Genomic DNA, 57,671 nt, shown 5'->3' on the forward strand with positions numbered 1-57,671 from the left:
GCGTGTTTCTGGAAAGCTTCCTGTTCTATTCGGGCTTCTATCTGCCGATGTACTGGTCGAGCCGCGCCAAGCTCACCAACACGGCTGACCTCATCCGCCTGATCATCCGCGATGAAGCCGTTCATGGTTATTATATCGGCTATAAGTATCAGCGCGCGCTTGAGAAGCTTGATGAAACCAAAAAGCAGGAGATCAAGGATTTTGCCTTCGATCTGTTGTTGGAGCTTTATGACAATGAAGTGCGTTATACCGAAGCGCTTTATGATGGCGTGGGTCTGACCGAAGACGTGAAGAAGTTTCTGCATTACAATGCAAACAAGGCTCTGATGAACCTTGGCTATGAAGCCCTGTTTCCGGCGGAAGCCTGCAAGGTCAATCCGGCGATCCTTTCGGCGCTTTCTCCGAATGCCGACGAGAACCATGACTTCTTCTCAGGCTCAGGCTCTTCTTATGTGATTGGCAAGGCAGTCGCGACTGAAGACGAAGACTGGGATTTTTAAGCGAAGCTGACACGCAATAAAATCCGGCGAAACTGGTTTCGCCGGATTTTTTTTGGAATCGATTTCCGCAATATGATGTCTTTCTTATCAAGGTGAGCATTGGTGCTAACCATTATGTCGCTTCTGGTGAGTGTTTTGTGCAATTTCGCTTATATCTGTTGCCACAAGTTTGGAGTAGCTCTAAAGCATGTCGCGGAAAAGTGGGAACCGGTTTTCCGAGAACGACATGCGTAAAACAAGAAGATAGAGCGAGCGTATTGGGTACGATTAGGCGTGATCAGTCGCTCGTGGGCTCCACGGATATTGGCAGCGTTAGCTGGGTTGTTCCAACTGTGCAGATGCGCGGTGCAACATGCGCAATCGGCACGCCGCTTCATTCATGGCAGATGGTTGCGCAGGGTAAACTGCCTGCGGCGCAAAATTATGAGAAGTACGGCCGCAGAACTGTTCCGCAACCCGGAGCAGATTGCAAAAGTCAAACAAGATCATAAACGATGCTCAATGGAGCCGTCTTTGTGAGTCCAATCCCGGATAATGTTCAACCAGCCTTGCCCACCTCCGATCAACAAAGCACCTGCCTGAAAGAATGACCCGGAAAACAGATGACGTTTATTTCCTTATCTCCTAAGCGGCTTGAGGCATCATGAAGGCTTTTCTCGATATTCTGAGCTTTGGACCGGATGGCTGGGGCCATGTTCTGATGATGGCGGTGCTGGTCACGGTGGCGCTGTCTGTTCTGGGTTATCTGCTGGGCGCTGTCATCGGCGTATTCGCAGCCTGGGCGAAAATTTCCGGTGGGCGTACACTGCGCTCGATTGCCGATGCTTACACCACCATTATTCGCGGTATTCCTGATCTGCTGGTGATCTATCTGTTTTATTTTGGCGGCAGCGCCGCTGTAACGGCGATCGGTCATTTCTTTGGTGCGCAGGGTTTTGTCGGCTTTCCGGCATTCCTCGCCGGTGTGCTGGCCATCGGTATCTCATGCGGTGCGCATCACACGGAAGTCTTTCGCGGCGCATTCCGTGCGGTCTCCAAGGGCGAGCTTGAAGCAGCCTCAGCGTGCGGCATGGGACAGGCGCTCAAATTCCGCCGCATCATTGCGCCGCTCGCGCTTCGCCATGCACTTCCGGGCCTTGGCAATGTGTGGCAGGTGGCGTTGAAAGAGTCGGCTCTGATCTCGGTTGTGGGTGTTGTTGATATTCTTCGTCAGGCACAGATCGGCGCTGGATCGACGGGATTGCCCTTCAATTTCTACCTCATTGCCGGTGCGCTTTATTTGCTGATTTCGTCGGTTTCCGGCACCATCCTGCAGAAAGCTGAACGTCACTTCTCGCGCGGCGTGCGGAGAGCATCATGAACTTTCAATTCTATTCAGAAGCCTTCATGCAGATGATTGGCGGCGTTCCGCTGACCCTTCAACTTGCTGCCAGTTCGATTGTCTTTGGCGCTGTGCTGGCTTTGCTTTTTGCCTTGATGCGTCTTTCGGGCATAACTGTTCTCGACTGGATTGCCCGCCTTTACGTGTTTGTATTTCGCGGTACGCCGCTGCTGGTGCAAATCTTCATTATCTATTACGGCCTCAGCCAGTTTCCGGCGGTGCGTTATTCTTTCCTCTGGCCGATCCTGCGCGAGCCGTACTGGTGTGCGATCATTGCACTGACCTTGAACAATGCAGCCTATGCCAGCGAAATTATTCGCGGCGGTCTTCTATCCGTGCCCACTGGCCAGATCGAAGCTGCGAAAGCTTGTGGCATGTCGCGTTTCACCTGCTTCCGCCGCATCGTCATGCCGCTGGCAATCCGTCAGGCTTTGCCCGGCTATGGCAATGAAATGATCTCCATGGTGAAGGCAACATCGCTGGCCTCGATCATTACTCTGATGGAAGTGACCGGCATCGCTGCCAAGCTGATCGCTGAATCTTATCGCGCGATTGAAGTGTTTGTTATTGCGGGTGCTATCTACCTCGCTATCAACTTCGTTCTGACACGTTTGCTTATGTTTGCTGAATACAAGCTTACACCTTATCTGCGCCAGCCCGTCGTCAGGATCACCACCGAAGGAAAAACATCGTGAGTAAAATCATATCTCCCAATGCCCCTTTGGCGTTGAAAGTTGAAAATCTGCGCAAAAGCTTCGGTACCAATGAAGTGCTTAAGGGTATATCTCTGGAAGCGCGCGAAGGTGAAGTCATTTCGATCCTCGGTTCTTCAGGATCAGGCAAATCGACTTTCCTGCGTTGCATCAATCTGTTGGAAATTCCAACTTCCGGTACGGTGACTGTTTCCGGTGAGACCATTCGCATGGCCAAGAACTCAAAGGGCGAAGCCTATCCGGCCGACAAGAAGCAGGTCTCGCGCATCCGTTCTGAGCTTGGCATGGTTTTCCAGAGCTTCAATCTCTGGTCCCACAAGACCATTCTCGAAAATATCATTGAAGCGCCGATCTATGTGCAGGGCCGTTCGCGCGCTGAATGTGTGGAAGAAGCGGAAGCGCTTCTGGCCAAGGTTGGTATCGCCGACAAGCGCGATTTTTATCCAGCGCATCTTTCCGGCGGTCAGCAGCAGCGTGCGGCCATTGCGCGTGCGCTTGCGATGAAGCCGAAAGTAATGCTGTTTGACGAGCCAACTTCGGCGCTTGATCCAGAACTGGTCGGCGAAGTGTTGCGCGTTATGCGAGGGCTTGCTGAAGAAGGCCGCACGATGCTGGTTGTCACGCACGAAATGGGCTTTGCGCGTGATGTATCCAATCGCGTTGTGTTTTTCCACCAGGGACTGGTCGAAGAAGATGGCGCGCCTGAAGAAGTGTTCGGAAACTCGAAATCCGAGCGTTTCCGCAAGTTTATCAGCCACGAAAATGCAGCCTGATCATTTCAAACAATGCTGATTTGTGCCAAAAGGCATATTAGCAATTAAACTGCGTAAGGTAAGTCCAATGAAGACCACGGGATTGTTCAAAGCCCTGTTCGTTTCTGCACTCGTTCTCACCACCGCTTCTGCGCATGCAGAAGAAAAGAAGTGGGACAAGATCACGATCGCTACGGAAGGCGCTTTCCGTCCGTATAACTTCACCAAGCCAGATGGCACACTGGATGGCTACGAAGTTGATCTCTACAAGGATCTCTGTGCGCGCATGAAGGTTGAATGCACGCTGGTCGCGCAGCCTTTCGACGGCATTATTCCAGCGCTCAATGCTGGCAAGTTCGATGCGATCATGGCTGGTCTGACTGCTACGCCAAAGCGTGAAGAAACCATCGATTTCACCGTTTCCTACGGTCTGACGCCACAGACTTTCGCAACGCTGAAGGACAGCCCGTTTGCGAAGCTTACGCATACTGGTGAAACGCTTTATCTTGCCAAGGACGAAGCTGCTTCCCAGAAAGTGATTGATGAAGTTGCGGCTGAAATCAAGGGTCGCACAGTAGGCGTTCAGACTGCGTCGCTGGGTCTTTCACTGTTGGACAAATATTTTAAAGATTCGACAGATATCCGTGAATACAAGACGACCGACCAGCATGACCTCGACCTCAAGTCGGGCCGCGTCGATCTGATTGTTGCTTCATTGGCTTACCTTTCGGATGCAGCCAAGAAGCCGGGCAATGAAGACATCGTTATGACCGGTCCTTACTTCAAGGGTGGAATTTTAGGTCGCGGCGTTGCCGTTGGTATTCGCAAGAACGAGCCTGAACTCAAGCAGAAGTTCAACGAAGCCATCGAAGCTGCCAAGGCTGACGGCACGATTAAGAAGCTTTCCGAAAAGTGGTTCGGCTTCGACGTTACACCATAATCTGCTTAGATAAGCCCTAATGAGACGCCGCCCACCGGGCGGCGTTTTTTATGGCGGATAAAGCATGTTGCAGAAAAGTGGGAACCGCCTTTGTGGGCAAATCGGTTCACCGGACTGATTTTTATTCCCGCTACGATCCGAGAACGTCATGCGTAAAAACACGAAAATAGAGCGGGCATATTAGGTGCGATTAAGCGCGACACGCTCTAGCTTTTTTGTACGGCAAGCTTTTGAATTGATTTTATGCAGTATCCAACGCACAACCATTTCATACGGTTCTTTATGCCGTCAGTTATTGAGTGAAGAAAGAAGTTGCTGCGTTGACTGATGATATTGCCCATACCGAACTGATTGCAGTTTTAACTGCTGTCACAGGTGAGCAGCCACGCGTGATGACAGTTCATCAGGGCAGGGCTTTGCCATCCGGCCCGTTTGAATCAGAACACCGATCATTACAATCTGGCCTGCGGGCGTGGGTTCAGAAAGAAACCGCTCATCCGGTTGGCTATCTGGAGCAGCTTTATACATTTGCGGATCGTGACAGACATAAGCTTGGTGAGCGAACGATTTCAATTAGTTATCTCGGCCTTGTTCGTGAATATTACGGTGGTGATGGTTATGCCGGTTGGCATGGTTGGTATGATTATTTGCCGTGGGAAGATCACCGTCAGGGTGTGCCCGAGATCGTCAGGCATCTTAGCAATGATCTTCGTGTTTGGGCAGAACAGACTTCATCGCCTGCGCTGACTGCACAGCGTTTGCGGCGTATTGCCTTTTCCTTCGGCCTGAATGATGAGCGTTGGAATGAAGACCTTGTGCTTCAGCGCTATGAACTTCTCTATGAAGCTGGTCTTGTGCATGAGGCCAGCACGGTTGGCTCTGAAAACGGTCAGCATATGTTTGCTGACCATCGTCGTATTCTTGCGACGGCTATTGCAAGGTTGCGTGCCAAGATCAAATACCGCCCCGTTGTCTTTGAATTGATGCCGGACACGTTTACGCTTTTTCAGCTTCAGCGAACGGTTGAGGCGCTGGCAGGCTTGCGTCTCCATAAACAGAATTTCAGGAGACTGATTGAACAACAGGATCTTGTTGAAGAAACTGGAGAGAGTGACAGTGAAACAGGCGGACGGCCTGCAAAATTGTTCCGCTTCCGCTACTCAATTGTTGAGGAACGCGCACTGACTGAGCGGCACCTTGCAGGAAGTAAATTGCCGTTATCGCGGGAATAATTTAGTAGCTTATCCGACACTGAAAAGCAAAAATCCCGGACAAAGCCGGGGTTTTGTTGCCTATACTTAACGGAAAAACTGGAGCGGGCGAAGGGATTCGAACCCTCGACCCCAACCTTGGCAAGGTTGTGCTCTACCCCTGAGCTACACCCGCTCGCGCCAGTCTTCTCTGAGAGAGAAGTCGTTTCCGTTAGGCAAGCGCTATATGGACCAACACATTTGAGATTGCAACAGGGAAATTCGATGAAAATGCTCTTTCGTTGAATTATTTAGCCGGGTTTTATTCAAGGTATTGAATTAAAAGATATAATTTCGTTTAAAGTAGCTTTTGGAGTGCGCGAGGGACAGGTGGCAAGTGCAACTTTTGCATCTATCACCTGGTGGTTTCCACTTCTGCGGGTTGATAATGTCTGCGTGTGGCGATTCATTTGCGACGATCCGCGAATCTTCGGCTTTCGCTCGGCCTTGGTTTTGCACTAAGAGTATAGAAACCTTACATAAAGCACGTCGAAACTGTCTGCTCATTTTTGAAATAGGGATCAGCATGCCTCTGACATCGCATCAACTTCATGATTATCTGAAGAACCTCGATATTGAGGTTAAGACCGTGCAGCATCCGCCCTTGTTCACGGTTGCCGATTCTCAGAGCCTGCGTGGTGAAATCGCAGGCGGTCACACCAAGAACCTCTTTCTTAAAGACAAGAAGGACAATTTCTTTCTGGTAACGGTAGATGAAAATGCCGTGGTCGACCTTAAATCGATCCATCAGGTTATCGGAGCTGCCGGTCGTGTATCGTTTGGCAAACCGGAGAAGCTGATGGAATATCTGGGCGTTGTTCCGGGCAGTGTGACAGTGTTTGGTGCGGTGAATGATACTGGGCACAAAGTTCAGATCATCCTCGACGCAAGCCTGATGGAAAATGACATGATCAATGGTCATCCTTTGACCAATGAGGCGACAACCTCCATTAAGCGCGATGATCTGATCCGCTTTCTTGCCGCAACCGGACATGAGCCGCGTATTCTTGCTGTTTCAGAGGATGCCAAGGCCGCATCTTCGGTATAAACTGTTTACAGCGGGGGCGCGGCTTGAAAATAGCGATAGACAATATGCATTGACGTATCGAAACCGACATGCTGCTGCCCTATATGTGAGCGGGAAGATATAAGGAATATCCGATGACGAGCCAGAACAATCCTTATTCAAGTGCAAGCGGACAGATGAGTGGCAATGTGTCGTTTGGGTCAACAACGACACCCGGCGGTAGCAACGATCTTATCAAGGATACAACCACTGCAGGGTTTCAGGTGGATGTGGTGGCAGAATCGCGCAATCAGCCGGTTCTGGTTGATTTCTGGGCGCCCTGGTGCGGGCCGTGCAAGCAATTGACCCCAATTCTTGAAAACGCCGTTCGTGCAGCAGGCGGCGCGGTGAAGCTAGTGAAAATGAATATTGACGATCATCCGTCAATCGCAGGCCAGCTCGGTATTCAGTCCATTCCTGCTGTTATTGCTTTCGTCAACGGCCAGCCCGCCGATGGTTTTATGGGCGCCTTGCCGGATTCAAAGGTCAAGGAATTTATCGCCAAGATCGGTGGTCCGAGCGATCAGGAAGCGGCAATCACAGAAGCTGTCAATGCAGCCAATGAGCTTGTGCAAGCAGGCGATTTCGTTCAAGCCGCGCAGATATTCTCATCGATCTTGCAGGTGGCTCCCAATAATGTGGATGCGGTCGTTGGTCTTGCGACATGTCTGCTTGAATCGGGTGATGCCAATAAGGCGCGCGAAACACTGGCAAGCCTTCCGCAAGACAAGCTTGATGTGGCGGCTGTGCGTGCAATCGAAGCGCGTCTTGCACTGGCTGATCAGGTTAAGCTTATTGGTGATCCGGTCGAACTTGAGCGTCGGGTGCAAGCCGATCCAAAGGATTATCAGGCGCGGTTTGATCTGGCGCAGGTGCGCAATGCGCAGGGGCGTCGGGAAGAGGCAGCTGATGAATTGCTTTCAATTATGAAAGCGGATCGTAGCTGGAATGAGGATGGCGCGCGCAAGCAGCTTCTTCAGTTTTTTGAAGCCTGGGGCAATATGGACCCGGCGACGCTTGGCGCACGCCGCAAGCTTTCATCGCTCCTGTTTTCCTGAGCGGGATGCCATGAACAGAGGGAGAGTGTAATGCAGGTGGGCAATGCCCGTTATCGGACGGGCGCTGATATACCGGATCTGGTACCCGTGTTTCCATTAACGGGTGCGCTTCTTTTGCCTGGTGGACAGTTGCCGCTCAATATTTTCGAGCCGCGCTATCTGGAAATGGTGGAAGACGCGCTTGCCGGAAAACGCATTATCGCAATGATCCAGCCGCACATTGACGAGAGTGACACGGATGATAGTGAGGAGGATGATCGCGATAAGTTCGATGAAGCCGCTCGTCCGCCGTTAAGTCAGGTCGGATGCCTTGGACGCATCACTACTTATTCTGAAACCGGTGATGGACGCGTGCTTATTACGCTTCAGGGTATTTGCCGATTTCGCGTGCTGGAAGAAGTGAATAGCCGCAAGCCCTATCGCCAATGCCGCATTGCGCCATTTCTGGCCGACTTGGAAGACCCGCGTGATCTGGGCGAAATTGATCGTGATGCGCTTTTGGGTGCATTCAAGGATTATCTTGAAGTGCATAATCTGGAGGCTGATTGGGAGAGCATTTCGCGTGCAGCCAATGATACTTTGGTTAATGCATTGTCGATGATGTCGCCTTTCGGACCTGCCGAAAAACAAGCGCTTCTGGAAGCGCCGGATTTGAAAACGCGTGCTGCAACCCTGATCGCGATTACAGAAATGGTATTGGCCAAAATCAAGGATGATTATGGCTCACGCCTGCAATGAATATTGAGGAAAGACCAATGGTTGAGAATGAAAATACCGGCAATCTTGATGTGAAGCTGCTTGAATTGCTTGTATGTCCGCTGACCAAGGGTGTGCTTCAATATGATGCGGAAAACAGCGAGCTTATTTCGGAGAAAGCCAAGCTAGCCTATCCGGTTCGGGGCGGTATTCCGATCATGCTGCCATCGGAAGCGCGCGCTCTCGAATAGATGGTTTTGGTCGGCGCCCCATGATGTCAAAAGCTGTTATATAATTTCTACATATCCTCAGTTCTTTTTCATAAATTTCGCACTACCGTTGTTGATTGCCAGGCGAGGGGGTTCTATAACCCTCGCGGAACTTTAAGGTGCATCTTGAAAAGTGTGAAGCGGTTTTCAGTCAGGGTGCAGTTTAAAAACAAATGGTTGAGACGTGCTGATCTGATAAAACCAGATTGAAACGCTCTCTAAAAAGAGATAGCGGACGTTAAATTTTATCCGTTGTTATCTGAGAAAAAACAGAGGCTTGGCATAATGGCATCCAGAAAACTCCTTCTCCTGCCCGGCGATGGTATCGGTCCTGAAGCAATGGCTGAGGTCCGCAAGATCATCGATTTCCTCAATTCAGGTCTCAATCTCGGTTTTGAAACCGATGAGGGCTTGGTTGGTGGTTCGGCCTATGATGCATATGGCCAGGCAATTTCCGATGCGGATATGGAAAAGGCGCTTGCTGCCGATGCCGTACTTTTTGGTGCTGTTGGCGGTCCTAAGTGGGATAGCGTACCATATGAAGTCCGCCCGGAAGCAGGTCTTCTGCGTTTGCGTAAGGATTTGGCTCTTTATGCCAATCTTCGCCCGGCAATCTGCTATCCAGCACTTGCGCATTCATCGTCGTTGAAGCCGGAAGTCATCGAAGGCCTCGATATTCTGATTCTGCGTGAGCTGACCGGTGGCGTTTACTTCGGCGAGCCGAAGGAAATTATCGATCTGGGCAATGGACAGAAGCGCGGTATCGATACGCAGGTTTATGACACCTACGAAATCGAACGCATCGCCGATGTGGCTTTTGAACTTGCGCGCACGCGCCGTAACAAGGTTACGTCGATGGAAAAGCGCAACGTGATGAAATCGGGCGTGTTGTGGAATCAGGTCGTCACCGCACGTCACAAGGAAAAACATGCCGACGTTGAACTCGAGCATATGCTGGCTGATGCCGGCGGTATGCAGCTTGTTCGTTGGCCAAAGCAATTTGATGTCATCGTTACTGACAACCTGTTTGGCGATATGCTTTCCGACGTTGCAGCGATGCTGACCGGTTCTCTGGGCATGCTGCCATCGGCTTCGCTTGGTGCGGCTGATGCCAAAACCGGAAAGCGCAAAGCGCTTTATGAGCCTGTACATGGCTCGGCACCTGATATTGCTGGTCAGGGCGTTGCAAATCCAATCGCAATGATCGCATCTTTGGCCATGTGCCTGCGCTACTCGTTCAATTTGATCGATGAAGCCGACCGTCTGGAAGCCGCAATTGCTGGCGTTCTTGATGATGGCTTGCGCACTGCCGACATCTGGTCGGACGGCACAACAAAGATTGGCACGGTCGAAATGGGCGATGCAATTCTCGCGAAGTTCAAGGCGCTTTCAGCTTAATTGCTGATTGTCTGGTTACAAAAAAAAGCCGCTGCGCAAAGATCGCGCAGCGGCTTTTTTGTTGACTTCGGTCAAGCCAAATTGTGAATCTGCTAAGACCGCTGCGCGAGCATTTCCTATTTTGATTGAATGGTTGAAAATGCTCTATCTGTTTGTTTTCACGCATTATCCCACGCAAAGCCGCTTCGCACTTTTGCTGGAAATGCTCCAAAAAAAACGCCGCCCGGTGGGACGGCGTTTTCATTTGTAGAGAAGGCCGCGCCTACTCTACTTTGTTCAGGTCAACGTCCTTGGTTTCCTTCACAAAGAGGATGCCGATGACGAGCGTGATCGTTGCGATGATAATTGGATACCAGAGACCGTAGTAAATATCGCCCTTTGCTGCACTCATCGCGAAGACAGTGGCTGGCAGAAGACCACCGAACCAGCCGTTACCAATATGATAAGGCAGCGACATACCGGTGTAGCGAATGCGGGTCGGGAACATTTCGACCAGGATAGCGGCGATCGGTCCGTAAACCATCGTGACGTAGATCACGAGAACGGTCAGGATTGCGATTGTCATTGTCCAGTTGATCTGTGCCGGATCGGCAACCATCTTGAATGTACCTGCATTCGGGATGGTATAAACCGCCTGGCTTGGTTCACCTGCTGCATCCGCTTCAATCTGAGTGACGATGTTGGCCTTGACCAATTCCGCATTGGTCATTGTTGTGCTTTCACCTGCGCGAACCGCTCCTGCATCCAGAGCAAGCTCGGGATTTGCAGCAATGAAAGCATCAAGCTTCGAGTCTGCAACCTTTGCCGGGTTGCGTACCAATGGCCAGCCAGCCTTCTGAAGCGCCAGATTGATGTCGTGGGTCAGAGCTGCCTGCTTTGCTTTTGCATCCGCTCCGGCTGCATTGGCATCGAAAGATGTTATGGTTGAAACGCCGATTTTGACGGTTGCAACCTGTCCGGCAGGACCAGTCACGACATCATAAGGCACAGCACTGCGCGATAGGAAGCTTGTTGCAATATCGCAAGAGCTGGTGAATTTTGACGTTCCGGTTGCGTTGAACTGGAAGTTACAGTCGCCAGGTGCGGCCGTTACCGTTGCACTGATCGTCTGTTCCGCATGTGCAAGCGCCGGATTGGCAGCCTGAGTGAGCGCTTTGAACAGCGGGAAGTAGGTGACGGCTGCCAAAGCCAGTCCTGCCATGATGATTGGCTTACGGCCAATCTTATCCGACAACCAGCCGAACACGACGAAAAATCCAGTGCCTATAACCAGGGCCGTTGCGACCATGATATTTGCTGATTGGTTTTCAACTTTGAGTACGTTCTGCAAGAAGAACAGAGCGTAAAACTGGCCGCTATACCAGACAACAGCCTGTCCTGCGGTAAGACCGAAAAGGGCAATCAGGGCAATTTTTGCATTCTTCCACTGTCCGAAAGCTTCGGTCAGCGGTGCTTTTGATGTCTTGCCTTCTTCCTTCATTTTCTTGAAGGCGGGGGATTCGCTCATCTGCAAGCGGATCCAGACGGAGATACCCAAAAGAACGATCGAAACCAGGAACGGAATACGCCAGCCCCATGCTGCGAAGGATTCGGTGGTCATCACATTCTGAATGCTCAGAATGACCATAAGCGAAAGGAACAAGCCCAACGTAGCCGTTGTCTGAATCCATGATGTGTAGAAGCCACGGCGGCCATTGGGTGCGTGTTCGGCAACATAGGTTGCAGCACCACCATATTCACCGCCCAGCGCCAACCCCTGCAACATGCGCAGGATGATCAGGATCGCCGGCGCGACAATGCCAATCGTTGCCGATCCCGGCAGAATGCCGACGAGAAAGGTCGAAGCGCCCATGATGACGATGGTAACAAGGAACGTATATTTACGTCCCACCAGATCGCCGATGCGTCCGAAAACCAGCGCGCCGAACGGACGCACAAGAAAACCGGCTGCAAAGGCGAGCAAAACGAAGATGTTACGGGTTGTTTCCGGATATTCATTGAAGAACGCGGCACCAATGAAAGCAGCCAGTGTTCCGTAAAGATAAAAATCATACCATTCAAAAACTGTGCCGAGCGAAGAAGCGAAAATCACCTTCTTTTCTTCGCGCGTCATTTTTTGCGTGCCGACCTTGGCACTTGATGAAACTGACATAAGAGTCCTCCCAACAGCATTTTTGCTGACGTGCGCGAATGTTCTCCTCCAACTTCCGCACACTTTCTCACGTAGGTATGATGAACTGAATCGTTTGATCCGTTTATTATCTTTTAGTATGAGACGGTCCTGAGCTTAAGCACCGATCGCTCCGAGGGTTAGCTGTGGCGCGATCAAGTGCTTTTTTGAGAGCATAAAATAACGAAGTCGAGATTTGCTTCTTGCAGCCGTTATGAGCTTACCGTAACTATGAAATAGAAATAAGAATCTGTAACGCTGAGGCGTGGGCAGCGTAGTTAGCGGAGACCTATAACCGGTGTCAGGTCCGTCATTTTCTTTGTTAGGGGCATATTTCCCATCTTGGATGCTCTGTCTTTTCATTGCGATAGTGATCACTATTTTGGTGCGGGTGATTATGATCCGCATTGGTCTTGATGATATTCTTCCGTTTCGCCTGACTGCCTATACTGCAATGGTTATCGCGATCGCCTGCGGCCTCGCGCTTTTTGTGTATGGTCGATGAGCATGGAAAATAACGCTTATAGCAAAAGAGAATTCAGTACGGTTGGCGTTCTGCTCACCGGCATTCTGATCATTGTCGCCTTTGTGTTGGCATGGCTTTACCTGCGTGAGGCCAATCAGAATCCGCTTTCAAACGATGCCGTTATTGGTGCCAATATTGTTAATATTGCTGCAACGGTTCCCGGCAAGGTTATTTCAATAAATGTTAAAGAAAATCAGGAAGTCAAAAAAGGCGATATACTTTTCTCAATCGACCCGGTGCCGCTTAAACTTCTCGTAGATCAGACGGCGGCTGATCTTGCAATTGCAGAGGCGGCACTTGATTCACAAAGGCGCGCCGTGCGTGCTGAATCACAAAATGCCCAGATAGCCGACCAGCAAGTGGTGCGTGCGCGAACAAATCTGGATCTTGCAGAAGCCACGCTCAAGCGCCTTGAAGCACTCAGTCCCAAAGGCTATGTCACGCGGCAGCAGGTTGATGATGCGAAGACCCTGCGCAATGATGCGCAGATCAGTCTGGCACAGGCAGTCAAGCAGGCTGAGGCCGCAACAACAATTGTCGGTACGCTGGATAGCGCGCAGGCGTTGGTCCGAGCAAGGCAGGCCGCACTCGCACTGGCGCAGCACAATCTGGATAATGCTGTGGTCACGGCACCGCATGATGGTAGAATTGTGAGTGTTCTCAACGGGACCGGTCAGATCATTGCGCCGGGGCAGTCTCTGTTCACATTGATCGATACTTCAAGCTGGTATGCATCCGCTACGTTCCCGGAAACCGAGCTGGGCGGAATCAAGGTGGGAAGCTGCGCGCAGGTGCGAATTCTTGCCGACAGTTCGATTGTCGTCAAAGGCCGTGTTGAAGGTATCGGTTGGGGCGTTTCATCGGAAGATCTCATCAATATACCACGCAACCTGCCTTATGTGCCGAAGAACCTGAACTGGGTGAGAATTGCGCAACGGTTTCCAGTGCGCGTAAAACTGATTGATCCGCCAGCCGAGCTGACACGCTCCGGCGCATCAGCCGTTGTGACAGTGCATAATGGCAACGAGTGTTAACGACACGCTCTGGGACGCAATCCGCGAAACTCTAGCGGATCTGGCGCCTTTTCCGGGCCGCATGGCAACCGCATGGCGTGTTGCAGCGGTTTGCGCCCTTGTGGCAGGCATCGCGATGATGTTTCACATCCCGGAATCGGCTATTAGCTGCTACCTTGTTATCTTCCTCATGAAAGCCGACGGAGCCGAAAACACCGTTGTTGCAACCGCTGCCATCATTGCCATTACACTGCTGGTGGCTTTGATGGTGCCGGTGCTAGCATGGACCGTTGAATCCGCATTGCTGCGCATTCTCGTGATGATCGCCGTCTCATTTATATTCATTTTCCTTGGTGCTGCCAGCAAGCTTGGCGAAGGGGGCAGCATTGTCGCGCTGATCATTGCCTTTATTCTCAGCCTTGTGAATGAAGTCCCGATCAATGGCGTGATTTCGCTTGCTTTGCGATATGCATGGGAAATGGCCATCCTGCCGATGTTTGTGATTGCAGGCTTTAGCCTGTTTTTCGGGCGCTGGAGCCTGACACTGCTGCGCGAGGAGTTGCGTGAACGCCTGCTGGTGGCGCGCAAGGTGCTCGCAGACAACAATCCCATCATGAACCCTTTGTTGCGGGAAAAGCTTGGGGCCGCCAACGAAGACGAGAACAAACGTTCGATGCTTGTTAAAATATTGCATCAGACCACGAAAAAAAGACTGGCCCACATTCAGACGGATATTACCGCTTCTTATCAATTGCTTTTTGCAGCCTCTGCGCTTCCCGCTGATCTCTCAGCTGAGAAACGCCAGCATTATGCCGGGCAAATCGATAAAATGGTCGATGCGCTTGATAAAGACGCACCGCTTCCACCGCCCGAAGCGATGCCTGACACGTCTGCCCAAAGGCAGGAGGCGGGTATCTTACAGGCGCTTAGAAATATCGCTGGGAGCGAAAAAACCGATTATAGAAAAGGTTCTGGCGACTCGTTCTTTGCTGCAGACGCTTTTACCAATCCCATCTATCAACGTTTTGCGCTTAAAACGACTTTGGCGGCGATCCTCTGCTATGTGTTTTATGCGGCGATTAACTGGCAGGGCATCCATACGGCGATGGTCACTTGCTATGTCGCTTCCCTGGGTACGGCGGGTGATACAATCCATAAGCTGACTTTGCGCATCACCGGCTGTCTTGTCGGTGCTGCTATTGGCATTGCGTCGCTTATATTTCTTATGCCGCAACTTGAATCTGTTGGCAGTCTCATGGTTCTGGTCTTTGCGGTGGCACTTCTCGCCGCATGGGTCTCTGCAGGCAGTGAAAAAGTGTCCTATGGTGGCGTACAGATCGGCCTGGCATTCACTTTGACCGTCTTGCAGGGCTTCGGCCCGACCACCGATATGGACACGGCGCGCGACCGTATTATCGGTATCCTGGTCGGGAATTTTGCGGTTTATCTGGTCTCGACGCTGATCTGGCCTGCGCCGGTTGTCACCGTCATTCGCCAGCGTCTCTCCGATGCTGCGCGAAAGATAGCTGAAATTGCATCGGTTGCACCGGACGAACGAATGGAGATGATCAACACTGCCGCCGAAACAGAGCGTCTGCTTGATGAAGTGCGTTATTGCTTTTATCTGCTGCCTTTTGAGCCTGCGGCCCTTCGTCCATCAGAGAAACTTGAAAAAACCTTTGATGGCTTTGCCGATCAGCTTGCTTCACTTAACAAGGAAGTCTACTTTTCCGATCAGGTCATGCCTGATGCTGTTGAAAGATTGAATGCGCTCTCATTGCGCATAAAATCCGATGGCATACAAAGCGAAATTTCACTGGAAAAGCAGGCGTATTCTGCCGAGGACGCAGAAAATGAGGGGGCAAACAAAATCGATAAGCATCTTGCGCATATGGAAGCTCTTTTGGCAGGTGGTAAGGCATGAGAAAGTCTTCTGCTCCAGCCTCCATAGCGTTTCTTTCAGCTTTTGGTTTCGTGCTTAGTGGTTGTGCGACCGATGCTTTGAAGCTGGCGCCATCGGCACCTGATCAGCCGTGGAAGGCCGATCAGCACAAAGGCTCGCCCGCCAATGCGCCATCGCGGACGAAAGATTTTAGTGTTCCTTCCAATCCGGAGCTGGCTTTGATTTCCAGCCCTGTGGTAGTTGATACGCGACCTTCTTACGATCTGGCGCAGTTGATCGACCTCGCGCAGCGCAGCAATCCGGGTACCCGCAATGCGTGGGAAAAAGCGCGGCAGGCGGCCCTTGCTGTCGGAATGGTCGAAGCGACAATGCTGCCGATCATCTCTGCCAATGTTATTGGCGGCGTGCAAAGAACCTCAACACCCGTCGATGTCCCGCTTATCGGTGAGCGTGACGTCAATACGACGCTGAAAGGCGTATCACCCTCTCTTGCCTTGCAATGGCTGGTTTTCGATTTTGGCCAGCGGGCAGCATTGGCAGAGGCTGCAAAACAGGTTTCGTTTGCAGCCAATGTCACGTTCAATGCGATGCATCAGAAACTGATCTTCGATGTTACACGAACATATTATGAATATAGCGCCGCAGTGGCTGGCCACCGCATCGCGCAACAGACCTTGCGTAACAGCAAGGCCGTTCTTGCGGCGGTTCAGGCCAAGCTCAATGAAGGACGAGCGACAACAGTTGAGCTTGCGCTCGCCAAACAGCAGGTTGCGCAGTCGGAATTGAGGCTCGTTAAGGCAGAGGGGCAGCAGCAGACCCTTTATCAGGCGCTTCTGGCGTCAATGGGCGTCAATGCCATGTTGAACATCAATGTTGAGAGTTCAATGAACAGACCGCTGCCTTCAAAATTTGATGGCGTGACACAATCGGTTGTAGAAACAGCTTTGTCGCGGCGACCCGATCTTATTGCAAGTTACGCTGCTTTGCAGGCCAGTAATTCCGGGATCAAGGTGGCGCAGGCGGAGTTCTTGCCGAAAGTCTTTGTGGCGGGTGCGCTTGCTTCCACATCCAACAGTTTCAACGCCGGAAGCCTGCCAACAATCGGTAATCAGTCGTCGGGCATGGGCATTCTCGTTGGCGCGACAATGCCCCTTTATGACGGAGGACTGCGTGCGGCGCAGCTCAAGAATGCGCAATCCACGCACAGTGCAGCAACAGAAACTTTTCGTCGCGTGCAACTTGATGCGGTTGCGGAAATTGTTCTTGCATCCAATAGTCTGAAAACGGCTCTGGCGGCAAACAAGGCCGCCAATGTACTGGTTCAGACATCTGCCACAGCTTTTGACGCTGCACTTGAATCCTATAAAAATGGATTGGGTACGATTACGGTGGTGAATGAGACGAACAATTCTCTGCTGGATGCAAAGCTGGCGCAAACGGATGCTCATGCGGCAGCATTGATTGCTGCTGCCAATCTTGCGTTTTTCACAGGTGCGTTGACATCAAGCACAAGCCTGCCGGGCGTTGTGTCTGCGCAGTAAGTGAAAACAGGCATGCGGGAGACGGGGTAAAATGGCGAAATACTGGATAGCTGCGGGTATTATTCTGCTTTTAACCGTTGCCGCCTTCGTGTTCTGGTTTCTCATCCGGCATAAAAAGGGGTGGTCGAGAAGTATTATCGCCCATCTCACATTTGTGGCGGCAATGTTCGGCTTGATCATGACGTTCAGGCAGGTCGCCTATATGTTGCTTGCGGATTACAAAATAACCGCGATCACACCGGAACTCATCAATACCCTGTCGACCTTCTTCATGGCTCTGATCGCCATGCAGCAGCTCTTCCAGTTGATCAACCGTTTGACCCATAGCCAGATTGACCGCGGCAATGACGTGACGTCCGCACGTATGGTTGCGCGCATATTAAAACTGGCAATATTCCTGATTTTGATGCTACTGTTCGGGGAGCAATTCGGGATTGGTCTTTCCGGCCTGCTCGCTTTTGGTGGCATCGGTGGCATCGCTATCGGCGTGGCCGGCAAAGATGTTCTGAGCAATCTTTTTTCGGGCGTGATGCTTTATTTTGATCGCCCGTTCAGCATTGGCGATTGGATCAGCTCGCCAGATCGGAATATTGAAGGCACCGTTGTGGAAATTGGCTGGCGACTTACCAAGATCAAAACCTTCGACAATCGTCCGCTCTATGTTCCCAATGCAGCCTTTTCGACGATCAGCGTTGAAAATCCGGGCCGCATGACCAACAGGCGCATTAATACGACGATTGGTTTGCGATACGAAGATGGTGACAAAATTGCCGGGGTTGTCGACGACATAAGGTCGATGCTCAAGGCCAACCAAAAAATCGATCAGACACAGAGTCTGTTGGTTTATTTCGATGCGTTTGCAGATTCATCGCTCAATATCATGGTCTATTGTTTCACGAAAACGACCCGTTGGGCTGATTGGCTTCAGGCACAGCAAGAGGTCTATCTCAAGATCATCGAAATCGTGCATGCGCATGGTGCCGACTTCGCATTCTCATCTGAAACGCTTTATATTCAACCTGATAAGGCGGCGCAGCAGAAGCCTGTTGAACAATAGGCTTCTACGCTGAGCGATAAGAAATGTGGGAGTTCATGCTGAAATATTAGTTATCAGTATAATTGCTAATATGTTATTGGAGTCCTTGCTTCGCCACTTTCCTAAGGCAAAAACCTTCGCTCTCTGGCGCTTTCGAGCACATTTGGTAATCGAGAAGGGTGCCCCCATTGAAAGACAGGTTTTTCTTCATTCCTATAGCGGGTGAAGCGGTTGAAGAAATCAAAAGAATAGATTGGTCAAAGAATCCGTTGGGCCAGCCGGAAAGCTGGCCGCGCCCGCTTAAGACAGCAGTTCAGATGATGCTGGCGTCGCATTTTCCGAAAGCCATTGCCTGGGGGCCGGAATTTATCACGTTTTACAACGATGCTTTCAGAACAATTCTTCGCGACAAGCAGAACTGCATGGGCCAGCCATTCAATGAAATTTGGGCTGAAGTATGGGAGGATATTGGGCCGATAGCCGAAAGGGCGATGCGGGGAGAGGCCACGTTTATTGAAGACTTTCCGTTGCTCGTTAATCGTTCGGGCTTTGATGAACAGTGTTATTTCACCTTCTGCTACAGCCCGATTTTAAATGAAGATGGCAGCGTTGGCGGCATGATGGACACTGTCATTGAAACGACTGGAAAAGTTGAGGCCGAGAAAAATGCGCGGATCATGAATGCCGAGCTTGCGCATCGCATAAAAAATACTTTTAGCATTGTCAGCGCAATCGCCAGCCAGACCTTTAAAAGCCAGGATAATGAAGACGAACTTAACGCATTTTCCAGACGCCTTTTTGCGTTAAGCAGTGCGCATAATGTCTTGCAGTTTGGAAAAAGTTCAAGTGGGTCATTGGCACAGATCATCGCTGAAATTACTGCTGCACTCGGTGTTGATCAGCGTGTTGATGTTGAAGGCAGCGACATTTTTATCGGGCCGAAAGCTGCAAGTTCAGTGTCGCTTTTGATCCACGAACTGACGACAAATGCTATCAAATACGGTGCATTATCCAATGATGCTGGGCGTATTTCCATCTGCTGGAATACCGCTGATCATGAGGGAACGTCCACGCTGCTTCTGAATTGGTGTGAGACGGGTGGGCCTGAAATAACCAAGCCTGGCAAAATTGGCTTTGGGTCAAAACTCATCCGAATGGGTCTTATGGGAACAGGCAATGTCGAGGCCGATTATGCTCCTTCCGGATTTCGGGCTAGAATGAGCGCCCCTATCGATCAGATGCAGGGCGAGGGGCGACTTTACAATGACGGTTAGAGCGCTCCCGAAAGGCGGAAACTGGCTTTCGGGACACGATGCGCGTTAAAACAAAGAAGTCAGTCTGCTGCGGAAAGCAATCCATCAATTATCCGCTGCTGCTATTGAGGGCCGTCCAGACAAGTCGGTACAAGGCATCGCAATTTTTAAGATTATCTGCACAATACGGATTGTGCCGAATCTAATTGCAATGGAGCGTTAAGCCGATGCAAAGAATTACCATCACTGTCGATGATGATCTTATGACAGAACTGGACGCTTTGATTGCTTTAAAAGGCTACGCCAACCGCTCGGAGGCCGTGCGCGATCTTGTTCGGGCAAGTATAAAAGACACGGCAATTGCATCTGATGCGATGACCGAATGCGTTGGCGTCTTAAGCTATGTGTATCAGCATGAAGCGCGTGATCTGGCGAAAAAGCTGACCACATCGCACCATGAGCATCATCATATGTCGCTGGCGTCCCTGCATGTTCATCTCAACGAAGACCTGTGCCTTGAGGTGAGCCTGCTTCGCGGCGAAGCAAAAGCTGTAAAAGAATTCGCAAATTCCATCATTTCGCAGCGTGCAGTCGTTTACGGCGATGTTTCAATCATTCCCCACAATGCGCACCATGAATAGGCTTTGAGACCGAATATTCATATTAGAATCATTGATTTAGATTGCTCTGTCAGTCTAGGTTCGGGGCTGCGAAGAGTCATCTTTTAAAAAGCGAGTGATTATGGATCTGACAGTCATCGTCTTTATACTCGTATATCTTGCGATGGGCTGCGGAACTCTTCCCGGATTTAAGGTCGACCGCACGGGAGCTGCCATTATAGGCGCTCTCGCTATGCTGGTGACCGGTAGCATAACAGCACAGGCTGCGTGGAATGCCATCGATTACCGGACGCTGGGAATGCTTTTCGGACTGATGGTCGTGTCGGCCGGATTCTCGGTTTCGGGCTTTTATGGCTGGGCGGCGAAGCGCGTAACCGAGCTGCCATTATCACCGCCTTTGCTGGTTGGCGTTCTGGTTTTTATGGGCGCTGCATTCTCTGCTTTTTTGACAAAGGATGTCGTCGCGGTGGCGATGACGCCTTTGCTCGTGTCCGTTACCCTCACAAGAGGGCTAAACCCTGTGCCATTTCTTCTTGCGTTTTGTTTTGCAGTGAACACAGGTTCAACAGCAACGCTGATCGGCAGCCCGCAGAATATGATTGTTGCGCAAGAGCTTGGGTTATCATTCAATGGTTTTCTGAGTGCGGCCGCAGTGCCGGCTCTTCTTTCGCTGCCGATCGTTTGGGGTGTCATCGTTCTGGCCTATCGCAATCGCTGGCAACTCACGCAGCAGCCGTCTTCGATGGCAGATGCAGGGCAGGACGGTACGATTGATGCGCTTGAAACGGCAAAGACGGCAATCGTTGCGGTGATTGTCATTGGAATGTTTATTTTTAGTGACTTGCCGAGAGAGCTCATCGCCATGGCGGGCGCGGGGGTGTTGCTGGTCAGCCGCAAAATCTCTTCTCACGATATGCTTAAACATGTCGATGGTGATCTTCTGCTTTTGATCATGGGACTTTTTGTTGTCAATGCAGCCATTGCTGCGACCGGCCTGCCGCAAAATGTTCTCGGTTATTTCCGCGAAGCCGGGCTTGATCTTAACGAGCCGATCTCCCTGTTTTTTGTCGGTGGCGTTCTGAGCAATCTTGTGGGGAACAATCCTGCGGTTATGTTGCTGGTGCCCTATCTTCAGTCAGGATCTGGGTCTGATGCCTTGGGTGCAGCGCTTGCGCTGGGGACAGGTTTTTCAAGTAATATGATTATTTTTGGCAGCCTCGCAGGAATTATTGTCGTAGAGCAGGCAGCTGCGCGCGGTATCAAGATATCATTTGCTGAGTTTTCGCGCACCGGTATAGTTGTTATGGTTCTTTGTATGTTGATGGCAGCATCTTGGGTGATTTTTTTAACCAAAATGTAAGGACAATATGAAGTAGTTTGAAAGTTTTTTAAAATTTTTAATGATTTATATAAAAATTTATAGATCGGTTGTGTATTGTTATTTTTTTGTTCCTTTTATTCAATGTTTATTTGAGTTGTATGTAAAATACTTATTGCCCCTCGTAAAATAGATTGATAGCTTCTTCGTGATGGCTTTATTTTGGGGGTGGGCTTATAGAATGCCGATCTCCCCCTTTTCTTGGTACGGAGGTTACGTATGCATTTCACGCCCCGGGAAATCGACAAACTTATGATTCACACGCTGGCGATTGTCGCGCAGCGCCGTAAAGATCAGGGTTTGAAGCTCAATCATCCTGAGACTGTTTCTTTGATTGCTGCGGCTGCACTTGATGCTGCGCGCGCTGGCAAGACGCTCGAAGAAGTCATGGAACTCGCGCGCAAAACCATCACCAAAGATGATGTGATGGAAGGTGTTGTCGAAATGATTCCTTATGTGCAGGTCGAAGCCGTTTTCACCGATGGCAGTCGCCTGGTTACTGTCCACGATCCAATCCAGTAAATCCTACGGAGGCTCAGTTATGGCTGCAGATAAGGTAAAGACTCCTGTTGGAGGCTTGGTTCTCGGCAAAGGCGATATTGAAATCAATGCCGGATACCCAACAACCACTTTGAAAGTCCGCAATACCGGCGATCGTCCTATTCAGGTCGGGTCGCATTATCATTTCTTTGAAGTGAATGCCGATCTTGAATTTGATCGCGAGCAGGCGTTCGGAAAGCGCCTGAATATCCCCGCAACGACCGCTCTTCGTTTTGAACCGGGTGATGAAAAACAGGTTGTGCTCGTTCCTTATCAAGGCAAGCAGCGCGTGCTCGGCTTTAACGGTCTGGTGAATGGTTGGGTTGGCGATGAGAGCTACAACGATTCCCGTCCGCGCCTGACAGATGCGATGGAGCGCGTCGCGAAATACGGTTTCAAGAACAAGCCGTAATTGCCCGTCTGTGAGCGAATTTCGATCTGATTAATCAGTTCGACGCTCCAATCGTTTGTTTGACGTGCATCTTATCTGAAAGCCGATTCACACTTTTCGGGATGCGCTCTAGAATTTCAGCGAACAGGATACTGAGATGGCTAAGATTTCAAGGCAGCAATATTCGGATCTTTACGGTCCGACGACCGGCGACAAGATTCGCCTCGGCGATACGGACCTTTATATTGAGATTGAAAAAGACCTTCGTGTTTATGGCGAAGAAGCTGTGTATGGCGGCGGTAAAACGCTGCGCGATGGCATGGGGTATGACAATGAATTGACGAGCGCAGCCGGTGCGCCCGATCTGGTCATTACCAACGTGACCATCGTTGACCCTATTCAGGGTGTTATCAAGGCGGATGTCGGCATTAAGGACGGCCTGATCTACGGGATCGGTAAAGCTGGCAACCCCTCCACCATGTCGGGTGTCACGCTGCCGCTTGGGCCGGGAACGGATGCCATTTCAGGCGAACATCTGATCCTGACCGCTGGCGGTATCGATGCGCACGTTCATTTCATTTCGCCCCAGCAGGCTGAAGCCGCGCTCAGCAATGGCGTGACCACGCTGTTTGGTGGCGGCATTGGCCCGACAGATGGCACCAACGGTACGACCATCACGCCGGGAACGTGGAACATCGAAATGATGTTGCGCTCCTTTGATTCATGGCCGGTCAATGCCGGTGTGCTTGGTAAGGGCAATTCATCATCGGCATTGTCGATCGAAGAGCAGATTCGCGCCGGTGCCATGGGGCTTAAAATCCATGAAGACTGGGGCAGTACCCCAGAGGCTATCCGCACATCGCTGACCGTTGCCGATGAATATGACATTCAGGTCTGTATTCACACGGATACGCTCAACGAAGCCGGTTTTGTTGAAAATACCATTGCCGCTTTCGAAGGCCGCACCATTCACACCTATCACACCGAAGGTGCGGGCGGCGGACATGCGCCTGACATTATTCGTGTTGCAGGTCAGTCAAACGTTATTCCGAGCTCGACCAATCCGACGCTTCCTTATGGCATCAATTCGCAGGCCGAATTGTTTGACATGACGATGATCTGCCACAATCTGAGCCCGAAAATTCCAACCGACGTGGCCTTTGCTGAAAGCCGTGTCCGCCCGGAAACCATCGCTGCTGAAAACGTTCTGCACGATATTGGCGCGATTTCCATTCTCTCCAGTGACAGTCAGGCCATGGGCCGCGTCGGTGAAAACTGGATGCGGACCATTCAAACTGCACATCTGATGAAAACCCGCTTTGGTGCCTATGAAGGCGACAAGTCGGGCAATGACAATCAGCGCGTCTTGCGTTTTGTTTCCAAGGTGACAATCAATCCGGCGATTGCACAGGGCGTCTCTCATGTTGTCGGCTCGATTGAAATTGGCAAAATGGCAGACTTGGTGCTTTGGGAACCCGCCTTTTTCGGCGCGAAGCCCAAAATGGTTATCAAAGGCGGCATGATCTCATGGGCGCTGATGGGGGATCCGAACGCATCGCTTCCAACGCCACAGCCAGTCATCTATCGTCCGATGTATGGCTCATTTGGATCGGCTTTGCCGAAAACCCGCGCGACATTTACCTCGCTGGCTGGTTTCGATGCCGGTATCGTCAATCGTTATGAACTGAAGTCACAGGTCATCCCTGTCTACGGCACCCGCGCTATCAGCAAGGGCTCGATGGTTCGTAACAATGCTTTGCCGACCATTGAAGTTAACCCGGAAACATTTGCTGTTACCGTTGATGGCAAACATGCGACTGTTGAGCCTGCAACCAATGTTCCTTTGACGCAGCTTTACTTCTTCAGTTGATAAGACGCTCTCGGGAGGGAGCGAAAACGTTCCCTCCTGTTTTGATTTTGGATGCAAACACCGAATAGTGCTGGTCTTGCCGCATTTTCGACTGCCGATATGAAGCGCATGCTTCCGGAGGAATTATGATTCTCGTTGAGAAAACACTCGGTAATATCAAGGATTCTGTGTGGCATGAGCGTTCGCATCATGCGCAGGTTGACTATCTCGCCCTTGAGCAGTGGGAAGCACCGAAAAGCCGTCTGCGCAAGGCGAGTGAAGGGGGCGTTGAGCTTGCAATCTCTCTGCCGCGGTCCGAGCATCTGCATGATGGCGATGTGCTGCATTATGATGAAGCCGCGAAACTCATTGTTGTGGCACGTATTGCCCTCAAAGAGGTGATGGTTATTGAGCTTGAAGGTTTGGAAGAGCTCGCGCCGCAGGACATCCTGCGCATTTGCTTTGAGCTCGGCCATGGGCTGGGTAATCAGCATTGGCCAGCCGTGATCAAAGGCTCAACCGTCTATGTGCCGCTGTCTGTTGATCAGAAGGTGATGGCATCGGTGATGCGCACGCATGCTTTTGAAAGAGTGAAGACCTATTTCGCTCCTGGCGAGGAGATTGCTGCAAAGCTCGATGCGAAGGAAGTTCGTATGCTCTTTGCCGGCGCCGATGCGACCCCGCATCATCATCATGATTTGCATAAGCATTCTCATGAACATCATCATGGTTCGGAAGCGCACACCCATGAACACAGTCATGAGCACACCCATGATCACGATCATGGGCATGAGCATCACCACGGGCACCATCACCACAGGTAAGTAATGTCAGGCATACAGAAAAGCGAACCACGTTGCGGGCAGGACATGGTTCTTCTGGCGAGATTGCTGCAATTTTCAGATTCAACCTTGCCGGTTGGTGCATTCGCATTTTCAAATGGGCTTGAATCCGCTTTGCAGACTGAGGTCGTAACCAATTCGGCAAGCTTGCATCAGTTCGTCGAGCTCGTTGTGCGTCAGGCTGCCCATATGGATGGTATCGCTTTTCTTCATGCGCATCGTGCCATTGTGGCGGGTGATTATGACAGCGTGCTTGCTGCGGATCATGAGATATGGAATCGCCGGGTTGGCGAAGAACAGCAGATGATGCTTGCGAGAATGGGAAAGAAATTCGCTGAACTCTCTCTCAAGATCAGCGATTTCCCACAGCTTGAGCGCTGGCTGAAAGACATTAAATCAGGCGAAACGCCGGGTTGTTTTCCAGTTGGTCAGGCGCTCGCGCTGGCGCATATGGGCGCGGATGAGAAACAGGCCTTTGTTGTGAATCAATACGGCGTTGCGTCGATGGTTCTCAGTGCCGCGGTTCGACTGATGCGGATCGATCATCTGGATACGCAGCGCATATTATTTGCTTCGCAAAGCCGTGTTGAAAGCGACTATGCTGATGTGTGTGGTCTGGCGCTTGATGAAATGTCCAGTTTCGCGCCCGTCTTTGATGTTCTGGTTGCGCATCACACAAAAACGCATGTCCGGCTATTCATGAATTAAGGCATGTCTCCCACCGTCGAAATCGATTTTGTGAGACTTGCTTTCGGAAATTCAAACAGGAATGAACCATGAAAAAAATCACGCGTATTGGTATTGGTGGACCTGTCGGTTCGGGCAAGACGGCGGTTATTGAAACAATCACCCCACGGCTCATTGAGATGGGTATCAAGCCGCTCATTATTACCAACGACGTTGTTACGACTGAAGATGCCAAGCAGGTCAGGCGCACACTCAATGGCATTCTGATTGAAGAAAAAATCGTTGGCGTTGAGACCGGCGCGTGCCCGCATACGGCGGTGCGTGAAGACCCGTCGATGAATATCGCTGCGGTTGAAGAGCTTGAGGAAAAATATCCCGACAGTGATGTGATCCTGATTGAATCGGGCGGCGATAATCTCACGCTGACATTCAGCCCAGCACTCGCTGATTTTTACATCTATGTGATTGACGTTGCGGCCGGAGACAAAATTCCACGCAAGAATGGCGCTGGCGTCTGCCAGTCGGATATTCTGGTCATCAACAAGAAGGATCTGGCACCTTATGTCGGTGCAAGCCTTGAGGTTATGGATCGCGATTCCAAACTGATGCGCGGCAAGAAGCCTTTTGTTTTCACCAATTGCAAAACCGGTGAAGGCATTGACGATCTGATGCAACTGATCCTTGATATGGCTCTGTTTGACGTGAAACCGGTTCAGGCATCTCAAGCCTCTCAGGCGGCTGGGTAATGTCATGAGCTTACACGAGCGACTAAGCCGACTTGATGCAGCCCGTGAACTGAGCGGGTATCATACGCAGCCTGCACAGATGCGTGCTGCCGGACCCGGCAAAATCGGCGAATTGCGTTTGGGCTTCTCCTTACGCAATGGTCGCTCGGTACTGCACGATCTTTATCGTGTGGCCCCGCTTCTGGTGCAACAGGCGCTTTACTGGGACGAGGCGATGCCGGAATTGCCGATCTGCTCAATCATTTCGATTGGCGGCGGCATTCTTCAGGGGGATCGCTACAAGATCGATATTCATGTGGGTGAAGGCGCATGTGCTCAGGTCACATCACAGGGCGCTAATCGTGTTCATCAGATGGATGCCAATTATGCTTCACAATATCAGACCGTGACGGTGGAAGCAGGGGCATATCTGGAATATCTCCCTGATTTTACAATTCCCTATCGCAATTCCCGCTTCATCAATCAGACCGATATTGTGATTGATGAGAGTGCGACGCTCATCTATGGCGAGATGATGATGACGGGACGCAAGCATCATCATGAAAGCGAGCGTTTTGGTTTCGATCTGCTTTCCATGCTGATCGCGGCAAAGCGGCCAGACGGCAAGCGCCTGTTTACAGATAAGGTCCTGATTGAAAAGGGCAATCCGACCATCGATTTTGCAGCGGTCATGCGTGGTTACGACGCGTTTGCAAATATCATCTGCATAACGCCGCCCGATGTTGCTGCGCGGATCAAAGAGCGTGTTCAGGTGAACTTCAGTACCGACGCGCCACGCGCAATATCCGGGGTGTCAGCGCTGCCCAACAATGCGGGGCTTATTTTGCGCGCTGTCGGCATGGAGAGCTACGACGTGCGCGCTGAAGTGCGTAATTTCTGGCAGATTGTTCGGGAAGAGGCGCGCGGTCGCACATTACCAGAGGAATTCCTTTGGCGTTAAAGCACTTATGCTCAAAAAGTGCGAAGCGATTTTGTGGTGGGTAATGCGTGAAGGCAAATAGACAGAGCGGAGATCTGGCTAAGAGGGGTTATCGAAATGGCAGACAAGAAAGTGAGTTTTCCAATCGCCTGCCTGCGTGGGGCGGGACAGGTGTTCTTTATGGAGAATGCCTTTACCGGATTGCTGTTTGTTGCTGCAATTGCTTATGCATCCTATGCAACGGGCGGCTGGGCAATCACAATTGGTGCAGTCGTTGGTCTCATCGTCGCTACATTGACCGCACAGTTGCTTGATTGCGATAAGCCATCCATTCATTCGGGCCTGTTTGGTTTTAATGGCATTCTTGTTGGTGTTGCTTTGCCGACATTTATCGCGGCCACGCCTCAACTCTGGTTTTATATCATCATCGGCTCGGCGCTCAGCACCGTTATCACAGCAGCATTCGGCGCAACGCTTACCAAAAGCTGGGGCATTCCGGGGTCTACAGGGCCATTTGTTTTGACGGGCTGGCTCATGGTTGCTGCTGCTTATTCTTTTGGCGCGCTTGATGTCACTGGCGACAGTCCCAAACTCGCCTCAGATTATTTGCAGGGGACCGCTACAATTCCCGCAAATATTGAGCTGGTGCAAATTTTCTTCCGCAATATTGCGCAGGTCTTTTTGCTTGGCAACGAGGTCAGCGGCGCTTTAATTCTGCTCGGCATTTTTGTGGCGTCGAGGCAGGCAGGTATTGCAGCAGCGCTTGGATCGCTGATCGCGATGATAACCGCCATTGGCATGCGTGCTGATCCTGCGGTCGTCATTCAAGGGCTTTATGGTTTCAGTTCTGTTCTGACAGCCATTGCCGTGGGCGTTGTTTTCCTGAAGACGGATGGAAAGGTGATTGCCTATGCAGTGCTTGCAACCATCGTTACTGTTTTCATTCAAGGCGCTTATGATGTGATTATGTCTCCGATGGGACTGCCATCCTTCACGGCGCCCTATGTGCTCACACTGTATCTGTTTATCGCGCCGAAGAAGCTGCTTGCACCGCATCCACATAAGCCGGTGGCGCAGCATCTGGTTAAAGATAACTAGATTTTCTTGTTAAAATTCAAATAGTTCAGAGTTCCAAATCTGAAGGAAAATAACATGCAGTCTATCAGCGCAGGCGATACAGCCTTTATTCTAATCTGCACCGCACTGGTGTGCATGATGACTCCCGCACTGGCCTTGTTTTATGGCGGACTTGTCCGCCAGCGTGATGTTCTTTCCATCATGATACAGAACTTTGTTTGTATGGGCGTGGTTGGCCTCATCTGGGTTTTTGGTGGGTTCAGTCTGGCTTTCGGTCCGTCCATAGGCGGCGTCATTGGTGATATCACCACCTATTTTGGCATGTATCATGTCGGTATTGAGCCAAATCCAACTTATGCAGCAAACGTCCCCTTCATTATGGTGTTTGCGTATCAGATGATGTTTGCGATCATTACGCCCGCGCTGATGACAGGGGCCTTTGTCGGACGCTTCAAGTTCGGGGCTTATCTGTTCTTTATCGCATTTTGGACGATCCTAGTTTATTTGCCAGCAGCCCACTGGGTTTGGGGCGGCGGGTTCCTTGCGAAACTTGGCGTTGTTGATTTCGCCGGCGGCATCGTTATTCATGCCTCCGCGGGCTTTTCAGCACTGGCCGCAGCCAAATATCTTGGAAAGCGCAAACTCGCTCCCGGCGAAACGGAATCGCGGCCTGCAAGCCTGCCACTTGTGGCCATCGGTGCCGGTCTTCTGTGGTTTGGCTGGTTTGGCTTTAATGCCGGCGGCGCATATGCAGCCGATGCACTCGCGGCTTATGCTTTCACCAACACCATGCTTGCAGGCTCCATCGCTATGCTTGTCTGGATGTTCTGGGAATGGAAGGAATCCGGTCGTCCGTCCTTCTCCGGTGTTCTTGTGGGCGCAGTGACGGGTCTTGCAACGATTACGCCTGCTGCAGGTTATGTGGAGCCGATCACAGCGCTTCTCATCGGTGCTATCGGCGCATCGGTCTGCTTTAATGCCAAATATGTGCAGAAATGGCTCAAAATTGATGACACATTGGAAGTCTGGCGTGCGCACGGCGTGGGTGGCATGACCGGCGCGGTCCTGATCGGTGTTACCGCGAGCTCCCATATCAACGCTGTGTCGGCAAGTGCCTATCAGCTTGGTATTCAGGTTCTGGCGGTTGTTATCGTTGCTGCTTATGCCTGGATTATCACGATGATCCTGCTAAAAATTCTGGATGCTTTTGGTCATCTGCGGGTGCCTGATGATATTCAGCGTGAAGGTTTAGATGACGAGCTTTATGGCGAAAATGCTTTCAGCTTGTGGGGCATGAAAAGACAGATGGATAAGTAATCTGGCATTATTCGGAAAAGCATAAGTGAGCCCGTGTAAGATATTTCACGGGCTCGTTTGGCCTGCCTAGCAGTTGAATATCAATAAAAGTTTGAACTTTACCTATAAGTATATTGCGCCCGCCAAACACCCTCAGTAAGATGATTCTGTAAAAAGATCATACTTCGGAGAGTGCGATGAATTGGGTGTCGGTTGCGATTGCAGCGATTGTGACATGGGGTGCTGCGACACAGGCATGTGCCGCGCCAAAAGACAGCCTTGTTCTGGCAATCGGCGGCGAGCCGGATAATGGATTTGATCCTCTGGCGGGTTGGGGTGGCTATGGAAACCCCTTGTTTCAATCGACCCTTTTGCGGCGCGATGTTGATCTTGGCACTGTCCCTGATCTTGCAACCGAGTGGAAACTCTCCGACGATCGTAAAGTCTGGATCATCAAGCTGCGTGACGATGTGCGCTTTTCCGATGGATCGCCGCTCACTGCGGAAGATGTTGCATTCACATTCAATACCGCCAAAGCATCAGCCAATGCGATTGATCTGAGTGTCATGGAAAAAGCGGAAGCCGTTGATAAAAACACGCTTCGTATTTCGCTCAATAAACCATGGATCACTTTTGTTGAGGCGTTTTACACACTCGGCATTGTTCCGGCTGCGACCTATGGAACGGAATATGCACGCAAGCCGATCGGCTCCGGGCCTTATAAACTGGTCGCGTGGAATGAAGGTGAACAGCTTATCGTCAAGCGCAATGACGCCTATTATGGTGACAAAGGACCGTTTGAGAAAATTACGTTCCTTTTCACGGGTGAAGCGCCGGGGCTTGCGGCTGCAAATGCTGGCGCGGTTGATATGGTTGCCGTTCCTGCACAGCTTGCCGATACCATTCCCAATGGATTTAAGGCTATACCGGTTCAGACCGTCGATAACAGAGGGCTCAGCCTGCCTTTTGTAAAGCCGCATGACGTGAATGGTCGCAAAGTGGGCAATGCAGTGACTTCCGATCCTGTCGTCCGCAAAGCGATCAATATGGGGCTGGATCGGAAGCTCATTGTCGATGTGGCGCTTCATGGTCATGGAACGCCAGCATTCGGTCCTGCCGATGGATTGCCGTGGGCAGGTAAGGCGGATACCGTCGAGTTCAATCTGGATGCTGCAAAAGCGCTGCTCGATGAAGCGGGCTGGGTTGCCGGTGATGATGGCATTCGATCCAAAGACGGCATAAGAGCCGCTTTCCCGATCAATTACCCTGCCAGTGATGCAACCCGGCAGGCATTGGCTGAGACATCAGCCGAATTACTGCGCCCATTGGGTATTGATGCGACGCCAAAAGGTGGAAGCTGGGACGCGATTGAACGCGTCATGCATTCCGAGCCTGTGGTTTTTGGCTTTGGCAGCCACTCACCCTACCAGCTTTATAGCCTCTTTGCTGAAAAGCTGCGCGGGGTCGAATATATGAACCCAAGCTATTATGCGAACAGCCAGGTTGAAGCGCTTTTTGAGAAAGCGCAGGGCGCAGAAAGTCTTGAAGCTTCGCTGTCTTATTGGTCGCAGGCCGCTGATTATTACGGTCTGAAGGGCGACAATTCATGGGCGTGGCTGGTCAATCTCGATCATGTCTATCTGGCCAATAAGTGTCTCGATATTGGAAAAACCCAGATCGAACCGCATGGGCATGGCTGGCCGGTGACTGCAACAATTGCAAACTGGCGGTGGACCTGCGAGTGAATGTTGCAATCATCACTTTAATTGTATTGCGGGTTTTGCGCCTTGGCGCCTTGGTCGTGTGCGTTGCTTTCGCAGTGTTTTTGCTGATGAAAGCTTCGCCGATCGATCCGGTTGACGCTTATCTCGGACCGGCCATGGCCTATGTCGGTCCTGAACAGAAGATGCAGATTGCCGCCATCTGGGGGCTGGATCGTCCTATTTATGAGCAGTTTGCGCGATGGGCAGGAAATATTCTGTCGGGCGATCTGGGTTTCAGCATCACATACAACGCACCGGTAAGCGAAGTAATGAGCAGCCGCATTGGCGCGTCGCTGACATTGACGGGGCTTGCATGGCTTTTGTCCGGTCTTCTTGGCTTTGCCCTTGGACTGGTTTCAGCAGCCTATGAGGGGCGCTGGATCGACCGCACCATCCGATTGTACTGTTATATTCTTGCGGCAACGCCAACGTTCTGGCTCGCCATGCTGATGCTGGCGCTGTTCTCGGTTAAGCTCGGCTGGACACCAATCTGTTGCGCAGGTCCGATTGGCGTTCCTTCTGAACAGGTGAGTTTTCTTGAGCGTGTCCAGCATCTGATATTGCCATTATCGGCATTGACGCTTTTCGGGGTTGCGCAGATTGCTCTGCACTCCCGTGCCAAGCTTATTGAAGTGCTGCAATCGGATTATATCACGTTTGCGCGTGCCCAAGGCGCGCGTCAGGGCGACATTATCCTGCGTCACGGTGTTCGAAATGCCGCTTTACCAGCCCTGACGGTGCTCTTTGCTTCAATAGGCGAGATTTTTGGCGGGGCCATTTTGGCCGAACAGGTTTTTGCATGGCCGGGATTGGGACGTGCCACGGTTGAAGCAGGCATTCGGGGCGATGTGGCTCTGCTGCTTGCCATCGCAATGCTCATGACTGTGATTGTTTCGACCGGGAATATGATTGCCGATCTTCTGTATCGCATTGTTGATCCACGACTGAGAGAGGGAGCATGATGTTCATCCCTCTCAATGGACGCATACGCGCATTGATCAGTGCGCTGTTTTCGCTGGCAATAATCGTTGCGATCTCTATTGCTGCATGGGCCTATGGTGAAACGGGTATTCGCTCCGATTTTGCGATACGCAATATGGAACCCTCCCTTTCGCACTGGTTTGGAACGGATCAGATGGGACGGGATATGTTTGCCCGTACATTGCACGGTCTTACGCTGAGCCTGCGCGTTGGAATTCTTGCCGCAGGCTTTTCCGTGGTCATCGCCCTTGTGATTGTCCTTTTATCAGGCCTTGGTAAAACTGCGGATGCGATTGGCAGTTTTGTCACCGATGGCATGCTGGCTATGCCGCATTTTGTTTTGCTTATTCTTATAAGTTTCGCACTGGGTGGCGGTACGGGGGCAGTTATTATCGCCGTTGCGATCTCTCACTGGCCACGTTTCGCGCGTATTCTGCGCGCTGAACTCATACAGGTGCGTGCCGCACCTTTTGTCGAAGCATCGCGCAGTTTTGGAAAATCGCGCCACTTTATCTTGATAAACCACATTCTTCCGCATCTGTTGCCGCAAATGCTTGTTGGCTTTCTGCTGATGTTTCCGCATGCAATTTTGCATGAAGCCGGTCTGACCTTTCTGGGATTTGGGCTTGAACCATCGCGGCCAGCCATTGGCATTATGCTCTCAGAAGCGATGCGTCATATCAGCGGTGGCCGTTGGTGGCTGGCGCTTTTTCCCGGTTTGGCTTTGTTGATCATGGTGCTGTGCTTTGACGTGCTCGCTAATGGATTGCGCCGCCTGACCAGTCCGAGGGAGGCTCAGACCTGATGCTTGAAATCAATAATCTTTGCGTTTCGTTTCGTCGCTATAACGGTTTTTTTAGTCAGGATATGATTACCCGGCTGTCGGATGTTCACCTCAATATTGCGCCGGGCGAGATTGTTGCAATGATCGGGCATTCAGGGGCCGGGAAAAGTCTGCTTGCTCATGCGATTTTGGGACTTTTGCCAAACAATGCCATTGCGGAAGGTGATATTTATTTTCACGGAAAACCGTTGTGCAAGAAGAGCTTGAGTGAAAAGCGTGGCCGGGAAATCGCGCTTCTGCCACAACAAACGACTTATCTTGATCCAACGGCAAGTGTCGGTGCGCTGATTGGCTGGGCCGCAAACCGCGCTGGCAAGCCGCCTGCGATTGAAAGTCGCCTGATGGATGTGGGCTTGAGTGCTGATGTTGCCCGCCTTTATCCGCATCAGCTTTCAGGAGGCATGGCGCGGCGCGTTTTGATGGCACAGGCGATCTCCGGCGGGGCTAAATTGCTGATCGCAGATGAGCCGACAGCAGGGCTGGATCCCACCAATCGCGATATTATTCTGGCTAAACTGCGCAAACATGCTGATGAAGGCGGTGCCGTCTTGCTCATCACACATGATTTGATTCCTGTGCTTTCCTATGCGGATCGTATTGCGATTCTGAATGACGGGAAAATGTGTTGTCTGGCGCCAACATCAGCCTTCAGCGGAAGAGGAGAAACGCTCGGTTCTACCTATGCGCAATCACTCTGGCGTGCGCTGCCACAAAATGACTTCCATGCCTATGCTTGAAGCAAAAAACATCACGGCCGGCTATGGCAAACGAACGATCTTCACCAATGTTTCGCTGAGCCTGAGTGCGGGAACAATCTATTGTATTTCGGGACCATCGGGCTGCGGCAAGACCACGTTGGGGCGTATTCTTGCGGGGCTGAACCGTCCTGTTTCCGGTACGGTCTCTTTTGGTCAGCAAAACCTATCGGACGCAAAACTTTGGCCGGTACAATATCTCTATCAGTCGCCGCTTGCAGCGATGAATCCACGCTGGCAGATCCGAAAAATCATTGCTGAATCTGGTCCGGTCGATCCCGATATTGCGCGGACCCTTGGCGTTGAAACAGAATGGGAAAACCGTTATCCGCACGAGTTGTCAGGCGGACAATTACAGCGTGTCTCAATCCTGCGCGCACTTGGCGCAAAACCTGCATTTTTGATTGCTGATGAAATTACCTCGGCGCTCGACCCCGTTGCACAAGCACAGATATGGCAACTTTTGTCGATGCTTGCAGAGAAGCACAGTCTTGGTATTGTCGCGATCAGCCATGATGAGAGCCTGCTTTCAAGAATAGCTGGCGCAAACAATCATTTCCGATTGGGTCGGTAGAGACGTGGACAAAAAAAGCCGGGAAAAATTCCCGGCTTTCTGACTATTATGCAATCACACAGGTAATCTCTGGCGGACCAAGGTCGTCCAATACGAAGCTCCCCAGGCAATCACATCGTCGTTAAAGTCATATTCCGGGTGGTGCAGATTGGCACTTGGACCATTGCCAATATTGATCATTGCGCCCGGCACTTCATTGAGCATGAATGCAAAATCTTCGCCGCCAAGAGTGGCGGGCATGTCGCGCGCGACGCGGTCTGCACCGGAAACCGCCTCAGCGGCGAGGGCTGCCAGTTCGGTTTCACGTTCGTGATTGATGGTGACGGGATAATTACGCTGATAATCAAGTGTGGCCTTCGCGCCAAAAGCATCAGCAATACCAGCAACAGCACGCGTCAGCCGCTCCTCGATGTGATTGCGCACTTCTTCGCGCAATGTGCGGACTGTACCGGTCAATTTAATCTTCTGCGGAATGACATTAAAGGCGTCACCGCCATGAAGCGTGGTGATCGAAATGACGGCGGAATCAAGCGGATCGATGGTGCGTGCGCTCAAGGTCTGAATCGCCTGAATAAGCGCTGCCGTCACCGGAATTGGGTCAATCGTATGATGCGGAGAGGCGGCATGTCCGCCAACACCTTCGATGGTTATCTCCAGCACATCGACCGAGCCCATGATCGGACCGGAGTTGATAATGAAGTCACCGACCGGCAGGTTTGGACGGTTATGCATGCCGTAAACTTCATTGACCGGCCAGCGCTTGAAAAGGCCGTCATCAATCATCGCTTTGGCACCCGCGCCGCCTTCTTCCGCCGGCTGGAAGATCACAATGACGGTGCCGTCGAAAGCGCGGCTTTTTGCCAGTTCACGTGCCGCGCCTAAAAGCATCGTCGTGTGACCATCATGGCCGCAGGCATGCATTTTACCCGGAATTTTTGAGGCCCATTCAGCGCCGGTTTCTTCATGGATTGGCAGCGCGTCCATATCGGAGCGAAGGGCAATAGCGCGGCCTGATTTGTTGGTCTGGCCGTGAATGACACCGACAACGCCGGTGCGGCCAATGCCGGTCACGACTTCATCAAGGCCTGCCGCACGCAGCGCTTCCGCGACTTTTTCCGCTGTGCGATGAACATCATAGAGCAGTTCCGGATTTTCATGCAGATCACGTCGGAAGGCAATCAGTTCGTCGAGCTGGTTCGAGGTCCAGTTTTCAACCGGCATATCAGGCTCCTTTTTCTGCAGCGTCGAGTGTGTATCGGAAGTCGCAATGACTTGCGCCCTGCATGATGGTCTGGGTGCGTTCAAGCTTCATTTCCGGATTGTAGCCAATGCAGAAATCGCCATCGCGATTACATGATAGAAGGTGCCCGATATGGCCCAGTCCCATATCCCGGTACATTTCTGAATAGCGGCAGCGCTTTACATTGAAATCGAAATGATCTTTACCCTGTGACAGCACTTCAATTTCCAGCGCATCATCCTTGGTCCAAAGCGGTAGAATATCGGCAAAGTCCTGAAGGTCCGGCGTGTGGCCCAGTTCCTGCGCAAAACTGCGACCCTGTTCAATCGCCGAGCGCGTTACCGCTTCGCCGATGGCAGCCTGAGCTTCTTCCTCGCCTGACCGCTCGCGAAGAACCTCATAAACATTTTTAAGAACAAGCGCCTCAATGCGGCGACGTTCGAGAATTGGCATCTGATTCATGGATCAACCTTTCGCATGAATGTTATTCAACTTCGCTTATAACTGAGGCTCTGTTTTATCCTTACGCCGCAACCAGGCGAGATAGAACGGCGCAATCTTTCGCGCAATTTTGTGGAAGGGCAGAGGGGCAGGGTCTGAAATCGGAAGTGCGAGCTCCTGTAATGGTTCGCCATCAAGCGCGCGTGCAAATTCGCGTCCAAGTGCTGTGCCAAGCGCGACCCCGCGGCCATTGCAGCCTATCCATGCCCAGCCGTTGGTTCCAAGCTGATGCATGCGCGGAAAGCGATCCCACGTCATGCCGATATAGCCGCTCCAGACATGGGTAATTTCGGGTTCACCCAAGGCCGGAAATGCTTCTGCCATATTGCGGGCGGCTTTGCGTTTGACGCGTTCGGCAACATTATAATCACCCATCACCACGCCGCCGGTGATCAGCCGGTTACGCGAGTCATAGCGGAAAAAGCGCAGATCGCCGCGTGTATCAGAGACGGCCTGACGGCCCGGAAGAATTGTTGCACGCAGAGTATCACTGAGCGGGGCCGTTGCCATTTGCCATGAAAGAACCGGCACGATGGAGCGCGCCAGACGCGGTGCAAGGCTTTCACGCAGTTCGCCTGTATAGGCATTGGTTGCAAGCAAAAAGCCTTTTGCACGAACCGTTGCATTACCAACGCGCACGATCCAATGGTCGCCTGTTATTTCGAAAGATGTGACAGGGCTTTGCTCATGGATGATCGCGCCGTGACGCTCCGCAGCAGCGGCCAGACCACGCGCAAGGGCGAGCGGATTGATGTGGCCACCCGTTGGGTTAAACATGCCACCATACCAGAAATCGCTGCCCAACAACTTCGATGTCGCGGCGCTATCAAGATATTGCGCTGGAAAGCCGAACCGCTTCCATGCCTCCACACGTGATTGCGATAGTTTCACACGGCCCGGTGAATGCGCAGGCTGGAACCAGCCGGTCTGTTCAGCCTCCGCATGGATGTTTTCGTCACGGATGATGGAAAAAAGAATGTCGGCACTGTTGCCGATCAATTTTGCAAACCGTGTTCCGGCATCGCCATACCGTGCGGCAATGGCGTCTGGTTCTGCGGCGGTCATTGTCGGAATAACCTGACCATTGTTGCGTCCCGATGCACCCCAGCCAACAGCCTTTGCTTCAAGCAGGATCACCCGTTTGCCACGTTTCGCAAGATGAAGTGCTGCTGATAGGCCCGTGAAGCCACCGCCTACAATGACGAAATCCGCTTCCGCATCGGCTTTGATTGGCGCAGAAGGAACGCGCTCGGGTGCGGTTGCAGCCCAGATGGAAGGAGGAAATTGGATATTCTGCATAGGGGCGTGAACCTTCATTCTGTGCTGTCAAAGCGCGGCGGCGTCCAGCTTTTGCCGGGGATTGAGGCAAGAAGGCGCTGTGTATATTCGTGCTGCGGATGAGCAAAAACTTCGGCTGTCGGTCCGGTTTCAGCAATTTCGCCTTTCGACATCACGATGATGCGGTCGCATAATTGGGATGCGACGCGCAGGTCATGTGTTACGAAAAGAAGCGAGAGGTTGAGCCGTTCACGCAGATCGGCAAGAAGCCGCAAGACCTGTGCCTGAACCGAGACATCAAGCGCGGAAACCGGCTCGTCAGCCACGATGATGCGTGGTTCCAGTGCCAATGCCCGTGCGATGCCAATGCGCTGGCGTTGGCCGCCGGAGAATTCGTGCGGGAAACGATCAGCCGCAGCCGGTGAAAGCTCGACCAGTTCAAGCAGGTCGCGCGCTTTCGCATGCGCCTGTCTTTTTGGCATACCGTGGACGATTGGTCCCTGTGCAATCAGATCGACGACACGGCGGCGAGGATTGAGTGATGCCATCGGGTCCTGAAAGACCATTTGAATATCCTTGCGCATGGCGCGCACTTCGCGCGGGCTTGCACTGAGGAAATCGCGGCCATTCAAATCGACCTTACCGCTGTCCGCTTCCAGAAGCCGCGTGACAATGCGCGAGACGGTGGTCTTGCCAGAGCCGCTTTCGCCGACCACACCGAGCGTTTCGCCTTGTCGCAGTTCGAAGGACAAGTCTTTTACAGCTGGCACAGCACTGCGTTTGCCACTGAATATTCCACCGCGCGCCCTGAATGTTTTGGACAAAGCATCCGCTTTAAGAACGACGGGCTGAGCATCACCGAATGGTCGAACGGCAGGTGGTATCAGCGCGGGAACGGCTGCGATAAGGGCTTTCGTATAGGGATGTTGCGGGTTGTTGAGCACATCCTTTGCTGGCCCTTCCTCAACAAGTTCTCCAAGCCTGAGCACAGCAACGCGATCGGCAATTTCTGCCACCACGCCAAAATCATGCGTAATGAACAAAATACCGGTGCTCTGTTCGCGTTGCAGATCACGGATGAGTTTGAGAATCTGCGCTTGTGTGGTCACATCAAGCGCAGTGGTTGGCTCGTCCGCGATGAGAAGGCGTGGCTTGAGGATCAGCGCCATGGCGATCATTACGCGCTGACGCTGCCCGCCGGAAATCTGGTGGGGATAGGCATTATAGGCCGACTGCGGATCGGGAATTTTGACGTCATGCAAAATGTCCATAACTGCGGTGCGACGCTCTTTTCGGCCAAGCCTGGTGTGTAGCCGCAGCACTTCATCAATCTGCCAGCCAACCGTCTTTTGCGGATTAAGCGCTGTCATCGGTTCCTGAAAAATCATGCCGATGCGGTTTCCCCGCAGAGCCTTCATTTCCTTTTCGCTCAGCGCGTAAAGATCGGTGCCTTCAAGCAGAACCGTGCCATTGGTAACGCGCACATGTGGTTCGGGCAGTAGGCGCATGATCGCGCCTGCGGAGAGCGACTTGCCTGAACCGCTCTCACCAACGAGGCAGACAATCTCACCCGGATTGACGGTTAATGTCAGGTCATGCAAGGCAAACGGACGGTCCGCACCGGTTGGGAGCGCTATTTGTAGATTTTTAATTTCAAGAACCGGGCTGGCTGTCATTTTTTCTGTCTCGGATTAAGCGCATCGTTGAGTCCCTCGCCGAGCAGACTGAAGGAGAGGACGGTCAGCAGAATGGCAATGCCGGGAATGACCGAGCAGAACCAGTCTGTGCGCAACACCGCGCGGCCCTGACCGATCATGTTGCCCCAGCTTGCATAATTGGGATCGCCCAGACCAAGAAACGCCAATGCGCTTTCCATCAGAATGGCTGTTGCCATCACAACGGATGCAAAAACGATCACCGGCGGCAATGCATTGGGCAGAATTTCGCGGAAAATGATCGATGCGTTTCCAATACCTAAGTTGCGCGCCGCATCGACAAACTCACGTTTGCGAAGGGCCAGAAATTCAGCGCGTACCATGCGCGCAGGTGCCGTCCATGAAACAATGCCGATGCAAATGATAATGTTCTCAATGGATGATCCGAAGATTGCTACCAGTGCCAGCAACAAAACGAAACTTGGAACCGTCTGGAAAGCTTCTGTAACGCGCATCAGAACATCATCGACCCATCCGCCATAATAGCCGGCAAAGGCGCCAATCAGCACCCCGATGAAGATGGAAATGAGTGTGGCCACCACGCCGATCAGCAATGATATGCGGGCACCGTGAAAAATGCCGGACATGATGTCACGACCAAGCTGGTCAGTTCCGAGCGGTGTAGCCATATTCACGAATGGCCAGACAAGCGGATCACCGGCACGGCGCAGCGGATCGCCGGGTGTGATCACGTCAGCGAAAACTGCGATCAGCACAACAAGAATGAAAAGCAAAAGACCGAGCACGGCAGCGCGGTTGCGTTTGAACCTCTGCCAAAGAATCTTTGTGCGGGAGGCCTGCGGGCGCGGGAGAGTGAAGTCTTGCGATGTCATGACAATTCGATCCTGGAATCAAGCCGCGCATAGATAAGATCGGTGAGGAAATTGACGATGATGACAAGAATGGAGCACAGGAAGATAATGCCCATCAATGTGTTTATATCGCGCTTTATCACCGACATATAAGCAAGCTGGCCAAGTCCCGGTAGAGAGAAGATTGTCTCAATAACCACGGAGCCGCCAAGCACGGTGGAGAATTGAAGTCCGAGCAATGTGACAACCGGCAACAGCGCATTGCGCATGATGTGGTGAAACATAAGACGTGTGCCACTTGCACCCTTTGCGCGTGCGGTGCGCACATAATCAAGGTCTTCGACTTCCAGAACGCTGGTGCGCATCAAGCGCATATAAAATGCCAGATAAATCAGTGCCAGCGCTGTGGTTGGCATGATGAGGTGCATTGCAATATCGACCACATTATCCCAGCCCGAATAGAAGGCACCCAGCGTCTTCAATCCGCCCACCGGCAGCCAGCCAAGCTTGACGGAAAACACCAGCATCAGAAGAAGGCTGAAGAAAAAGCTCGGCATCGCATAGAAAATGAGGCCGAGTGTTGAGATTGCATTATCGGTCAGCGTATAGGCGCGGCGCGCAGCAATTGCGCCCAATGCAACGCCGAAAATAAAGGCCACCGAGAGCGAGGAAACCATCAGGAGCAATGTGGGCACCAGACGGCTCATCAGCACATCCCAGACGGGCAGCTCGTAAACATAAGACCAGCCAAAATCCAGTTGTGCGATTTTGCTCATATAAAGCCCGAGTTGCATCCACACAGCCTGGTCAAGACCATATTCGGTCCGCAGATTGGCAACGAATTGCGGGTCCGCCCCGCCCATGTCGCCGACAAGCGCGTCAACAGTATCGCCGGGGGCAAGCTTTATAATCAGAAACGACCCGATCATGATGAGAAGTATGACGGGGATCGCCTGCAAAATGCGCCGCAGCGCAAAACGCAAAAGGGGAGGCAGGGGCATGACGGAGCATCCGATGGATTTTATAGGCAATACCGCCGACGGAATGTCCATCGACGGTATTGTTTGTTCAGTTTATTGGTCGATCCACAGATCGTACCAGCTTGAAGAATCCCAACGTGGCGTGTTGTGGTGGTTCTTCAAAGCCTTGTTGGTGACGCCGATGAACGGATGCTCAATGGCGAAAATAACCGGCAGATCTTTCATTTCGAGCTGCTGAACCTGATGGTAAAGCGCTGCACGCTTTGCAGGGTCTAGCTGGGATGCGGCCTGATCGATCAGACTGTCCATTTCGTCCGACTTGTAATCGAACTGGTTTGACCATGCGGTCCCGGCCGGAGTGCCGGACCGCAGCCAGACTGTGGTTGAGACGGCCGGATCCGAACGGAATTGGTGCCAGCCACTGGCCGTGTCAAAATCATGATCGCGATAGACACCATTGAGGAAGCCCGGCGCATCATTGGTCACGAGCTGAACATCGATGCCCACTTCTTTCATGGCCTGCGCATAATATTCAGACCAGAGCTGGGTATATTCGCCCCATGGTGCTGCGCGATGGCGCAATTTGAAGCGGATGCCGTCCGGCCCTGCTGGATATCCAGCTTCATCAAGCAGTTGCTTGGCTTTTTCAACATCATAAGGATAGGTCTGAACCTGATCGGTGTAATTTGCACCACCCGAGCTTGGGATCGGGCCACGGCCCGGCTTGGCATAGCCCCGCATGATCGACTGGATCGCAAAATCGATGTCGAGGGCATGGTAGATCGCCTGACGAACTTTCAGATTTGCTAGGATCGGATTGCGCAGATTAAATTCAACGGTCGAGTGAGCGACGTTGTTTTCAAAGCCTTTGGTGCCTGTGTCGAAACGGCCATCTTTTGCAAGGCGCTCTGTATCCGACATGGAGATGCCGTTGAAAGCAGTTTCCATGATTTCGCCTGATTCAAGCGCTGCTGCAGCGGCCGCCTTGTCTGGCATGAAGCGCCAGATTACGCGATCAAGATACGGATATTCCTTTCCGCGCCAGTAATCGTCATTGCGCTGAGCAATGATGTGCTGTCCGCGCTCATATTCAACGAATTTGAATGGGCCAGTGCCGACAGGTGCCGAGTTATACTTGTTCTTGAGGATATCGGTGCCTTCATAAAGGTGCTTGGCGACAGGATGGCCAAGGTCAGGCATCGCGGCGACCAGAAGATCAAGCGGCATCGGTTTTGAATAACGGAAAACAGCCGTGTGCGGGTCTGTGCAATCGACAGCTTCCAGATTGGCCTGAAGCGTTGTCGAATAGTTGAGCAGCTTCTTCCACAGATTCATCGCACTGAACGAAACATCATCGCAGGTGAAAGGCTCGCCATCATGCCAGCGTACATTTTCGCGCAGCTTAAAAGTAATTTCCTTGCCGTCTTCCGATGAAGCCCAGCTTGTCGCCAGCACAGGCACATAGCCTTCATAGGTGCGGTCGATCAGTGGCTCCATGATACGGCCCGTGATCTGATAAATACCTGTGGAGGCACGCAAGGCCGGATTAAGGATACCCTGCTCGGTATTCATATGGACGATGACTGTGCCGCCGCGTTTCACGTCTTCGGCATGGGAGGGTGCCGTTGTGAGCGAAAAAGCAGCGAGAAACAGGCCAAGGCCAGCTTTCCTGATATGCATTGATGTTCCCCTAAAAGAACGTTGAGGGAGGGCTTTCCAGCCTCTTTTCCCGCAGGTTCCATTCTTGTTCAAGTCCCTGATTTTGCTAGAAAATGCCTGATTCCAGCTTGAATGTTCTATGCAAGCACGCCTATGCTAGAATCTATATGAAAAATGTCAATATAAACTAACATTTGTCTCAAAAATGGAAAATTATATCGGAATTTCTGCGTTAATAAGTCTCAATTTCTTCAACGCAGGTTTGTCACGGCGCGCGTTGCGTTGCTTTGCATAAGTGTGTGCCATAACTTTCGCTGAAAGAACGAATTCACTGCCTGTAAAGAAAAAGGAGAGCTTGTATGTCCCATCCTGTCAAAGGTGTTGATCACATCTTCCTGCTTGTTAAAAATCTGGAGCAGAGTGCTGAGCAATATCGCCGTCTTGGTTTTACGCTCAGCCCTCGTGGTCTTCACAGCAAGGAAAAAGGCTCCGGCAATTATACAATCATGTTCCCGAAGGATTATTTCGAGCTTTTGGGTATGGTTGCTGAAACGCCCGGAAATCTGCATCTGCGTGAGAAGCTTTCTGCACAGGGGGAAGGTGTGCATGCCGTAGCCTGCCGCATTGATAGCGCGTCACAGGCTAAAGCGGAACTGGCGGCTCTTGGACTTGAAACAGGGAACGTGGGGGCCTTTTCGCGTCCGGTTCAGTTGCCGAATGGCGGTGAGGGCGTTGCGGCTTTTGAGACTGTTTCATTTGCCGATCAGGAAGTGCCGCAGGGCATGGTTTTCATGTGCCAGCATAAGACACGTGAGACTGTTTGGCTTCCTGAGTTGATCGAGCATGAAAATGGTGCAAACGGATTATCGGCAGTGCTGGCAGTTTCTACTGATCCTGAAGCATCGGCTAACGGCTTTGCAAAGCTTTTTGCTGAAGGAAAAGCAACGGGCAGCGGCGGCGAGTGGCGCGTTTCCACGGGGCCGGACTCTGCTGATATTCTTGTTTATGACCGCCCTCATGCGGAGCAACTCTATGGAGCTGCGGCGTTGGACAAGACTTCGGTTCAAGCATTTTCCGGCTTGCGTCTTCGCGTAGCATCGCTCGACAAGACCCGCGCAGTTCTTAATGCCAATCATGTCCCTTATACTGAAAGATCAGGCAATATTGTCATTTCACCCGATGAGGCGAATGGGACAATTCTCGAATTTACGCTCTGAATGACAGCATTATCCGACCGGGTGGAACAATGGTCGGATTAGATTCTATCTGCATTCATTTTATCCATAGTACAGCGCATGCGAGACGGACGAGGCCCATGAAGGTGTCAGCGTTTTCTCGCATCGCAATGCAATACGGCGATATCGCTTCAACTTGTTGAAAAAGCGCTCAATCTGATGATATTCTTTATAGATCCTCCAGTCTATAATGGGATGTTGGAGCGCGTGGGTTGGTGTTTAGTTCCTGCCATTGATGGATTGGGTTCAACTTGATGTCTCTGGCTCTAACGTCCAGTCTTTGCAGCTGCATCGGTAAGGCTTGCGTTCTCTCGGTCTCTTAATCTTGCGGGTAAAGTTGGACGCCGAGATATAGTTTCCGTGGTGGTGATGTAACTGTTCATGATTGTCGAAATGATAGCGTTTGACGGTTGCGTCTTCGATGGCTCTGTTCATCCGTTCGACGTGTCAGTTCGCCAATAGATGCTTTGGCTTGGTTAGCGTAGCTCCGACTTCGTGCAGCGGCGGAAGCTTGCTATCGCTGTATTAAGCCACAGATCACATGCGTGGTCGTGGCGCTGCGGTGTAAAGCCTGTCCCATTGCGCTTTCTCACCCAGACATAACCCTGAATTACAGGTTCCATCAGTTGCTGACAATGCGGGTTTGCGTAGTTCGCCACGCCAACGTGCAGATAAATTGAAATGTAAGAGAAAAACCACAAGCCTTGATGGTAAATCTTTGAACAAGTGCTTTTGTCAAAGTGGCCAAAGCAAAGGCAACGCAATGCTCTTACCAAGGCGTAGGGAGGAAGCCGCGATGGCGTTTACAAAGCGCTTAAAAACACTCCCTCACAAATTAGTTTAATTTTGACGTTTACGGAAACGTCAAAGTGCGCTAGTTTTGCCAAGAAGTTGGACTCTCGTCATCGGTTTTTGAGTTGCGGGAGCTTCAGAAGTGGAAAATGGCTGGTTTTTTGAGTTTTTGGCCCCATTTTTGACATGGAGATTACTCTGTCACGCATTTGAGCACTTCGTATGACAGACGTACCAAACACGCAGTTGGAAGCCTGTTTCGCTTCATGCGGGACTGAGCGGGTTATTGATTTGGAGGATTTCGATGCCGAGCTATCGCGCGCCAGTTGAGGATACAAATTTCGTTCTCAATGACGTTCTGAATTATCAGCGTTATAATAATTTGCCGGGCTTTGCTGACGCATCGCCTGATGTGGTCGAGGCGATCCTGTCCGAAGGCGCGAAGCTTGCCGAAGGCACGCTGTTTCCTGTCAATCATTCAGGCGACAGGCAAGGCTGCGTTCGCGCATCCGATGGCTCGGTGAAAACCCCTGAGGGCTTCAAAGCCGCTTATGACCAGTATCGCGAAGGTGGCTGGCTCGGTTTGGCCGTGCCTGAACAATATGGCGGGCAGGGGCTTCCTTATCTCCTGCATACAGCGGTTGGTGAATATATGTCGTCAGCCAATATGGCACTGACCATGTATCCGGGCCTGACGCAGGGTGCGATTGCCGCGATCCTGACCCACGGTACGGATGCGCAAAAAGACACCTATCTGCCAAAGATGGTGGAAGGCACATGGACTGGCACCATGAACCTGACCGAGCCGCATTGCGGAACGGATCTGGGTCTTCTGCGCACCAGTGCAACGCCGCAGGATGATGGTTCATACAAGATTTCCGGCCAGAAGATTTTCATCTCGGCTGGCGAACATGACATGTCGGAGAACATTATCCATCTGGTGTTGGCGCGTATTGATGGGGCACCGGAAGGTGTGAAAGGCATTTCGCTGTTCATCGTGCCGAAGTTCATTCTGGATGCTGATGGCAATCCGGGTGCGCGCAATGGTGTGTCGTGTGGTTCCATCGAAGAGAAGATGGGCATCCACGGCAATGCTACCTGTGTTATGAACTATGACGATGCGACAGGCTTCCTGATTGGTGAAGCGCATAAGGGCCTGCGCGCCATGTTCACCATGATGAATGAAGCGCGGCTTGGTGTTGCGCTTCAGGGGCTTTCGATTGCCGAAACTGCCTATCAGAACGCCGCGATTTATGCACGTGAGCGCATTCAGGGCCGCGCGCTTTCAGGTGTGAGCGCACCCGATAAGAAGGCTGATCCGATCATCGTGCATCCGGATATTCGTCGCAACCTGATGAATATCCGCGCTTATAACGAAGCCGGGCGTGCACTCATTCTGTGGACGGCGTTGAACTCCGATATTGCCCATCGTTCCGGCGATGAAGCAGAGCGCCAGGCTGCGGATGATCTCGTGGGGCTTTTGACGCCTGTGCTGAAAGGTGTTCTGACCGATAAAGGGTTTGAACACGCTGTCATGGCGCAGCAGGTGTTCGGTGGTCACGGCTATATCGAAGAGCATGGCATGAGCCAATATGTGCGCGATGCGCGCATTGCCATGATTTATGAAGGCGCCAACGGCATTCAGGCGCTCGATCTGGTTGGCCGCAAGCTTGCGCTGAATGGTGGCCGTGCGATCACTGCTTTCTTTAAGGAAGTGGGTGAGTTCTGCGAAGCCAATCGTGAGAATGAAAAGCTCTCATTCTTCACCAAGCATCTGAAGAAGGGCGTCAATGATCTTCAAGCCGCCACAATGTGGCTGATGCAGAACGCGATGGCAAAGCCTGACAATGCCGGTGCGGCATCCAATGATTATATGCACCTGTTTGGTCTGGTGGCACTTGGTTACATGTGGGCGCGCATGGCGAAGGTTGCAGAAGAAAAGCTGGCAGCGGGTGAAGGCAATAAGGCCTATCTTGAAGCCAAACTTATCACGGCACGCTACTATTTCGAGCGGATCATGCCGGAAAGTGTGGCGCATCTTGCACGTATCCAGTCAGGTGCGGATAGCATGATGGCGCTCAACGCAGACACATTTTGAGTGAGAGATCAGGCTGGACTCTCGGGTTCAGCGGGAAGGAGATAAAATGGCTGAGGCTTATATTTACGATCACGTTCGCACACCGCGCGGACGTGGCAAGAAAGACGGCAGTCTGCATGAAGTGCCTGCCGTTCGTCTGGGCGCGAAGGTTCTGGAATCCTTGCGCGACCGCAACGGCATCGATACGGCAAAGGTCGATGACATTATTTTCGGCTGTGTTGATCCGGTCGGCGAAGCGGGTGCCGTTATTCCGCGTTCATCGGCTTTTGAAGCCGGTTATGATTTCAAGGCGCCGGGTATTCAGATTTCGCGTTTCTGTGCGTCAGGTCTTGATGCGATCAACCTTGCAGCGGCTAAGATTGCGTTCGGTGCCGACGATCTGGTGATCGCTGGTGGCGTTGAAAGCATGTCCCGTGTTGGCATGGGTATGTCGGGCGGTGCCTGGTACATGGATCCATCCGTCGGTTTCCCGGGCTATTTTATGCCACAGGGCGTCTCCGCTGATCTAATCGCCACGAAATACGGCTTCTCGCGTGATGACGTCGACGCTTATGCTGTCGAAAGCCAGAAGCGAGCAGCAAAATCGTGGGAAAAGGGTTATTTCAAGCATTCAGTTATTCCCATCAAGGATCAGAATGGCCTTACCATTCTTGATCATGATGAGCATATGCGCCCTGGCACTGATATGCAGGCGCTCGGTCAGCTCAACCCATCCTTCGTGATGCCCGGTGAAATGGGCGGCTTCAATGCCGTTGGCATTCAAGCGCATCCAGAAGTCGAAACCATCAATCACGTGCACCATGCCGGTAACTCGTCTGGCATTGTTGATGGTGCAGCAGGCGTTCTCGTTGGCTCGAAGAAGGCTGGCAAGGCCTTCGATATCAAGCCGCGCGCCCGTATTCGTGCTTTTGCCAATATCGGCTCCGAACCAGCACTGATGCTGACCGGTCCGGTTGATGTGACGGAAAAGCTCCTCAAACAGGCCAAGATGAAAATCTCGGACATTGATCTGTTCGAGCTGAACGAAGCCTTCGCTGCTGTGGTTCTGCGTTACATGCAGGCCTTCGACATTTCTCACGACAAGATCAACGTCAATGGCGGCGCGATTGCGCTGGGCCATCCGCTTGGCGCAACGGGCGCGATGATCCTCGGCACTGTGCTGGATGAACTGGAGCGCCGCGACCTCAATGTGGCACTGGTCACTTTGTGCATCGGTGCAGGCATGGGTACGGCCACGATCATTGAGCGCGTGTAAGGAGAGGAGGCGAATATGGCTTATGTAAATTTCAAAGTTGAAACCGACGCTGATGGCATTGCCCTCGTCACATGGGACATGCCTGAAAAGTCGATGAATGTTTTCACCGTCGAGGTGATGCAGGAACTGAATGCTATCATCGATGCGACGACCGCTGACGAAAAGGTCAAGGGCGTGGTCATCACGTCCGGCAAGGAAACTTTTTCAGGTGGCGCTGATCTGACCATGCTCGAAGGCATGTTCAAGGAATTTCAGAAGCAAAAGGCCAAGGACAGCCAAGCTGCCGTTCAGTCGTTGTTCGACAATGTTGGTCGGATGGGCGGATTGTTCCGCAAGCTTGAAACCTCTGGCAAGCCATGGGTCTCAGCCATTAACGGCACCTGCATGGGTGGGGCATTTGAAATGTCGCTTGCTTGCCATGCTCGTGTTGCATCGGATGCACCGGGCGTGAAGATGGGCCTGCCGGAAGTGAAAGTCGGCCTGTTTCCCGGGGCTGGCGGCACGCAGCGTGTTCCGCGCCTTGCCAACCAGCAGGACGCTTTGCAGATGATGACAACTGGCTCAAGCCTGAGCGCGCAGCGCGCCAAGGCGATGGGTCTTGTTACTGAAGTCGCTCCGGCAAAGAAGCTGGTCGAAACCGCCAAGAAGCTGATCAAGGGTGGCCTCAAGCCTGTTCAGCCATGGGATGAAAAGGGATTCAAACTGCCAGGCGGCGCGATCTATTCGGCTGCCGGTGCAAATCTCTGGCCTGCTGCAACCGCCATTCTGCGTCGCGAAACCTCCGGCAATTATCCGGCGGCACTCGCTATTCTGAAATCGGTTTATGAAGGCCTTCTTGTGCCGTTCGACACCGGCCTAAAGATCGAGCAGCGCTACTTCACTGAAATTCTTCAGACGACCGAAGCAGGTATGATGATCCGTTCGCTCTTCGTGTCGTTGCAGGAGTTGAACAAGGGCGCACGCCGTCCAGCCGATGAAAAGCCAACCAAGTTCAAGAAGATCGGCGTCATTGGCGCTGGCTTCATGGGTGCAGGCATTGCCTATGTGACAGCCAAGGCTGGCATTCCGGTGGTGCTGATCGATCGTGATCAGGAATCCGCTGATAAGGGCAAGGCGCATACGGCTGACCTTATCACCAAGGAAATGCAAAAGGGCCGCGCGACGGAAGCAGACAAGGAAAAGCTCCTGTCGCTTATCACGGCAACGCCTGACTATGCGCAGCTCGAAGGTGCCGATCTGGTGATCGAAGCCGTGTTCGAGGACCGCGAAGTCAAGCGTGTGGCGACCGAAAAGGCGGAGGAAGTTCTCAAGGCAACGGCGATTTTTGCATCCAATACTTCAACTTTGCCAATCACTGGCCTTGCGAAAGTCTCCAAGCGTCCGAAGAATTTCATTGGCATTCACTTCTTCTCGCCCGTCGACAAGATGATGCTGGTGGAAGTCATCCTCGGCAAGAAGACGTCCGACAAGGCGTTGGCTGTTGCCCTTGATTATGTTCGTGCAATCAAGAAGACGCCGATTGTTGTCAACGATACACGCGGTTTCTACGTCAATCGCTGCGTGCTGCGCTATATGTCGGAAGCCTACAACATGATCGTTGAAGGTGTCCCTGCTGCGATGATCGAAAATGCCGCCCGTATGGCCGGTATGCCGGTTGGTCCGCTTGCGCTCAACGATGAAACGGCAATTGACCTCTCGCAGAAAATCCTCAAGGCAACATTGGCTGATCTTGGCGAGAAGGCTGTCGATCCGCGTCATGTGGAACTGGTGGATAAGCTCGTCAACGAGTTCGACCGCAAGGGCCGCAAGAACGGCAAGGGCTTTTACGAATATCCAGCCAAGCCTGCCAAGAAGCATCTCTGGCCGGGACTGAAAGACCTTTATCCGCAGCAGAACCCCGATAAAATCGACGTGAAGGAGCTGAAAGAGCGCTTCCTTGTGACGATTGCTCTGGAGGCCGCGCGTGTGATGGAAGAAGGCATTGTCACTGATCCGCGTGAAGCCGATGTCGGTTCCATTCTGGCCTTTGGTTTTGCCCCTTATACCGGCGGCACGCTTTCCTATATCGATGGTATGGGCGCGAAGAAATTCGTCAAACTTGCCAAGGAGTTGCAGCGCAAATACGGCCAGCAGTTTAAGGCGCCGAAACTGCTTGTCGATATGGCAGAAAATGGCGAAAGCTTCTATCAGCGCTTCAACCCTTATAAGGGCGAAACGAAAAAAGCAGCCTGATCTGCTGCCTGACGATCTGTTTAAAAACGCGCGGCATTGTGATGCCGCGCGTTTTCATTTGTAAATAAGAAAATTTTCCCTGTAAAATCGCGCACCTTGCGTAAAATCAGATTTTCAGTTAATTTTGGCACAAGTTAAGATAAATTATTAGGTTTAAAATCCTCTTTGGCGGGTTGTAACAATGTTTTCTCATGAGAGCGTATGGGCTGCGATTGATGCCTTGGCGGAGCGCAATTCATTAAGTGCGTCTGGCCTTGCGCGCCGTGCTGGGCTTGATCCGACCACGTTCAATAAATCCAAGCGTTATGCTGCCGATGGTCGCGCCCGCTGGCCTTCAACTGAGTCGCTCGCTAAAGTCATGGAAGCCACAGGCGCAACATTCGATGAGTTTACTCGGCTTATCCGTGGTGAAATATCGACGCCAAATTACGGGGAATATCTGCAGGAGCCGAGTGCTATCCCGCTGCTTGGTTTGGCAGAAGCGGGCGGAGGCGGTTATTTTGACGATGCCGGATTTCCTGCTGGCCAAGGTTGGGATGTTGTGCAGTTTCCTGCTGCTCCAACCGATAATGTGTATGCGTTGGAAGTTTCCGGCGACTCGATGTTGCCGCTTTACCGGGATGGCGATACGTTGGTCGTAGCGCCCAACGCAGCGGTTCGCCGGGGTGATCGTGTGGTTGTTCGAACCAAAGACGGAGAGGTTATGGCTAAAATCCTGCATCGCCAGACACCGCGAACGATTGAACTTCATTCGTTCAATCCCGAGTTTCCCAATCGTTCCTTTGAGACCAAGGATATTGAGTGGATCGCCCGTATTTTATGGGCGAGTCAGTAATGACGAATATGCAACGTAAGAACCATGGTCGTATTGTTTTTGGTAGTTTTGCCGGTCTGACCGGTGCCATTCTCGTGGCAGCTTTTGTCGCGCCATTTTATGGCGCACTCGATCGCCCGGTCACTGTGGTCGAAAGCGGCGATGGTCAAAGCAAGCCGGATACCGGTTCGGGTAATGGAATTGTCGTTGAGCAGTTTGATTATAACGAACCTGCAAAGGATACAGGCGGCGATAATCCTGCCTCGCAAGAGATGCCTGCTGCTGAAAATGCGCCAAACACTGACGCGCAGCCCCCTGTCAATCAGGATGGCCAAGGCGGGCTTGAGCGTGAACCTGCGCGCCCACCTCTGAGTGATATGGGATTGGCGTCAACGCCAAAACCGCCGGAGCCAGCAGCCCCAGCCGCGCCGGTTGATGCGGGCGAGCCGATGCAGCTTCTGCAGCGTCCCGTAGCAATTGCAGCCGGGCGTCTTGAAAGTCAGGGACGCATTGTCGACTTGCAGGGCATTGATGTCACGCCGGTTGAGCAAAGCTGCCAGTCGGCAGCGGGTGAAAACTGGCCATGCGGTATGCAGGCCCGTACTGCATTCCGCCAGTGGCTTCGTGCGCGGGCGATTATGTGTCGTCTGCCGCAAAATGACAGCGGTGCGGCGATAGCGACCCAATGCAGCGTTGGCAGTGACGATCCTGCGTTATGGCTTGTCGCCAATGGTTGGGCCAAGGCCAGCGCAGGTGGTGCTTATGGGGAAGCGGGCAAGAAAGCCGAAGATGCAAAACTCGGCCTCTATGGGGATAAGCCGGAAACTTCTTTGCCGGAGCTGAATAACGCTCCGAGCCTGCCGATGATCATAGCACCGGATACGCCGCAACAACCGGTAACGCCGCCGCAGCTTGATGGTGCCTTTCCACCTGCACCACAGAATTAGAGCAAAAAAAGCCTCGCCCGAAAATTCGGAACGAGGCTTTTTTACTTTACGAGCATTCACTTATGACAAGGTGCCTGCGAGGGCTTTTTTGATCAGGGCGCGGGTTTCGTCGATGCCGTAAAGGGCAACGAACGAACCAAAGCGCGGGCCGCGTTCCTGACCGATCAGGACCTCGTAAAGCATCTGGAAGAACGAAACCGATACGCCTGGACCCCCTTCAGGGCTCTTTTTGGTGTGATCCTGATAGCGTTCGATTGCACGGGCGACGTCCAGAATGGCGTTCTGAATGCCGGTGCCATCGGTATTGCTTGGCAAGGTCGCAAGTTTCGCATCAAGGCCTTCAAGTGCAGCGCGTTCCACATCATCAGGGGCGCGGAACTGTTTGGTTGGCTTGACGAAATCGTTGAAGTAGCGGATTGCATAGCCAACCAGCGCATCAAGTTCCGGGTTGTTTTCTGGCGTAACACCCGGCACATGGCGCGAGATGAAGCCCCACAGAACGCTCGGGCTTTCCGCATTGGATGCACTCACCAGATTGAGCATCAGCGCGAATGTCACCGGCAGCTCAACCTTTGGTGGATTACCGTAATGGATATGCCAGACCGGATTGTTCAGACGGTCTTTCCATTCCTGACGGTTATAAGCTGACAGATAGGTGAAATATTCGTCCACCGCCTTCGGAATCACGTCAAAGTAGAGTTTCTTCGCGGTCTTCGGCTTCTGGAAGTTGTAGAGTGCAAGGCTTTCGGTTGGTGCATAGGCCAGCCATTCGTCAATCGCGATGCCATTGCCTTTTGATTTTGAAATCTTCTGGCCGATCTGATCGAGGAAGAGCTCGTAAACAAAATGCTCTGGCGCACGACCGCCAAGAATTTCGCAGATGCGATCGTAAATACCGGCATTGGTCTGATGATCTTTGCCGAACATTTCAAAATCAACACCGAGCGCTGCCCAGCGCATACCGAAATCCGGCTTCCACTGTAGCTTCACGTTGCCGCCGGTAACGGGGAGTGTGGTTTCAACACCGTCTTCATCGTCAAAGGTGATGGTGCCAGCTTTAGCATCCACGCGCTTCATCGGCACGTAGAGCACGCGACCGGACTTTGGCGAAATTGGCAGAAACGGGCTATAGGTTGCCTGACGTTCTTCACCGAGCGTCGGCAGCATCACCTTCATGATGTCGTCATAGCGTTCGACTGCCTTGAGCAGTACGGCGTCGAACTTACCGGACTTATAATAGTCCGTTGCGCTGGCGAATTCATAGTCGAAGCCAAAAGTATCAAGGAAGCGGCAGAGCATGGCGTTATTATGCTCGGCAAAGCTCTTGTATTCGCCGCCAAACGGATTTGGCACGGCAGAAAGCGGTAATTGCAGATATGGCTCAAGGGCTGCTTTGTCCGGTACATTGTCCGGGATCTTACGCATACCGTCGAGATCGTCCGAGAAACAGATGAGGCGAGTCTTGACTTTATCACCAGTCAGAACGCGAAACGCGTGACGTACCATCGAGGTGCGTGCAACTTCGCCGAACGTGCCGATATGCGGCAGGCCCGATGGCCCATAGCCGGTCTCAAAAATCACGGTTTCAGGAAGCCCCGTCTTTTCGTAGCGCTTGAGGATTTTTCTTGCCTCTTCAAAAGGCCACGATTTCGCTTCCGCAGCCGCCGCGGTCAGTTCCGGGGTCAGCGTAATTTCGGGAAGGCGGTGCGAAGTCATGATTTTTTCCTGATGTCCTGTGAAGGGCTTTGTTTGATGAAGTTTTTCTGCACTCAGATGTGCTATTGCTCTATGGCGCGGCTAACCCCAGACGTCAATCTTTGCAGCGATAATTCCGAGTGAATTTCCTTGCGCAAGTCTCTCAGGCTTCCTAATTTTCGGCCAATGTGACCGAAATTGTGATTCCGGTTCACCTGTTGAGGAGCATTTGATGAATAAGATTTCCGCACACGACGCCCTAGTGTACATCATGGTGACAACGTCTGCCGCAGACACGTCGATGACCGATGCGGAAATGGCATCGATCAGCAATGTGGTTTCGCGCCTGCCGGTTTTTCAGGGTTTTGACTCTGCGCGGCTACCTAAAATTGCCAGCGATTGTTATGAGCTTCTGGCTTTCGAGGACGGGTTGGAGCGCATTCTCGACTTGGCGCATGAGGCATTGCCGGAAAAGCTCTATGATACTGCCTATGCACTGGCCGTTGAAGTGGCGGCGGCTGATCTGCATGTCGAGCAGGAAGAACTCGAGTTTCTTCAGATGCTGCGTGATCGCTGGACACTGGATGAATTGACCGTTGCAGCAATTGAGCGCAGCGCGCGCGTTCGATTCCGCAAGCTCTGAGTTGTTCTGAATGTAAACTGATAACGGGCGGGATTAACCCGCCCGTCGTATATGACGATCCGGTTTTAGCAGATGACTGGCACGCGTCGCGCTTTCCGCCATTCCAATGCGGTCCGCATCAGATGGGCAGCTTCTGCGAATGTGGCACTCTCTTTCCAGCGCTCCGTATGAATAAGGCTTGATGGAACGATGTCCCTCAATGCTTCAAGCGTATGGCGAGGGATTGTATCAGTGCAGCGCCAAAGACGTCGGAAAACAACGCTAATACGGGTAATCTTACCATTGATTGCTACGACCGGCTCTTCCATTTCGAGATTCCAGTCCTCATAAGCATCTACCGCATCCTGAAAGGCGTGATGCAGATAGATCGGTGCATGACCGTCATGAAGTGGGGGCAGCAAACTGGACATTTCTGTTTCCTCTCTTCCAATGGTGCTTCAGCTAAAGGCATTTACAGAAACTTCGATACAGAACTCCGCAAATGCAGTTGAAAAGAGCAGATTTCGGCTCTTTGGCTGTGTGCCGTATCAGTTTTCCTTCACGAAATACGACAACACATAATTAACCATGATCTATGCAAGGGAGGGTGTTTGGCAAGGAGAAAATTTCTTTTATAAAGCTCGAAAGGGAAAAACAGTTCTGGTTCTATGGTTGAATTTTTTCTGACACTATCCCTCATTATCGTGGGAGGAAGGACTGATCATCGGTGGTGGACAAAGACACATTGTTGGGTGGTCTGGTCTCGGTTGGATTGCATGGTGCAGTCCTTGCGCTGCTATTGTTCACATTTCCAATGTCAACGCATTCCGTCCAGCCTGAGGACGTGAAAGTCGAGCTGGTTCCGCCGCCATCAGACAGCCCATCAACTGCTCAAGAGAAAAATTCTGCCACTAAGGATAAGGCTGCCGCGCCCTATAAAGCGTTTGAAGCGGCTTCAGATGATAAGAAAGAAAACACCAAAACCGAGCCGAACAGGGCGTCTGAACAGCAAAGGGTTGATAGGCCTCAACCAGTTGACGGGGTATCGGAAAGGTTTCAGGAGAAGACGTTTGGTGGCGAGCCAGTTCTGAGCACTGAAAAATCATCTTTCAGCCTAGCTGACTTGAAAAAGCAGGACGCGCCTATGATCAAGGCCAAGAAAATCTACTCAAAAGATGCTCTTGCAAATCCGCGTGTGAAACAGGCTTTAGGAAAGCTTTCTCCGACAGATCGTGTCATACAGATTTGTGGCATTGAGGCCTTGGAGCAAATCCGGCATCATCGACCGGACATCGTGCCTGATATGATGGCCCGAACAGGTGGAGCGCTGACAGAGACGAGTTTGAAGATGTCTGGAGGTGCCTTTCGAAGTCGTGCAAAATGGTACAATCTGGATTTCGATTGCACCATTAATCCAAAAGATATGGCGGTCTCGTCGTTCCAGTATGCGATTGGTGGCACGGTTCCTAAAAAAGACTGGTCTCGCAGAGAGTTGCCTGTTGATTAGCTTTCGGGATGCAGATCTTTTCCAAAACAGAAACAGTTTTCGTTATTTATTGCCACTGCGACAGGATTTGCCCTGCAATTTGTTTAGGTCCGGTGTAGACAAATACGTAGGGAATTGAATTTCAGAGGCAGTGATATGGCTCGGTTTGTTGCATCGCGCAGAGCATTTCTTATTGGTTCGACTTCGCTTGCGGCATTGCCGTTTTTGCCCCATTGGGCAAGTGCCGAAGATACACCGCAAAATGGCGGACGACTGGTCGTCGCCGCAGATTCCGAGCCGCGTAATCTCAATCCCGCCATTGTTGCCTCCAACGGTGTTTTCTTCGTGGCGAGCAAAGTGATTGAGCCTTTGGCCGAAGCATCGTTTGACGGTCAAAATGGCCTTGAACCACGCCTTGCAACCAGTTGGGAAGGCTCTGCTGATGGTCTGACTGCGACTTTCCATCTGCGAGAGGGCGTCAAATGGCATGATGGTCAGCCGTTTACCGCGGCGGATGTGGCGTTTTCTGCCATGCAGGTCTGGAAACCACTGCAAAATCTCGGCCGCGTCGTGTTCAAGGCGCTTGAGAAGGTTGAGACGCCGGATGAATATACGGCGATCTTCCATTTCAGCGAGCCAACCCCGTTTCAGCTCATTCGCAATGCGTTGCCGGCATTGACTGCCGTTTTGCCCAAACATGTGTTTGATGGTACCGACATTGCCGCCAACCCTGCCAATGAGAAGCTGATTGGCACAGGCCCGTTCAAATATGCCGAGCACAAGACGGGCGAATATTATCGCCTAACGAAGAATGATAACTATTGGGGCGATGGCGAGCCTTATCTTGACGAAATCATCTATCGTGTGCTGCCGGACCGTGCTGCCGCCGCAGGCGCGCTGGAAGCGGAGGAAATTGACCTTGCAGCATTCTCCGCGGTCCCTCTCGCTGATCTCGACCGCATCTCAAAAGTGCCGGGGCTGCGTGTCATTTCCAAGGGCTATGAGGCGCTGACCTATCAGTTGGTCGTCGAAATCAATCATCGCCGCAAGGAACTCTCAGACCTTAAAGTCCGTCAGGCAATCGCGCATGCGATTGATCGCGATTTGGTGGTGAAAACGATTTTCCTGGGCTATGCCAAGCCTTCGACCGGGCCGGTCCCCCAATATGACAGCCAGTTTTATACGCGTGATGTGACCGCTTATCCTTTCGATATAGCGAAGGCCAATGCACTTCTGGATGAGGCCGGTTATAAGCGCGGCAAGGATGGAAACCGTTTTGTACTCAAGTTGTTGCCCGCACCTTATTTCAATGAAACCAGACAGTTCGGGGATTATCTTAGACAAGCACTTGCAGAGATTGGCATTGATGCGCGTATTGTCAACAATGACTCAGCGGCGCATCAAAAGGCGGTTTATACGGACCACGATTTTGATCTTGCGATTGCGCCGACGGTCTATCGTGGAGACCCCGCCATTTCGACGACCATTCTGGTTGAAAGCGGCATTGCTTCGGGTGTTCCGTTCTCCAATCAGGGTGGTTACGCCAATGCTGAGTTGGATGCGGTGATTGCCAAAGCAGCACA

General features: G+C 52.0%; 52 protein-coding genes, 1 tRNA gene and 2 pseudogenes (2 of these 55 only partly in view). 43 read left to right on the forward strand and 12 right to left on the reverse strand.

What is annotated here, in order from left to right:
• From nrdF to ABE530_RS04620, 7 genes and pseudogenes are all read left to right on the forward strand, one after another.
• A protein-coding gene (gene nrdF, locus ABE530_RS04590; protein WP_265986821.1) for a class 1b ribonucleoside-diphosphate reductase subunit beta crosses the window boundary here: on the forward strand, window positions 1-500 show its 3' portion. Its footprint begins 490 nt before the window's first position; the window shows 500 of its 990 coding nt (coding positions 491-990); its start codon lies beyond the left edge, outside the window; the stop codon is at window positions 498-500.
• Window positions 501-775: 275 nt separating this feature from the next.
• A pseudogene (locus tag ABE530_RS04595) lies at window positions 776-1,090 on the forward strand (amidohydrolase); the annotation flags it as partial.
• A gap of 53 nt (window positions 1,091-1,143) precedes the next feature.
• Window positions 1,144-1,860 carry an ABC transporter permease gene (locus ABE530_RS04600; protein ID WP_499693752.1) on the forward strand — a complete coding sequence of 239 codons (717 nt, stop codon included), beginning with the start codon at window positions 1,144-1,146 and terminating at the stop codon, window positions 1,858-1,860.
• A complete protein-coding gene (locus tag ABE530_RS04605) occupies window positions 1,857-2,576 on the forward strand; it encodes an ABC transporter permease (protein WP_499693753.1) in 720 nt (239 codons plus the stop codon). Before ABE530_RS04600 ends, ABE530_RS04605 begins: the two co-directional genes overlap by 4 nt.
• On the forward strand, window positions 2,573-3,367 hold the full coding sequence (locus tag ABE530_RS04610; protein WP_323054577.1) for an ABC transporter ATP-binding protein: 795 nt from the start codon (window positions 2,573-2,575) through the stop codon (window positions 3,365-3,367). Before ABE530_RS04605 ends, ABE530_RS04610 begins: the two co-directional genes overlap by 4 nt.
• 67 nt (window positions 3,368-3,434) lie before the next feature.
• The gene (locus ABE530_RS04615; RefSeq protein ID WP_499693754.1) at window positions 3,435-4,286 is read left to right on the forward strand and encodes a transporter substrate-binding domain-containing protein; all 852 of its coding nucleotides are present in this window, start codon (window positions 3,435-3,437) and stop codon (window positions 4,284-4,286) included.
• 320 nt (window positions 4,287-4,606) lie between these two features.
• Window positions 4,607-5,518, forward strand: a complete 912-nt coding sequence (locus ABE530_RS04620) for an NUDIX hydrolase (protein WP_499693755.1) — start codon at window positions 4,607-4,609, stop codon at window positions 5,516-5,518.
• Between the two features lie 79 nt (window positions 5,519-5,597).
• Here the strand turns inward: ABE530_RS04620 and ABE530_RS04625 are convergent.
• A tRNA-Gly gene (locus ABE530_RS04625) sits at window positions 5,598-5,672 on the reverse strand.
• A gap of 390 nt (window positions 5,673-6,062) precedes the next feature.
• Here ABE530_RS04625 and ABE530_RS04630 point away from each other — a divergent pair.
• The 5 genes from ABE530_RS04630 (at window position 6,063) to leuB (ending at window position 10,023) form a co-directional block, all read left to right on the forward strand.
• The gene (locus tag ABE530_RS04630) at window positions 6,063-6,584 is read left to right on the forward strand and encodes a prolyl-tRNA synthetase associated domain-containing protein (RefSeq protein WP_499693756.1); all 522 of its coding nucleotides are present in this window, start codon (window positions 6,063-6,065) and stop codon (window positions 6,582-6,584) included.
• 113 nt (window positions 6,585-6,697) lie between these two features.
• Window positions 6,698-7,660 carry a thioredoxin gene (gene trxA, locus ABE530_RS04635; RefSeq protein ID WP_499693757.1) on the forward strand — a complete coding sequence of 321 codons (963 nt, stop codon included), beginning with the start codon at window positions 6,698-6,700 and terminating at the stop codon, window positions 7,658-7,660.
• 30 nt (window positions 7,661-7,690) lie between these two features.
• Window positions 7,691-8,398: an LON peptidase substrate-binding domain-containing protein gene (locus ABE530_RS04640; RefSeq protein ID WP_499693758.1), complete on the forward strand. Its 708-nt coding sequence runs from the start codon at window positions 7,691-7,693 to the stop codon at window positions 8,396-8,398.
• 17 nt (window positions 8,399-8,415) lie between these two features.
• A complete protein-coding gene (locus ABE530_RS04645; RefSeq protein WP_265985825.1) occupies window positions 8,416-8,607 on the forward strand; it encodes a Trm112 family protein in 192 nt (63 codons plus the stop codon).
• A gap of 303 nt (window positions 8,608-8,910) precedes the next feature.
• On the forward strand, window positions 8,911-10,023 hold the full coding sequence (gene leuB, locus ABE530_RS04650) for a 3-isopropylmalate dehydrogenase (RefSeq protein ID WP_265985824.1): 1,113 nt from the start codon (window positions 8,911-8,913) through the stop codon (window positions 10,021-10,023).
• 262 nt (window positions 10,024-10,285) lie between these two features.
• Here leuB and ABE530_RS04655 read toward each other — a convergent pair whose 3' ends face one another.
• Window positions 10,286-12,175 carry an MFS transporter gene (locus ABE530_RS04655; RefSeq protein ID WP_499693759.1) on the reverse strand — a complete coding sequence of 630 codons (1,890 nt, stop codon included), beginning with the start codon at window positions 12,173-12,175 and terminating at the stop codon, window positions 10,286-10,288.
• Window positions 12,176-12,491: 316 nt separating this feature from the next.
• Here ABE530_RS04655 and ABE530_RS04660 point away from each other — a divergent pair, with 316 nt between their 5' ends.
• The 22 genes from ABE530_RS04660 to ABE530_RS04765 all read left to right on the forward strand — a co-directional run bounded on the left by ABE530_RS04660 (window position 12,492) and on the right by ABE530_RS04765 (window position 34,727).
• Window positions 12,492-12,698, forward strand: a complete 207-nt coding sequence (locus ABE530_RS04660) for a YtcA family lipoprotein (RefSeq protein WP_265985822.1) — start codon at window positions 12,492-12,494, stop codon at window positions 12,696-12,698.
• A gap of 2 nt (window positions 12,699-12,700) precedes the next feature.
• Window positions 12,701-13,753, forward strand: a complete 1,053-nt coding sequence (gene mdtN, locus ABE530_RS04665; RefSeq protein ID WP_499693760.1) for a multidrug transporter subunit MdtN — start codon at window positions 12,701-12,703, stop codon at window positions 13,751-13,753.
• On the forward strand, window positions 13,737-15,656 hold the full coding sequence (locus tag ABE530_RS04670; protein ID WP_499693761.1) for an FUSC family protein: 1,920 nt from the start codon (window positions 13,737-13,739) through the stop codon (window positions 15,654-15,656). Before mdtN ends, ABE530_RS04670 begins: the two co-directional genes overlap by 17 nt.
• On the forward strand, window positions 15,653-17,176 hold the full coding sequence (locus tag ABE530_RS04675) for a TolC family protein (protein WP_499693762.1): 1,524 nt from the start codon (window positions 15,653-15,655) through the stop codon (window positions 17,174-17,176). The genes ABE530_RS04670 and ABE530_RS04675 overlap by 4 nt, the downstream gene beginning before the upstream one ends.
• Before the next feature lie 31 nt (window positions 17,177-17,207).
• A complete protein-coding gene (locus ABE530_RS04680) occupies window positions 17,208-18,233 on the forward strand; it encodes a mechanosensitive ion channel family protein (RefSeq protein WP_499693763.1) in 1,026 nt (341 codons plus the stop codon).
• Window positions 18,234-18,400: 167 nt separating this feature from the next.
• Window positions 18,401-19,486, forward strand: a complete 1,086-nt coding sequence (locus tag ABE530_RS04685; protein WP_396998485.1) for a PAS domain-containing HWE histidine kinase family protein — start codon at window positions 18,401-18,403, stop codon at window positions 19,484-19,486.
• Window positions 19,487-19,692: 206 nt separating this feature from the next.
• Window positions 19,693-20,106 (forward strand): nickel-responsive transcriptional regulator NikR, encoded by a 414-nt coding sequence (gene nikR, locus ABE530_RS04690; RefSeq protein ID WP_265985817.1) that lies wholly within the window; start codon window positions 19,693-19,695, stop codon window positions 20,104-20,106.
• 100 nt (window positions 20,107-20,206) lie between these two features.
• The gene (locus tag ABE530_RS04695; RefSeq protein ID WP_499693764.1) at window positions 20,207-21,445 is read left to right on the forward strand and encodes an ArsB/NhaD family transporter; all 1,239 of its coding nucleotides are present in this window, start codon (window positions 20,207-20,209) and stop codon (window positions 21,443-21,445) included.
• 237 nt (window positions 21,446-21,682) lie between these two features.
• On the forward strand, window positions 21,683-21,985 hold the full coding sequence (locus ABE530_RS04700) for an urease subunit gamma (protein ID WP_265985815.1): 303 nt from the start codon (window positions 21,683-21,685) through the stop codon (window positions 21,983-21,985).
• Between the two features lie 19 nt (window positions 21,986-22,004).
• On the forward strand, window positions 22,005-22,415 hold the full coding sequence (locus ABE530_RS04705) for an urease subunit beta (protein WP_265985814.1): 411 nt from the start codon (window positions 22,005-22,007) through the stop codon (window positions 22,413-22,415).
• 136 nt (window positions 22,416-22,551) lie between these two features.
• A complete protein-coding gene (locus ABE530_RS04710; RefSeq protein ID WP_265985812.1) occupies window positions 22,552-24,264 on the forward strand; it encodes an urease subunit alpha in 1,713 nt (570 codons plus the stop codon).
• Window positions 24,265-24,389: 125 nt separating this feature from the next.
• Window positions 24,390-25,067 carry an urease accessory protein UreE gene (locus ABE530_RS04715; RefSeq protein WP_265985811.1) on the forward strand — a complete coding sequence of 226 codons (678 nt, stop codon included), beginning with the start codon at window positions 24,390-24,392 and terminating at the stop codon, window positions 25,065-25,067.
• A gap of 3 nt (window positions 25,068-25,070) precedes the next feature.
• Window positions 25,071-25,793, forward strand: coding sequence for an urease accessory protein UreF (locus tag ABE530_RS04720; RefSeq protein ID WP_499693765.1), 723 nt, complete (start codon window positions 25,071-25,073; stop codon window positions 25,791-25,793).
• 68 nt (window positions 25,794-25,861) lie between these two features.
• Window positions 25,862-26,518: an urease accessory protein UreG gene (gene ureG / locus ABE530_RS04725; protein WP_265985808.1), complete on the forward strand. Its 657-nt coding sequence runs from the start codon at window positions 25,862-25,864 to the stop codon at window positions 26,516-26,518.
• 4 nt (window positions 26,519-26,522) lie between these two features.
• Window positions 26,523-27,458: an urease accessory protein UreD gene (locus ABE530_RS04730; RefSeq protein WP_499693766.1), complete on the forward strand. Its 936-nt coding sequence runs from the start codon at window positions 26,523-26,525 to the stop codon at window positions 27,456-27,458.
• Between the two features lie 96 nt (window positions 27,459-27,554).
• Window positions 27,555-28,535 (forward strand): urea transporter, encoded by a 981-nt coding sequence (gene yut, locus ABE530_RS04735; protein ID WP_499693767.1) that lies wholly within the window; start codon window positions 27,555-27,557, stop codon window positions 28,533-28,535.
• 54 nt (window positions 28,536-28,589) lie between these two features.
• Window positions 28,590-29,831, forward strand: a complete 1,242-nt coding sequence (locus ABE530_RS04740; RefSeq protein ID WP_265985803.1) for an ammonium transporter — start codon at window positions 28,590-28,592, stop codon at window positions 29,829-29,831.
• Window positions 29,832-30,007: 176 nt separating this feature from the next.
• Window positions 30,008-31,555: an ABC transporter substrate-binding protein gene (locus ABE530_RS04745; RefSeq protein WP_499693768.1), complete on the forward strand. Its 1,548-nt coding sequence runs from the start codon at window positions 30,008-30,010 to the stop codon at window positions 31,553-31,555.
• An 86-nt stretch (window positions 31,556-31,641) separates the two neighbouring features.
• Entirely contained in the window at window positions 31,642-32,535 is an 894-nt protein-coding gene (locus ABE530_RS04750) for an ABC transporter permease (protein ID WP_499693769.1), read from the forward strand.
• Window positions 32,532-33,359 (forward strand): ABC transporter permease, encoded by an 828-nt coding sequence (locus tag ABE530_RS04755; RefSeq protein WP_265985800.1) that lies wholly within the window; start codon window positions 32,532-32,534, stop codon window positions 33,357-33,359. The genes ABE530_RS04750 and ABE530_RS04755 overlap by 4 nt, the downstream gene beginning before the upstream one ends.
• Window positions 33,359-34,135 carry an ATP-binding cassette domain-containing protein gene (locus ABE530_RS04760; RefSeq protein ID WP_499693770.1) on the forward strand — a complete coding sequence of 259 codons (777 nt, stop codon included), beginning with the start codon at window positions 33,359-33,361 and terminating at the stop codon, window positions 34,133-34,135. Before ABE530_RS04755 ends, ABE530_RS04760 begins: the two co-directional genes overlap by 1 nt.
• Window positions 34,128-34,727 carry an ABC transporter ATP-binding protein gene (locus tag ABE530_RS04765; RefSeq protein WP_499693771.1) on the forward strand — a complete coding sequence of 200 codons (600 nt, stop codon included), beginning with the start codon at window positions 34,128-34,130 and terminating at the stop codon, window positions 34,725-34,727. The genes ABE530_RS04760 and ABE530_RS04765 overlap by 8 nt, the downstream gene beginning before the upstream one ends.
• A 54-nt stretch (window positions 34,728-34,781) precedes the next feature.
• Here ABE530_RS04765 and ABE530_RS04770 read toward each other — a convergent pair whose 3' ends face one another.
• The 7 genes from ABE530_RS04770 to ABE530_RS04800 all read right to left on the reverse strand — a co-directional run bounded on the left by ABE530_RS04770 (window position 34,782) and on the right by ABE530_RS04800 (window position 42,933).
• Window positions 34,782-35,948, reverse strand: a complete 1,167-nt coding sequence (locus ABE530_RS04770; protein WP_499693772.1) for a M20 aminoacylase family protein — start codon at window positions 35,946-35,948, stop codon at window positions 34,782-34,784.
• A gap of 1 nt (window position 35,949) precedes the next feature.
• Window positions 35,950-36,429 carry an L-2-amino-thiazoline-4-carboxylic acid hydrolase gene (locus ABE530_RS04775; protein WP_396998475.1) on the reverse strand — a complete coding sequence of 160 codons (480 nt, stop codon included), beginning with the start codon at window positions 36,427-36,429 and terminating at the stop codon, window positions 35,950-35,952.
• A gap of 36 nt (window positions 36,430-36,465) precedes the next feature.
• Window positions 36,466-37,767: an NAD(P)/FAD-dependent oxidoreductase gene (locus tag ABE530_RS04780; RefSeq protein ID WP_499693773.1), complete on the reverse strand. Its 1,302-nt coding sequence runs from the start codon at window positions 37,765-37,767 to the stop codon at window positions 36,466-36,468.
• 14 nt (window positions 37,768-37,781) lie between these two features.
• Window positions 37,782-39,422: an ABC transporter ATP-binding protein gene (locus ABE530_RS04785; RefSeq protein ID WP_265985792.1), complete on the reverse strand. Its 1,641-nt coding sequence runs from the start codon at window positions 39,420-39,422 to the stop codon at window positions 37,782-37,784.
• Window positions 39,419-40,294, reverse strand: coding sequence for an ABC transporter permease (locus ABE530_RS04790; RefSeq protein WP_499693774.1), 876 nt, complete (start codon window positions 40,292-40,294; stop codon window positions 39,419-39,421). The genes ABE530_RS04785 and ABE530_RS04790 overlap by 4 nt, the downstream gene beginning before the upstream one ends.
• A complete protein-coding gene (locus ABE530_RS04795) occupies window positions 40,291-41,274 on the reverse strand; it encodes an ABC transporter permease (protein WP_396998472.1) in 984 nt (327 codons plus the stop codon). The genes ABE530_RS04790 and ABE530_RS04795 overlap by 4 nt, the downstream gene beginning before the upstream one ends.
• 72 nt (window positions 41,275-41,346) lie before the next feature.
• The gene (locus ABE530_RS04800) at window positions 41,347-42,933 is read right to left on the reverse strand and encodes an ABC transporter substrate-binding protein (protein ID WP_499693775.1); all 1,587 of its coding nucleotides are present in this window, start codon (window positions 42,931-42,933) and stop codon (window positions 41,347-41,349) included.
• 338 nt (window positions 42,934-43,271) lie between these two features.
• Between ABE530_RS04800 and ABE530_RS04805 the strand changes: the two genes are divergently transcribed.
• The gene (locus ABE530_RS04805) at window positions 43,272-44,129 is read left to right on the forward strand and encodes a VOC family protein (protein ID WP_265985786.1); all 858 of its coding nucleotides are present in this window, start codon (window positions 43,272-43,274) and stop codon (window positions 44,127-44,129) included.
• A 55-nt stretch (window positions 44,130-44,184) separates the two neighbouring features.
• Here ABE530_RS04805 and ABE530_RS04810 read toward each other — a convergent pair.
• Window positions 44,185-44,377 (reverse strand): annotated as a pseudogene (locus ABE530_RS04810) (IS5-like element IS711 family transposase); the annotation flags it as partial.
• Window positions 44,378-45,243: 866 nt separating this feature from the next.
• Here ABE530_RS04810 and ABE530_RS04815 point away from each other — a divergent pair.
• From ABE530_RS04815 to ABE530_RS04835, 5 genes are all read left to right on the forward strand, one after another.
• A complete protein-coding gene (locus tag ABE530_RS04815) occupies window positions 45,244-47,037 on the forward strand; it encodes an acyl-CoA dehydrogenase C-terminal domain-containing protein (RefSeq protein ID WP_499693776.1) in 1,794 nt (597 codons plus the stop codon).
• 46 nt (window positions 47,038-47,083) lie between these two features.
• A complete protein-coding gene (locus ABE530_RS04820; RefSeq protein ID WP_265984448.1) occupies window positions 47,084-48,292 on the forward strand; it encodes an acetyl-CoA C-acetyltransferase in 1,209 nt (402 codons plus the stop codon).
• Between the two features lie 15 nt (window positions 48,293-48,307).
• Window positions 48,308-50,524 carry an FAD-dependent oxidoreductase gene (locus ABE530_RS04825; protein WP_499693777.1) on the forward strand — a complete coding sequence of 739 codons (2,217 nt, stop codon included), beginning with the start codon at window positions 48,308-48,310 and terminating at the stop codon, window positions 50,522-50,524.
• 181 nt (window positions 50,525-50,705) lie between these two features.
• Window positions 50,706-51,359, forward strand: coding sequence for a S24 family peptidase (locus ABE530_RS04830; protein ID WP_265984446.1), 654 nt, complete (start codon window positions 50,706-50,708; stop codon window positions 51,357-51,359).
• Window positions 51,359-52,285 (forward strand): thermonuclease family protein, encoded by a 927-nt coding sequence (locus ABE530_RS04835; RefSeq protein WP_499693778.1) that lies wholly within the window; start codon window positions 51,359-51,361, stop codon window positions 52,283-52,285. The genes ABE530_RS04830 and ABE530_RS04835 overlap by 1 nt, the downstream gene beginning before the upstream one ends.
• A 60-nt stretch (window positions 52,286-52,345) precedes the next feature.
• On the opposite strand, the gene ABE530_RS04840 is transcribed toward ABE530_RS04835, so the two are convergent.
• Entirely contained in the window at window positions 52,346-54,001 is a 1,656-nt protein-coding gene (locus ABE530_RS04840; protein WP_265984443.1) for a lysine--tRNA ligase, read from the reverse strand.
• A 211-nt stretch (window positions 54,002-54,212) separates the two neighbouring features.
• On the opposite strand from ABE530_RS04840, the gene ABE530_RS04845 reads away from it, so the two are divergent.
• Window positions 54,213-54,623 (forward strand): tellurite resistance TerB family protein, encoded by a 411-nt coding sequence (locus ABE530_RS04845; protein ID WP_265984441.1) that lies wholly within the window; start codon window positions 54,213-54,215, stop codon window positions 54,621-54,623.
• A 65-nt stretch (window positions 54,624-54,688) separates the two neighbouring features.
• Here the strand turns inward: ABE530_RS04845 and ABE530_RS04850 are convergent, their stop codons facing one another.
• Window positions 54,689-55,033, reverse strand: coding sequence for a BRA0787 family protein (locus ABE530_RS04850; protein WP_265984439.1), 345 nt, complete (start codon window positions 55,031-55,033; stop codon window positions 54,689-54,691).
• Window positions 55,034-55,329: 296 nt separating this feature from the next.
• Here ABE530_RS04850 and ABE530_RS04855 point away from each other — a divergent pair, with 296 nt between their 5' ends.
• Entirely contained in the window at window positions 55,330-56,109 is a 780-nt protein-coding gene (locus tag ABE530_RS04855) for a DUF930 domain-containing protein (protein ID WP_499693779.1), read from the forward strand.
• A 135-nt stretch (window positions 56,110-56,244) separates the two neighbouring features.
• Window positions 56,245-57,671 carry the 5' portion of an ABC transporter substrate-binding protein gene (locus ABE530_RS04860; RefSeq protein ID WP_499693780.1) on the forward strand. 187 nt of this gene lie beyond the right edge of the window, so the window shows 1,427 of its 1,614 coding nt (coding positions 1-1,427); its start codon is at window positions 56,245-56,247; its stop codon lies off the right edge, out of view.

The organism is Brucella sp. TWI559, assembly GCF_039674265.1.
GTDB lineage: Bacteria > Pseudomonadota > Alphaproteobacteria > Rhizobiales > Rhizobiaceae > Brucella > Brucella chromiisoli.

What these genes read in the sequence shown, in the direction of transcription:
- ABE530_RS04705 (WP_265985814.1), top strand. Translation starts at nt 22,005, where the DNA reads ATGGCTGCAGATAAGGTAAAGACTCCTGTTGGAGGCTTGGTTCTCGGC.
- ABE530_RS04710 (WP_265985812.1), top strand. Translation starts at nt 22,552, where the DNA reads ATGGCTAAGATTTCAAGGCAGCAATATTCGGATCTTTACGGTCCGACG.
- ABE530_RS04765 (WP_499693771.1), top strand. Translation starts at nt 34,128, where the DNA reads ATGCTTGAAGCAAAAAACATCACGGCCGGCTATGGCAAACGAACGATC.
- ABE530_RS04820 (WP_265984448.1), top strand. Translation starts at nt 47,084, where the DNA reads ATGGCTGAGGCTTATATTTACGATCACGTTCGCACACCGCGCGGACGT.
- ABE530_RS04615 (WP_499693754.1), top strand. Translation starts at nt 3,435, where the DNA reads ATGAAGACCACGGGATTGTTCAAAGCCCTGTTCGTTTCTGCACTCGTT.
- ABE530_RS04720 (WP_499693765.1), top strand. Translation starts at nt 25,071, where the DNA reads ATGTCAGGCATACAGAAAAGCGAACCACGTTGCGGGCAGGACATGGTT.
- mdtN (WP_499693760.1), top strand. Translation starts at nt 12,701, where the DNA reads ATGGAAAATAACGCTTATAGCAAAAGAGAATTCAGTACGGTTGGCGTT.
- ABE530_RS04845 (WP_265984441.1), top strand. Translation starts at nt 54,213, where the DNA reads ATGAATAAGATTTCCGCACACGACGCCCTAGTGTACATCATGGTGACA.
- ABE530_RS04830 (WP_265984446.1), top strand. Translation starts at nt 50,706, where the DNA reads ATGTTTTCTCATGAGAGCGTATGGGCTGCGATTGATGCCTTGGCGGAG.
- ABE530_RS04640 (WP_499693758.1), top strand. Translation starts at nt 7,691, where the DNA reads ATGCAGGTGGGCAATGCCCGTTATCGGACGGGCGCTGATATACCGGAT.
- ABE530_RS04850 (WP_265984439.1), bottom strand. Translation starts at nt 55,033, where the DNA reads ATGTCCAGTTTGCTGCCCCCACTTCATGACGGTCATGCACCGATCTAT.
- ABE530_RS04630 (WP_499693756.1), top strand. Translation starts at nt 6,063, where the DNA reads ATGCCTCTGACATCGCATCAACTTCATGATTATCTGAAGAACCTCGAT.
- ABE530_RS04825 (WP_499693777.1), top strand. Translation starts at nt 48,308, where the DNA reads ATGGCTTATGTAAATTTCAAAGTTGAAACCGACGCTGATGGCATTGCC.
- ABE530_RS04645 (WP_265985825.1), top strand. Translation starts at nt 8,416, where the DNA reads ATGGTTGAGAATGAAAATACCGGCAATCTTGATGTGAAGCTGCTTGAA.
- ABE530_RS04740 (WP_265985803.1), top strand. Translation starts at nt 28,590, where the DNA reads ATGCAGTCTATCAGCGCAGGCGATACAGCCTTTATTCTAATCTGCACC.
- ABE530_RS04755 (WP_265985800.1), top strand. Translation starts at nt 32,532, where the DNA reads ATGATGTTCATCCCTCTCAATGGACGCATACGCGCATTGATCAGTGCG.
- nikR (WP_265985817.1), top strand. Translation starts at nt 19,693, where the DNA reads ATGCAAAGAATTACCATCACTGTCGATGATGATCTTATGACAGAACTG.
- ABE530_RS04655 (WP_499693759.1), bottom strand. Translation starts at nt 12,175, where the DNA reads ATGTCAGTTTCATCAAGTGCCAAGGTCGGCACGCAAAAAATGACGCGC.
- ABE530_RS04840 (WP_265984443.1), bottom strand. Translation starts at nt 54,001, where the DNA reads ATGACTTCGCACCGCCTTCCCGAAATTACGCTGACCCCGGAACTGACC.
- ABE530_RS04775 (WP_396998475.1), bottom strand. Translation starts at nt 36,429, where the DNA reads ATGAATCAGATGCCAATTCTCGAACGTCGCCGCATTGAGGCGCTTGTT.
- yut (WP_499693767.1), top strand. Translation starts at nt 27,555, where the DNA reads ATGGCAGACAAGAAAGTGAGTTTTCCAATCGCCTGCCTGCGTGGGGCG.
- ABE530_RS04680 (WP_499693763.1), top strand. Translation starts at nt 17,208, where the DNA reads ATGGCGAAATACTGGATAGCTGCGGGTATTATTCTGCTTTTAACCGTT.
- ABE530_RS04800 (WP_499693775.1), bottom strand. Translation starts at nt 42,933, where the DNA reads ATGCATATCAGGAAAGCTGGCCTTGGCCTGTTTCTCGCTGCTTTTTCG.
- ABE530_RS04790 (WP_499693774.1), bottom strand. Translation starts at nt 40,294, where the DNA reads ATGACATCGCAAGACTTCACTCTCCCGCGCCCGCAGGCCTCCCGCACA.
- ABE530_RS04695 (WP_499693764.1), top strand. Translation starts at nt 20,207, where the DNA reads ATGGATCTGACAGTCATCGTCTTTATACTCGTATATCTTGCGATGGGC.
- trxA (WP_499693757.1), top strand. Translation starts at nt 6,698, where the DNA reads ATGACGAGCCAGAACAATCCTTATTCAAGTGCAAGCGGACAGATGAGT.
- ABE530_RS04785 (WP_265985792.1), bottom strand. Translation starts at nt 39,422, where the DNA reads ATGACAGCCAGCCCGGTTCTTGAAATTAAAAATCTACAAATAGCGCTC.
- ABE530_RS04745 (WP_499693768.1), top strand. Translation starts at nt 30,008, where the DNA reads ATGAATTGGGTGTCGGTTGCGATTGCAGCGATTGTGACATGGGGTGCT.
- ABE530_RS04835 (WP_499693778.1), top strand. Translation starts at nt 51,359, where the DNA reads ATGACGAATATGCAACGTAAGAACCATGGTCGTATTGTTTTTGGTAGT.
- ABE530_RS04605 (WP_499693753.1), top strand. Translation starts at nt 1,857, where the DNA reads ATGAACTTTCAATTCTATTCAGAAGCCTTCATGCAGATGATTGGCGGC.
- ABE530_RS04730 (WP_499693766.1), top strand. Translation starts at nt 26,523, where the DNA reads ATGAGCTTACACGAGCGACTAAGCCGACTTGATGCAGCCCGTGAACTG.
- ABE530_RS04600 (WP_499693752.1), top strand. Translation starts at nt 1,144, where the DNA reads ATGAAGGCTTTTCTCGATATTCTGAGCTTTGGACCGGATGGCTGGGGC.
- ABE530_RS04795 (WP_396998472.1), bottom strand. Translation starts at nt 41,274, where the DNA reads ATGCCCCTGCCTCCCCTTTTGCGTTTTGCGCTGCGGCGCATTTTGCAG.
- ABE530_RS04770 (WP_499693772.1), bottom strand. Translation starts at nt 35,948, where the DNA reads ATGCCGGTTGAAAACTGGACCTCGAACCAGCTCGACGAACTGATTGCC.
- ABE530_RS04815 (WP_499693776.1), top strand. Translation starts at nt 45,244, where the DNA reads ATGCCGAGCTATCGCGCGCCAGTTGAGGATACAAATTTCGTTCTCAAT.
- leuB (WP_265985824.1), top strand. Translation starts at nt 8,911, where the DNA reads ATGGCATCCAGAAAACTCCTTCTCCTGCCCGGCGATGGTATCGGTCCT.
- ABE530_RS04760 (WP_499693770.1), top strand. Translation starts at nt 33,359, where the DNA reads ATGCTTGAAATCAATAATCTTTGCGTTTCGTTTCGTCGCTATAACGGT.
- ABE530_RS04715 (WP_265985811.1), top strand. Translation starts at nt 24,390, where the DNA reads ATGATTCTCGTTGAGAAAACACTCGGTAATATCAAGGATTCTGTGTGG.
- ABE530_RS04780 (WP_499693773.1), bottom strand. Translation starts at nt 37,767, where the DNA reads ATGCAGAATATCCAATTTCCTCCTTCCATCTGGGCTGCAACCGCACCC.
- ABE530_RS04675 (WP_499693762.1), top strand. Translation starts at nt 15,653, where the DNA reads ATGAGAAAGTCTTCTGCTCCAGCCTCCATAGCGTTTCTTTCAGCTTTT.
- ABE530_RS04700 (WP_265985815.1), top strand. Translation starts at nt 21,683, where the DNA reads ATGCATTTCACGCCCCGGGAAATCGACAAACTTATGATTCACACGCTG.
- ABE530_RS04670 (WP_499693761.1), top strand. Translation starts at nt 13,737, where the DNA reads ATGGCAACGAGTGTTAACGACACGCTCTGGGACGCAATCCGCGAAACT.
- ABE530_RS04750 (WP_499693769.1), top strand. Translation starts at nt 31,642, where the DNA reads ATGAAAGCTTCGCCGATCGATCCGGTTGACGCTTATCTCGGACCGGCC.
- ABE530_RS04805 (WP_265985786.1), top strand. Translation starts at nt 43,272, where the DNA reads ATGTCCCATCCTGTCAAAGGTGTTGATCACATCTTCCTGCTTGTTAAA.
- ureG (WP_265985808.1), top strand. Translation starts at nt 25,862, where the DNA reads ATGAAAAAAATCACGCGTATTGGTATTGGTGGACCTGTCGGTTCGGGC.